Source organism: Pseudoalteromonas sp. KG3 (genome assembly GCF_030436385.1).
Lineage (GTDB): Bacteria > Pseudomonadota > Gammaproteobacteria > Enterobacterales > Alteromonadaceae > Pseudoalteromonas > Pseudoalteromonas prydzensis.
Window position 1 is genome coordinate 1,983,901 of sequence record NZ_CP098523.1, and the last position, 57,671, is coordinate 2,041,571.

Here is a 57,671-nt window from a genome sequence, read left to right on the forward strand (position 1 = left end):
TGAAGGAAACGCTAACACCGCCATGATCGCTACAATACCAACCACAATCATTAGCTCAACTAATGTAAACCCTGCTGCTTTTTTCATTATTATTCCCAGCAGTTAGTCGCGTCAGCTGATTGTGTTCCATCATGCTTGATCACTAAAGCACCGCAGCGATCTCCTGCTTGGGCTGAGCCTGGTTTTGGGGTCGCAGTTAAGGTAAACGCACGACTTTTAAAATTCGCGTCCGCAGCAGCTCCTGTAGCACGATTTAGCGCTGTATAAGTTAAAGTATAAAACTCTGTACTTGCGCCTGCATCAAAAGCGTTTGGATAACCACCATTACGTGAATAAATACGCTCCAGTGATGCGCCATGTTGCAGCATTACCTGCTGCATATCTGCGCGGCGGCTACGCTCCATATGTTCGACATATGAAGGCATGGCAACGCTATATAAAATGCCTAAAATGGCGACTACGATTAGTAACTCTATTAATGTAAAACCAGCAGGTGGTTTGGTATTTCTTATCAGGTGTTGTTTCAATTCTTACATCCTTAACACTATGCCCAGTGCGCAAACAATACACACTGACAGCGCTATCACTGTCAATTAACTGAAACATTGTTACAACATCGCCACACTTTAGCAGTTATAAATCATTAGTTTTAATTATTTGAATTTTACAACAGGTAACATAGTTAACAAGGCAGGTACAACACTGTATTTTACCCAATTTTGATACTAAAGAATGATAAGGCTTGGATATGGTAATCATTTAAAACAAAAAAGCCGCGCTTTTCAGCACGGCTTTTTTCGCTTAATTAAAAATTAAGCTTCAGCGATCACGATTACTTTGATAGTAGCCGTTACTTCTGAATGAACTGCGATTGATACGTCAAATTCGCCAGTCTCACGGATAGTACCTAGAGGTAAACGAACTTCTGACTTAGCAACTTCAACACCAACAGCTGAGATAGCGTCAGCGATGTCGCGAGTACCGATAGAACCGAATAACTTACCTTCGTCACCGGCTTTTGATACTAATGTAACTTCAGCTAATGCTTCAAGTTTATCAGCGCGTGCTTGTGCAGCAACAAGCTGGTCAGCGATTTTCGCTTCAAGCTCAGCACGACGTGCGTCAAAAGTTTCAATGTTAGCTTTAGTTGCAGGAACTGCCTTACCTTGTGGGAAAAGGAAGTTACGTGCGAAGCCAGATTTAACTACAACCTGGTCACCTAGGCCACCTAGGTTTGCGATCTTATCTAGTAGAATAACTTGCATGTTTCTACACCTTTTAAAAACGTGTTAATCCGCTGCTTACTTATGTAAGTCAGTGTATGGAAGAAGGGCTAAGTAGCGAGCACGCTTGATAGCAGTTGCTAGCTGGCGCTGGTATTTAGCGCTAGTACCTGTGATACGGCTAGGTACGATTTTGCCACTTTCTGTAACATAGTTTCTAAGAGTAGCTAGATCTTTATAATCGATTTGTTGTACGCCTTCCGCTTTAAAGCGGCAGAACTTACGACGTCTGAAATAACGTGCCATGAGATAAATTCCTCAAATAATTCTTTCTATATGCTGAGCATGCAAAACCAATTGGCTAAGGCCGTTACGACCTTCGTGACGATTTAAAAAACCGCTCACTTGCAATGCCTGCCCAACGTGCAAATGTTGAGTCTGTTGTTGCATTTGCTTACCACTGGCAACCACCTGAAGTCTGACATAACTATTACGGTTAAGGTCTGCTTCAACTTGCATTGATTTATGTTCTACAACAAAAATACAATGCGGGATACCAGCAGGGCTTTGGCTATATTTGGGTGTTTTACAAACAACTCCAGATAACGTTAGTTGATTCATGTAAGGGCTAAGCTTTTGGCTCATCTTAATAACTCAACTGAACAAGCGCCATGCTTGGACTCAAAACAATTAAGCAGCTGGTGCTTCTTTCTTCTCTTCTCTTACAAGAGGAGATGCTTCAGTTACAGCGTCTTTAGTACGCATAACTAAGTTACGAAGCACTGCATCGTTGTAGCGGAAAGTAGTTTCTAGCTCGCTGATTACTTCAGTAGGTGCTTCAACGTTCATAAGAACATAATGAGCTTTGTGAAGCTTGTTGATTGGGTATGCCAATTGACGGCGGCCCCAGTCTTCAAGACGGTGGATAGTACCACCAGCTTCAGTGATAGAACCAGTATAACGTTCGATCATACCAGCAACTTGCTCACTCTGATCTGGGTGAACCATGAATACGATTTCGTAATGACGCATGGATATTCCTTACGGTTAATAGAGCCTTCTACCGTTTCAGCCGGTCGGTTTAAGGCAAGGAATTAATATTAATTAGGCCGAAATGAGCGCGCATTCTACGCTTAGTTGGAAAATTAAGCAAGCAGGTATTTTAGCTTTTTAAGCTTGTGTCGCGTTTCGCTGGCGTAGCACTTCAAACAAACAAATACCTGTTGCTACAGACACATTTAAACTTGATACCGTGCCCGCCATTGGGATTTTTACTAACACATCACAATGCTCACGCGTTAAGCGACGCATACCTTCGCCTTCGGCGCCCATAACAATGGCCATAGGCCCAGTTAGATTAGCATCAAATACATGCACATCGGTTTCACCCGCAGTACCAACTACCCACACGCCAGCGTCTTTCATTTCTCGTAAAGTACGGGCAAGGTTAGTCACCTGAATAAGCGGTACGGTTTCAGCTGCGCCACAGGCGACTTTACGTGCTGTGCCATTTAATTTAGCTGACTTATCTTTTGGAACGATAATCGCGTGCACGCCAGCGGCATCAGCACTACGTAAGCAAGCACCTAAGTTATGCGGATCGGTAATGCCGTCTAAAACCAGTAAAAATGGCGTGTCTTCACGAGCAATTATTGCATCCAAATCTTTTTCATTAAAAGTAGGAGCGGCGATGACATTAGCAATAATGCCTTGATGCTGTTCACCCTTTGATTTGTTATCAAGGGCTTTACGTTGCATAAATTGTACAGAAATACCAAATTTACGCGCTTCTTCAATAATTGGAGATAAGCGTTTGTCATCACGTCCTTTTAAGGCATAAATTTCAATAAAACGCTCAGGCTCACTTGCGAAAATTGCTTCAACAGAGTGAAAGCCAAAAATTAATTCATTACTCACGTATCACTTGCTCCTGAACTCTTACTTTTCCGGGCATTTTTGCCGGGTCTTTTTGGCTTTTTAACGGCCTTTTTTTTCGGTTTTTTTGCTGTTGTGGTAGTCGTGGTTGCAGCAGCTGACTTCCCTGCTGGCTTCTTTTTACCTCGACTGGCACTGCTTTTTTTTGGCTTAGCTTTACCCTGCTCAGAGCGACCTTTATGCTCTACAGCTACGGGGTCATCGTTTTTTTTACCGGGTATTTTGCCACGTTTTAACTGCGAACGAACGCTTGCTGGGGCATGACCTTTCGCGTCACTACGGCGGCGAGCATATCTATCTTGTGCCGCATTGCCATCTATCGTTAAGTTAATACGCCGCTCATCTAAGCTTACCGATGCGACCTGAACCGTTACTTTATCGCCTAAACGATACACCTTACGAGAATGCTCGCCAATTAAGCAATGTTTTGCACCATCATGTTGGAAATATTCATCGCCCAGGTTAGTCACATGAATTAACCCATCAATTTGCAAATCAGCTAAACGAATAAACAAACCGAAGTTAGTCACCGATGAGATCACCCCGTCAAATTCGTCGCCCACATGATCTTGCATATATTCGCACTTAAGCCAATCGGCAACTTCGCGCGTCGCATCATCGGCACGACGTTCGGTGTTTGAACACTGCTCACCTAACTGGGCAACTTCTTCGTCGCTGTATACATAAGCACCGGATGTCACCATGCCCTGTGCTTTTAAAATGCCTTTAATGGCACGGTGCACCACTAAATCTGGGTAACGACGAATTGGCGAAGTAAAATGCGCGTATTCACTTAGCGATAAACCAAAGTGACCAATATTCTCTGCTTGGTACACTGCCTGTTTCATCGAACGCAGTAACATAGTTTGAATAAGCTCAGCATCGGGACGATCGCCAAGTTTAGCTAATACGTGAGTAATTTCTTTCGGCGTTGGCTCGTCGCTCAGCGTAGATTCAATACCCAGCTCCGAAAGGAACTGCCTAAAGTTCCCCAGTTTTTCGCCATCAGGTTCGGCGTGCACACGGTAAAGTGCACTGGCTTCATGTTTTTCCAGCATTTTGGCTGCAGATACATTAGCCAAAATCATACATTCTTCGATCAGCTTATGCGCATCGTTACGCACCACTGGCACAATTGACTCAATTTTACGCTGGGCGTTAAATACAAAGCGTGTTTCAAGGGTTTCAAATTCTATCGCACCACGCTCTTGGCGGGCAGCCTTTAATGCCATGTACATTTGCTGTAAATCAGTTAAATGTGGCACAACCGCCGCGTACTCGGTACGAAGCTTTTCATCGTTTTGTAAAATAGCATTTACTTTGGTGTAGGTTAAACGTGCATGTGAATTCATCACGGCTTCATAAAAACGATAACCCGACAGTTTACCTTCAGCAGACACCTGCATTTCCGCGACCATACATAAACGATCGACTTTTGGGTTTAATGAGCATAACCCGTTGGACAGTACTTTAGGCAACATAGGGATAACTTGCTCAGGGAAATACACTGAGTTACCACGCTCAATTGCTTCAGCATTAAGTGGGGTATTCATTGCTACATAATGTGATACGTCGGCAATCGCGACCCATAAATGCCAACCACCTGATTCTACAGGCTCACAATACACGGCATCATCAAAATCGCGGGCATCTTCGCCATCTATAGTAACAAGGGGTAAGTCACGTAAATCAACACGATTTTGTTTATCGGCTTCTTCGACAAACTCACCTAAATGTGCAACTTGCTTTTCAACCGCTTCTGGCCAAACATGAGGAATATCGTGATTACGCAGCGCGACTTCAATTTCCATACCCGGTGCTAAATGCTCACCCAATACATCAATGACTTTACCTACCGCATTCATATTGCGATTAGGGTTTTGAGTGATTTGCACTTGCACCATTTGGTTATGACGAGCGCCGTTTTCACTGCCAGGTAAAATAATAATATCTTGCGTAATGCGCGGATCTTCCGCCACCACCACGGCAATACCATGCTCAACAAAATAGCGGCCAACAATCGGCGCGCGTTCGCCAGACAACACTTTAATAATACGTGCGTCACACTTACCGCCAGAGCCGCGTTTGGTGCCTTTAGCAAGTACTATGTCACCATGCAATACCATGCTCATTTGATGCTTGGCAATAAACCAGTCTTTACTTTCGCCTTCGACTTCTAAAAAGCCAAACCCGTCACGATGACCGATGACTTTACCTTTAACAAGCCCTGCTTCATCAATTAAGGCGTAGCATTTGAATTTATTAAAGAATAGTTGACCATCGCGCTCCATGGCACGTAAACGGCGCTTAAACGCAATTTGGCGCTCATCATCATTCACTGCTAATTCTTCGCATAATTGATGGAAGTTAGCAGGTTTAGCGCGGCCTTTTAGGTGAGTAAGTATAAACTCACGACTTGGGACAGGGTTTTCGTACTTTTCTTGTTCTCGACTGAGATTAGGATCTTGGTTTGACATTCACTATCTTGTTAGTTGGTTATGTTGTTATTTTAACCCATAACCAATCAATGAGACAGGCAAAAGCTATGAAACTTTTAAGAAAGCGCTTTTACCTGCTTTAAACAGCTTATTACGACGTTATAACCAGCCTTTTTGTTTGGCTATCCGCGCTGCATCTACTCGGTTTATGGCATTTAGTTTAGCAATAGCATCTGATAAGTAATTACGTACCGTGCCCTCGCTTAAATATAACCTTGCGGCAATATCAGTGGTTTTCAACCCTTCGCTTGCGAGTTGCAATGCTTTTCGTTCTTTATCTGTCAGCGGATCAATATCATCTAATGCGTTAATAGCAAGCTCAGGATCAATAACCTTTTGCCCGTGCATTACTTTTTTAAGCGCGCTAATTAATTCATCGCTCGGGGCTTCTTTTAAAATAAAGCCCTTAACGCCAGCACTTAAAGAACGCCTAATATAACCCGCTCGCGAAAAAGTGGTCATAATAACTATTTTTATAGCTGGGTATTTTGATGCAATTTGCTCACTGAGTTCGATGCCGTTCATGCTAGGCATTTCGATATCGGTTAAAATAATATCAGGAAAAGAGTTGCTATCTAGCATGTTTATGGCTGTTAATGCATCTTGCCCGTTACTTGCTTGACCAATTACCTCAATATTAAAATCTAAACTTAATAATGCTGCGATTGCGTCGCGTACAAGCCCCTGATCTTCTACTAAATATACCTTGATCATTGGAAATCCTTCGTAGTTAAAGGCAGCATTACATTTAAACTAAAGTTATTCTCACAGGTAAATGTAGCCTTACCGTCTAGCTGCTCTGCTCGTTCTTTAATGCCATTTAAACCATTTCCAGGTTTTATTGAGCTGCATGGTGAATAATCAATCATATTGATTATTAATTGCTGCTGATTTTGCGTTATGCTAACTATACATGTCTTGGTGCTGCTATGGCGTAGTAAGTTAGTAACAGCTTCCTTAATAATAAGACTTGCGATACCTTCTACTTTCGCAGGTAACGCAGTTAATTTCACGTTAAAATCAGCCTCAAAACCGTGTTCAATTAGCCTTTGTTTCAATTGGGAAATTTGGCTCGCAAGATTGAGCTGTTTTAAATCACTAACAGCACTTCTCACATCACTCAATAGCTGCCTTGCAAGCTCTGCAACTTGGGCAATTTCAGTATTTGCTTGTGTATAACGCTCACCTTGATTTAATTTATTAGCAAGCTCTGCTTTTAAAGCAATTGATGAAAGAGAATGACCTAAAATATCATGTAGATCGCGAGCAATACGCTCCCGTTCAGCAATGGCTGCTATTTGCTCTAATTGCTTTGCACTTTGTTGTTCACGGCTTTTATGTATTTGCTCCCTTTTTGCAGCTATGCCATAGCTAAATAAAGCGGCACATAAAATTAAAGCGACGGCTAAAAAATACTCAAGCTTTGAGTATCCACTTATATACGCGCTACTTAAAACCGCTAATATTATTGCTAAAGCGGCATAAACTCGTTGTTCTTTGTTGTAGCTAAAACCTGCAACATAGGCTGCAAAACCAAATAAGGTCGGGGTACCAGACGTAAAGAACGTAGCGCTAAAACAAATTATAAGCAGGCCCACAAAGAGCGTCGTTACCTTTGTGCTGTCACAGTTTATTGCTTTGATATACAAAAGGACAAAAGCACAATAAAAAACTAAAGACATGGTAACTTGTTTAGCCGTAAAGTTTTCAAAATCAATAATTAACGGCAATAAATAAAAACCTGTAAAAATTAAATGTCCATATTTCCAAAACCCTTTATCTATTTGCTTAGCAACCGTGTGAAGTGAACTCATACTAAGATCCTTGGCATATCGTTTTATTTATAGTTATGTTTTGACTAAATAACACAAAAACACATAAGAGCATAAAGTAACCAGTGCAACTCATATGCACGCTATATATTTCAAAAAAATCGCTGATATATAAACTGATTAAAATTAAAGCATTCATAATTACCTCCATTTGAATGTGATAACTATGCCAGCCGCTAAAAAAAATAAGAGTGTAAAATGTCATCAACTTTGCTGACATTTGTCATGCTTTAAAAATTTCACCCTATAGTAAATAAGCCAGTGATAAGATAGTAAGAAATAGGAGTTCGAGTTTACATGCACCCTCAGCAGCAAAGTTTAATTTATCTACACATTGCAGTACTGCTGTTTGGTGGCACAGCATTGTTTGCCAAGCTAATAAACTTAAATGCGCTAGATATAACAGTATATCGAGCCGCGATTGCAAGCATTGCTATTTTGCTTTTGCTGTTTTGGCAAAAGAAGGTCATTAAACTCAACAGCAGCAAAGATTACCTGATTGCATTATTTTTAGGCGCTACAGTAGGCATACACTGGGTAACCTATTTTGCTGGTATGCAAATGGCGGGAATTGCTATTGGTATGATTGCATTTTTTACCTATCCGGTGATCACCGTTTTCATTGAACCCTTTTTTAATGGTAACAAACCTAAAGTAAACGATTTGCTCAGTGCGTGCGTAGTAATAACCGGCATTTATTTGCTGATCCCAAGTGCGGATATGGGCAATGATGTTACCTTAGGGGTGATCACAGGTGTTATTTCGGCGTTCTTTTTCGCATTTAGAAATATTGTCCATAAACGCTATTTTAGCCAATATGGCGGGCCACAAACTATGTTTTATCAAACTATGGTGGCAAGTATTTTATTATGTGCTTTTATAGAAGTACCAGTGATTAACGTATCCACCCGCGATATAGGGCTGTTGCTCGTTGCAGGTGTAATATTTACCGCAACCCCACACTCTTTATTTGCGGCAAGCTTACAATATCTATCCGCATCAACAGCGGGGCTTATTTCCTGTTTACAGCCTCTGTATGGCACTTTTTTAGCATTTTTACTGCTGCATGAACAACCTTCACTATTAACCCTACTTGGGGGTGCGATGGTGATCAGTGCAGCATTTTATGAAACATGGTCAGTTACTCGGAAACACACATTATGATTAAAGTTTTTGCCCATCGCGGCGCCAGCGGTACTTACCCTGAGAATACCAAAAGTGCGATTACAGCGGCTGTAGACATCGAAGTTGATGGTATTGAAGTCGATGTTCAAAGTTGTTTAGATGATTACATGATCATCCACGATACCTGGCTAGAACGCACCACCAATGGCCATGGTAAAGTAAACAAACTCACCCGAGAGCAAATTCAATGTTTTGATGCTGGTAATAATGAGCGTGTCCCTACCTTACAACAAACCATTGATTGGGTTAATAATAAAACACTATTAAACCTAGAGTTAAAACACACTTTTTCGTTAGATAAGTTTGTTGAGCTGATTGAAGCAAATATTGCAGCTAAAAAGCTGTCACGCGACAACCTTTTAGTCTCTTCGTTTGATCACCATCAACTCATGTGGCTAAAACAACAGTTACCATGGGTGAAAATTGGCGCTTTAACAGCCTCTATTCCTATCAACTATGCAGAATTTGCTCAGCGCTTACATGCTTCAAGTATTCATATTGATAAAAACTTTATTAATCATGAGTTTGTCGCTGACGCAAAGCAACGCAGTTTGGCTGTTTATGCATACACCGTTGATAAACAAGAAGATATAGAAATGATGCTTAATTATGGTGTAGACGGTATTTTTACTAACTACCCATGCAATACGAAAATGATTTTAAATTCACTTTAAATCAGCCGAACTTACTAGCGCCGTTCGTCCTATATTCTTGAATTAAAGTGAATTTGAACGATACTGAGTAAAACTGATGCAACAGCCAAGCGGGCGATTAATGAGTGGGTATATGCGTATTTATAACTTTATTGAACAAAGCTTCTTTTTTACTTTAACGCGTAAAATTATTGGTAACTTAAGCTTTGTTTTTGCTTTTCAAGCTATTACGTTAATTTGGTTATATAAAAGCCTTACTTCACAAAATGCTGATACGCAATTATTCTGGTTGCTTACAGCAATTATAATTACAGGCTTTGCTTTCACTGTGTTTTATATGCGTTTTTTAATTGTTCGCCCGGTTACGGCAATGCGCGATACTTTGGTACAAATTAACAGCCAAGATGCCAACTTAACAGCCAAGCTCCCGCATTTTACCTATGATGAGTTTCGTGAGATTAGCCAGCAATACAATACGTTTACTGATCATCTCAGTCAATTACTCGCGACAACCTACCAAAGTGCACAAGCCAGCGCACAAAGTAACAATCAAGTGACAGTATCAATGCAACAAACGGCGCAATTAAGCGAGCAACAAATCGATTTTAGCCAAACAATTACCGCTGCAAGTAATCAAATAACCGATAGTTTGCAAAGTATCGTTACCAACACCGATAGTGTTCATCAAGTAAATAGTGAGCATGTAAACTTTGTAACTCACTCTGCGCAAGAATTAACTGAACTCGTTGCCCAAGTTAAATCGATTAGCCAGGTGTTAAGCAGTTTCTCAGAGACGATTTCAGGTTTAAAACAAAACAGCGACAATATTCGTAGCATCTTAAAAATGGTGGAAGAGTTTTCAGATCAAACGAACCTGCTGGCACTCAATGCAGCCATCGAAGCCGCTCGGGCTGGTGAAGCTGGTCGTGGTTTTGCTGTTGTAGCCGATGAAGTAAGAACACTATCAGTTAAAGTAAGCGATGCAACTCGTCAGATCAGCGATTTTATCAATCAAATGGATTCACTGGTAAACCAAACAAATAAAGAATCAGAGCAGCTCGTTAGTTATTCCCACAATGCAGAAACCACTATCAGCAATACCTCTCATGGCTTTACTGAGCGATTAATTGAGTTTGAGCATAATCAACAACAATTACAGCAAATTGTCAGTGCAGTGCATTTACTCGAACAAACGCAACATCAAACCCATCAATCAGTTGAGCAGATTGTGGAATTAGGCTCACAAGCTAAGTCACAAATTGATATAGCACTAGCCGACTGCCAGCAATCGCAGCAGTTGAGCAAACAAACTCAACAACAGTTAAAGCGTTTTGTTTAACGTAGCAAGCGTGATATTAATAGCTGAATGTGTTAAATTGCGCAGCGATTTTTTAACCATGATGTGCCCGTGTGACTAGCCTATCCCCTGATTACAAACAACTTGCTTTAGAAATAAAGAAGTGGGCCTTAGAGCTTGGCTTTAGTGAAGCGGGTATTACTGATATTGACTTGAGCAAACATGAAGTTCAGCTACAACGTTGGCTAGACTTAGGCTACCACGGTGAAATGGATTATATGGCCGCCCATGGCATGAAACGCGCTCGCCCCGCCGAGCTGGTACCAGGCACTGTGCGCGTCATTTCGGTTAAAATGAACTACCTCCCCCCAGATGCAAGCTTTGCTAAAACCCTTAAAAATACCGATAAAGCGTATATTAGCCGCTATGCACTTGGCCGTGATTACCACAAACTAATGCGTAATCGAATTAAACAACTTGGTCAAAAAATAGAGCAGCATGTTGATCAATTAGGCTTTCGCCCTTTTGTTGACTCAGCTCCCGTGCTTGAGCGACAACTAGCTGAAAAAGCCGGACTGGGTTGGCAGGGAAAACACAGTTTATTGATCAATAAAGAAGCCGGATCTTGGTTCTTTTTAGGTGAGCTATTTGTTGATATTCCACTGCCTATTGATAGACCGAATGAATTTGAAGGTTGCGGGAAATGTGTTGCTTGCATCACGTTATGCCCAACAGGTGCTATTGTTGAGCCTTATGTCGTTGATGCTCGAAAGTGCATCTCTTATTTAACGATTGAGCTGCAAGGCCCTATTCCTGAACAATATCGGCCATTACTTGGCAATCGTATTTACGGTTGCGATGACTGCCAGCTTGTCTGTCCGTGGAATCGCTACGGGAAAATTACTGATGAAGCAGACTTTCACCCACGTAAACAATTAAAAGATAAAGACCTACTGGAACTATTTAGTTGGGACGAAGCGACCTTTTTAAAAAATACCGAGGGCAGTCCAATTCGCCGCATTGGCCATGAGCGCTGGCGTCGTAATATCGCCGTAGGTTTAGGTAATGCCCAGTTTAGTCAAACAATTGTTGATGCACTTACCGCTACCCGAGATGATTCAACAGAGTTGGTAAAAGAGCATATTGATTGGGCACTTGAACAGCAACATTCAAAACAAGAAAAATTATTACGAAAAACTGCGCGCTTAATACGTATCGTAGAAAAAGGCCTGCCAAGAGATGCGTAAGTTCACATTTGTTGCTCATCTAGTTTGTGGTAACGGTGTTACTGTTTCAACAAAATAGATAGGTCTTGCTCAATTTCATGAAATGCCGCTTTTACGCCCTTAACAGACTCTTCTCGAGCCACTGAGTTTTGAATCGTTTCATCGACTTTGCGATAAATAAACACTTCCTGATCTTCATCAAGTCCCATTGAAGGAATTCTCTCTTCAAGCTCTTCTTGTAGGCGCTTAAATACCGCTTCGTTATTCTTGCGATTGTCATTTAATAGTTCAATTAAGCCATGAAATTTACTATTAATCATAGTGATCGCATCATTTAGCTTAGCTTGTTGGGACTCTAAAGCTGCACGAGTCATAATTGCTCGTAGCTGTTGCTCTGTAACACTGACAATAAAGCAAACATGATCACGAATTCGTCCGTGTTTGTCAGGATCATGATCTGGCATGTTTAAAATCAATAAACTGATCAATTCGTAGTTAACTAAAATCCGATGAGAAAATTCATGCAATCGCCCCTTGTGTTTAAGCATATCAAACAACTCAATCACAATTGGCGAACAGGCACCATTTAGAGCAAAATGTTCCGGTGCATCGCTAGTTGCCCTAAACTCAACGTTACTTTGTAGATCAAACGATTTTAAACAGTGAACTAAAGCCTCTCCGAGCGCTTTAGTGTTATTAATCGTTCCTATATTTTCAATATAATTTACGATTTGGCCCATTTCACTGCTATTTGCCATGGCATTAAACGCCGTGGAGGTAGCATCTTCAACTTGCTGTTCGAGATTCTCTTTATCAATGATAACTTGATTCAAGATCTTCAATTTTGATCTCAGTTCATCGTGACCAAACGGCTTAACAATGTAATCTTCACCACCTACAGAATAACCTTCCATACGCTCTTCGACAGTGCCTCTGGCTGACACAAACATAACTATAATATGAGCAGTACTGGGATTTTCTTTGAGTTTTCGACATACCTCATAGCCGTTCATTTGTGGCATACTAACATCCAGCAAAATAACCTGCGGTGCAAAGCCTTCTACTATAGCGAGGCATTCAGGCCCACTATTAACCATCTTCAACTCAAACTCAAGATCGAGCAATATCTCTTCTATAATTTCTAAATTAAAAGGCTCGTCATCAACAGCTAGTATTCGTGTTAAAGGCATTTTAATCATCCATTTCATAATTAATTTTAATAGTTTAGTCGTAAACAACACACTTACCAGTACGACTAAGTAATTTATTTCACTTAACTGAATTTTTTATTTCAACAGGTAAAGTGATACGAATAGTCGTCCCTCCATAACTATTATTATGAGCAGAAATTTCCCCATTATGTAATGCTACAAATTCACGACATAAAGCGAGACCCAGCCCAGTTCCACCAGCCCCGCTATTTGTTTTGCTGCTTTGTACAAATTTTGCAAATACATGCTCAAGTTCATCGTCGGGTATACCGATGCCACTGTCGATCACTTCAATAATGACTTGCTCTTGCTGATTAGTTAAAATTACTTCAATGCGACTATGTAGTTCACTGAATTTTAATGCATTACCTAATATATTTCGTAACAACTGACTTATTTGTACTTCATCACAGTCAATAATGACTGGAGGTTTTGGTGGTAAAAACCGTACCTCAACCTCTTTTTCCATCGCAGTACCTGATACATCATCAATACTGGTTTTAACAATACTATTAAGGTTATGTGGGCACGGATTAAAAGGAAATTTACCCACATCCAATTTCGATAAGTCGAGTAAGTTATTAAGTAATGACAGTAACCGTTCGCCACTACATTCGATCCGCGACAAATATTTTTGTAATTTTTCGACCGCTATATCCCCTTTGCTAAGCTTATCCAAACCAAAGCGGGCAAAACTTAAGATTGAATGCATAGGGGTACGCAATTCATGGGACATATTGGCAAGAAATTCTGACTTACTATGATTTGCCGCTTCAGCAACATTTTTGGCATGCTCTAACTGTGAGGTACGCGCCCTTACTTCCTCTTCAAGCATATCTTTTGCTTCAAGTAATAGATCTTCTTTATGTTTAAGGTGGGTAACATTTTTAAAAATCACCGCCAGAGCAATTTCGCCGTGGTGATCAATCTCATTAAACGAGCCAACTAGCGGTATGCCATCTTCCTCTTCCATTGGCAAATACACATCACAACTAAATTGCCGATTTTGATTTAACGTCGCTATTTTCCCCTTTATTTTTTCAGCGGATATCGCATCTAACAAAGTAAACACAGAGCAGCCCTGAAGCTCTTTTGCAGATAACCGAAAAAGTTTTGAGCAAGCATCATTTGCTTCAATAACTTTGCCATTTCGCTCAAATAGCATAATCGCATCAGGGGTGTGCTTATAAATAACCCGTAGCAAACTATCTTTCTCAATGAGGGCATCAACAGTATCTTGTAGACGCTCAACCAGCTCAATATTATGGCGCTTTAATAACTCGGTTTGCCAAAGCTTATGCACCGATTGCAGTAGCATGTTTTCGTTGATGGGCTTTACTAATACGTCTTCAACACCTTGACGAATTGCTTCAATCATTGATACTTGATTTGGCTTGGAGGTGAAAAGCAAACAGCGGCATTGCGGGTGGTGAGCCTTGAGTGTGACATATACTTCGATACCAGATCCATCAGGCAAGCTAAAATCACTGAGTAACAGATCAATTTTATGCCCATGCGATTGACTAACCGCAGAGCTAATACTATTGGCGGTAATGGTTTTGATATGAGCGCCTAACAAACTGCTCGCTACTTTTTCAAGCCGCTCAGGGATATGATCAACCAATAACACTGTGGGTAGCTGTAAAGCGCTATCAGCGCCAAGTTCTAACACGCTCTCCAGTAAAGTGCTAATTTCTTTATTTGCGAAGAAGGGGTAAATTACAATCGCATTTGGTACAAGTCGGTTTAGCTCACTAAATGCAGATAATTGCTCACTGTTTTCAACTTTAGGTGCCAGCAGCAAAATATGTTCTGAGCTTACCTCTGCAACTAATAAACTGGCTATTGCAACTGGTACACCATGTGCAACAGCCACTAAATCGTAAGAATTAAATGCAGTGCATTCTTTTAGCATTGAAAAATGAATTAATTCGACTTCACAGCCAATTAATTCTAGCAATACCTTGATCCGCATTGCCAAAACACTACTGCTATCAACAATTAATATTTTCCGCACTAACAAGACCACACTTTCATCCACTTAACCTGATAAAAGCGTAGCCTAAGTTTTCTGTATTCACATAATCAAAAAGAATTTTTTCGTAGTATCGCCAAAACGCCCTAGTCTAAATGCTTACCCAATATTGTTAAGCTGTAGTGATCACCATCCATTATAGCCACGTCGGGCAACTTTCCCCATTGTTGATACGCAAACGCTTCAAACAGTTTAATACTCGGGATATTGTGACTAAATATAAAGGCTAGTAACACTTTAATATTAAGTTGCTTGGCTTGTTTTTCTGCAAATTCGAGTAAGTACTTACCTAGCCCTTGCCCTTGCGCACTGCCTGTAATATAAATACTGATCTCAACGGTGCCATCATAAGCTGGTCGACCATAAAATGACTTATAACTTAGCCATGCAACGACTTTCGAATCTTGCTCATACACATAAATTGGGCGCAGCGGAGTATGGCTGTCAAACCAACTTTGTTTTTGTGCTACTGTCACCTCTTCAGTGTCAGCGGTGACCATTCTGCTGGCAATGGTTTCGTTATAAATTGCAACGATGGCCGGTAAGTCGTTACTAGTCGCTAATCGAGTTATCATTAAATTTTTTTGTGGTTATTGATCAATTCATTGCATAGTAACGTATGAGTTACACTCACACTACTGAAAAATAAACGGTAGAGTGCTATCTAGCACGGCAAGATCATTATAAATTGAACTTATAGAATATGTAGTGATCAGATCAAGGCATAATAATCACCTTGGTCACGTAAAATATGAGCGCTACTTTTCTGAAACACTTTAATTCAATTACCGATCCTCGCATTGAACGCTGTAAAAAGCATGAGCTTATCGATATTCTCCTTTTAGCCATTAGTGCAGTAATCTCCGGTGCACAAGGATGGGAGGATATTGAAGACTTTGGGCATCTAAAACTTGATTGGTTAAAAAGATATGGCGCTTTCAACGCGGGTATTCCAAGACACGACACCATAGCCCGTGTCATTTGTCGGTTAAAATCAGATGAAATAGAGCATGCATTTCAATCTTGGATATCTTCACTTATTGAAACCACGGGTGCTGATATTATTGCTATGGATGGAAAAACTGCACGTCGTTCATTTACAACCAAAGATAGAAAAAGTGCTTTACATACCGTCAGTGCATGGAGCTGCCAACACCAGTTAGTTTTAGGGCAAACAGCCGTTGATAGCAAAACAAATGAAATCACAGCCATACCTGAGTTACTCACCATGCTAGATATTGAAAATAGCATCATTACACTTGATGCTATGGGCTGCCAGCAAGAAATAGCGAAACAAATAATTAAACAAAAAGCTGATTATATCCTAGCGCTCAAAGGTAACCATTCAGGTATGCAGAGTGAATTAGAAGCTTGGTGGCACAAGAGTGAGCGCGAAGGATTGACCAATAGCAACTATGATAAACATACCGAAATAAGCTCAGGGCATGGGCGCATTGAAACAAGGGTTTGTCAGCAATTGCTTATTGATAAAAGCTGGTTAGATAAAATCTACCAATGGTCTGGCTTAAAGAGTGTTATTCAAGTAACCGCTGAGGTTCACGATAAATCATCAGGTACAGACACGATAGAAACGCGTTGGTATATTAGTTCGTTAGCGTTAGGTGCGGAGCAAGCACTTAATGCGGTACGAAGCCACTGGCAGGTTGAAAGTATGCATTGGATGTTGGATATGAACTTTAGGGAAGATGAATCAAGAATCCGTAAGAAGCAAGGACCCCTTGTTTTTAACGTAATGAGAAAAATAGCCATGGCGTTATTTAAACAAGATACAACTAAAACAGCCAGTATGGCGAGAAAAAAGAAAATGGCAGGGCTAGACGATGATTATCGCTCAACCCTGTTAGAATCTGGGATTAAAATGCGCTAGCCGTGTGCTATCTAGGGTGATCAGCCACAACAAGTTAAGGAATCGCTATGTTTAAAAAATTATTACTCTGTACCGTATTATTTAGTAGCAGCTATGTTCACGCTGAAACCAGTTCACCGGCTGCTGAAGCCGCAGCGCAGTGCGATGACTTCACTAATGTCAGTATGCGTAAATTACGCTCTAAAGAGAGCATTAATCTATGCCAGTTTAAGAACAAACCTTTATTAATCGTTAATACCGCTAGCAATTGTGGCTTTACTCCGCAATTCGAAGGATTAGAGGCGTTGTATCAAAAATACCAAGATCAAGGCTTAGTGATTTTAGGGTTTCCATCGGATGATTTCTTTCAAGAAGAAGACGATGAAAAAGACACCGCGAAAGTGTGCTTTATCAATTATGGTGTAACCTTCCCAATGTTTGCTACCAGCGAAGTACGCGGTAGCGATGCGAACCCTATTTTTCAGCATTTAAATGCCCAAACCAGTTCACCTAATTGGAACTTTTACAAATACCTAGTCTCTGCAGATCGTAAACAAGTAACTCGTTTTAACAGCAAAGCCAAACCAGATTCAGACGCTATCGTGAAAGCCGTTGAACAAGCTCTTTCAGATATTTAAATTAATACTGGTACAAGACGTTAGTATTAGACTAGAATATCTGAAGGTTTGATTAAAAAAACACCACTTTAAACGGGAGATTTTATGACAGTGGCAAGTGCAAGACACATACTAGTAGACAGCGAAGCGCAGTGTTTAGATTTAAAAAGCAAGATTGAACAGGGTGAAGACTTTGCAGAATTAGCAAAAGCACATTCTAACTGCCCTTCAGGTCAGGATGGTGGCGCGCTAGGTGAATTTGGCCCAGGTATGATGGTTCCTGAATTTGATAAAGTGGTATTTTCAGCACCACTAAATCAAGTGCAAGGTCCAGTACAAACTCAGTTTGGCTACCACTTACTTGAAGTAACCAGCCGCTCAGAATAACGTTAGTTTTATCACTAACCAAAATGAAAGCCGCCTATGCGGCTTTATTTTTATCTTACAGGTAAGCATATGCAATTATTAGGCTCAACAACCTCACCATTTGTGCGCCGCATTCGTATTTGGGCGCTGTTAAATCAATGTAGTCTTGAGTTTATCAACTTAGATATTTTTTCAGACACTGATCGTCAGCTGATGATACAAAATAATCCTGCCCGAAAAATTCCAGTGCTAATCACCCAGCAGCAAACTTTGGCGGATTCAAATAACATCATCCGCTTTTTGCTCGAACAGCACAATCAAACACCTCTGAATTGGCAACAAGAGCATCTGCTAACAATCATTAATGCATGCAATGATTCACTCGTTGAGCTATTACTTTGTCAGCGTTCAGGATTCGATACACAGGATGATAAATTATTTTTTAATTTACAAAATGAACGTATTGCTGAAACATTAAGCTATTTAAATAACCATTTAGCGGATGCAGAATTTAAAAGCTGTGAATACCTGTGCATCAGTTTATACTGCTTACTTGATTGGATTTGCTTCCGCGAGTTAACAGATCTCACAGCACATACTGAGCTAATGGCGTTTTATCATTCATTTGCTCAACAACAAGCAGTGCAGCAAACCGATCCGCGTAATTAACATTTAAGGGTAAACATATGAGTGATATCGAAATAGAATCAGAACTAGTAAGTTTTGTTGAAAAAGTACGTCTGAGTGAGAAACTATGGGCGCTAGGTGCTGAAGATGGCGGTTTTGTGGTATGTGATTCTAACCAATTTGAAAACACCGATGTCCTCCTATTGTGGGAAAGTGAAGCCTCTGCAAAAGCTCAGTGTAAAGAAGAATGGGCTGATTATAGTCCGCTTGAAATCACCTTAGATGAATTTTTAGATGACTGGGTTGAAGACCTAAAAGAAGATGATGCACTGGTTGGCCTAAATTGGAATGACGACCAAGTCTGTGTTGAAATCGAACCCGTTGGATTAGCACGCGCGTTGAGCGAATAAGCATTATTTAACATTGCTTTACTGCGCTGGTTTATTTGCTATAAACTAGCGCATATCTTTACTTTCAGAGTATAACGTTGAAATCCCATCTTGGTCGTCGCCCTTTTTCCGCTATGGAATTACATACGCTTTACCATGGCTATATTTATGGTGATCAACGTCTCCCTCGTGAACAAGCAAAACACTGGCACTTTTGGCTGCCATTAATCGCCTATTATAGCGGTGCCTACAGTGACGAAATTGGTCATTTGCAACTGGATGACATTGTTGAACACCAACAGCTATTTTGCTTTCACTTCCATACCCACGGTAAAATAAAGCCGCGTATTGTGCCTATTCATCAAGCCCTATTTGATGCCGGTTTAACTGACTATATCGCCTTTGTTAAACAACAAAATCACACTCGTTTACTGTTTGACTTACCTGCAAAGTCTGGTCGTTACAGTGAAAAAGTACGCATTTGGTTCTCTGGTGAAGGAGAACGTGCCGGCTACTTACAAAAGTGTGATATCCCCAGCATTGATCAACTCGGTATGAAAACAGCTGTCAGTAGCTTAAGGCTCAACTTTGAACAGCAAATTCGCATTTATGCCATACAGGCAAATAATAAAGATGCCTTTAATTATCTACTTGGCTTTAATGAATATGAGCCGCAAGAGTTTAACGACGTACCGCAGTTAAATCATATCATCCAACAGCTTCGTGTGGTTAATCCACAGCTCCACTGGCAGCGCTTTGTACAGCGTCACGCAGTCTGACAAACTTTGTTACTAACTAGCTCATTATACCAATCGACTTAAATATTTAACCATTCTAGCGCGCTATAAATGGTCAGTAACTTAACACGATTGGTATTACTCATAGATAAAAAAACTGATAGGATGGAAAAGACGCTACCAAAGTACTCTTTTTAAAGCTTTGGTACATAACTTCTAACAAGAAAAATCCAGGTGCCCTATGTTTATAAAAAGTCTACTGACTCTGAGTGTGGCCGTTGCCGTCAGTTCAGCCCATGCTAATGAGTTTGTCCTCGAAAAACTCGCCAAACCAAGCTCACAACACGTTTCTTTAACCCTCGACCCTGCTCAAGATAGTTTTTCAGGGATGACCGAGATAGCCCTTGAAGTACTAAAACCAACTCACTATATTGAGCTTAACGGTGTTGACTATGCAACACAAATGGCAAAATTATTAGGTGATGAAAACTGTGTTCTAAGCACTGAGATGCTTAAAACTGGCAAAGTTAAGTTCAGCTGTGAAGAACAAATTCAACCCGGCAAATACACGCTAAAAGTTGATTTTACTGCACCTTATAACCGCCAAAGTGTTGGTTTATATAAAACCTTAGATCAAGGTGTGCCTTACTTATTTACTCAGTTTGAAATGAGCGATGCGCGCCGAGCTTTCCCAGTATTCGATGAGCCAAGCTATAAAATTCCATTTCAACTCACCATTACAGCGCCTAGCTCACAAAAAGTGTATGCCAACACCCCAGAACTAAAAACCACTAAAAATGGTGAAATGACTACCCACTACTTTGATAAGACCCCGCCAATTCCATCGTATTTAGTGGCGATGGCTGTGGGTCCATTTGAAGAGCGTGAAGTCAAAGGCATGCCTATTCCTGGGCGTGTGATCACCCCACAAGGTAAAATTCATTTAGGCGCATATGCCGAGCAAGCAATGCCAAAAGTATTGGCGGCCCTTGAAGATTATTTTGGCATTCCATACGTATATAAAAAGCTAGATTCAGTGGCCGTGCCAGAGTTTCCATTTGGCGCGATGGAAAATGCTGGTTTAGTGACCTACCGTGAAGATATTTTACTGCTTGATTTAGCCACCGCTACACGCAGTAAAAAGCAACGTAATGTGTCAATTATTGCCCACGAGCTTGCTCACCAATGGTACGGTAACTTAGTCACCATGAAATGGTGGAATGACTTATGGCTAAATGAAGCGTTTGCAAGTTGGATGGCGGCAAAAATAACAGCGCAACTAAACCCTGAGTTTGAGTCACATTTAGACCTACCGCAAAATAATGTAATGGCATTAGATGCGCGTTTAAGCACTAAACCAATTCGTAAGCCGATCAAAACTGAAGCTGATATTATGGATGGCTTAGGGCTTGCGTACAGCAAAGGAAGCTCAGTGCTTGCGATGGTTGAAAACTGGATTGGCGAAGAAGCATTCCAACAAGGTATCCAAGCATATTTAAAAGAGTTCTCCTATAAAAATGCTGAAGCGGCTGATTTATGGCAAGCACTCGGTAAAGCATCAAACAAAGATGTAGCAAGCGTATTAAAATCGTTCATCGAACAGTCTTCATTTCCGCTTGTTAAAGTAACTCAGCAAGGTAAAACACTGACGATTGATCAAAGCCGCTTTACAAATGCCGGAGTTGACGCGCCTGCGCAACTTTGGAATGTACCTGTGGCAATTAAATACGGTGCGGGTGACAAAGTTAAAACCGCTAATGTATTACTGAGTAAAGCCAAGCAAACGGTTGAACTTGAGTTTGAGCCAGAGTGGATTTATCCAGATCAAGGCGCTTTGGGTTATTACCGCTGGGTAATGGATGATAAACAGTTTGCTTCATTAATTGATCATGCAGCCGAATCACTCAGCGTACGTGAGCGTTTAGCGCTTCTGTCAGCTGCTGATGCATTATTAGATGCCGGTGTTATTTCAGCAGCCCATTTAATGCAGACCCTAGAAGTATTCGTTAGCGATAAACATCCTCGCGTTGCCAACACTGCGCTTGGCTATTTAGCTGCACAAAAACGTACTTTTGAAGATGAAAGCAACCAAGACCTATGGCCTGAGTTTATTCGTAAAAGCATCATGCCTGCAGCAAAACAGTATGGTTTAACTGCAAAAGTAGATGAAGATGCGGCAATCTCGCAATTACGTACGCAAGTAGTGACACGTTTAGGCTTTGATGGTGAAGACAAAAGCGTTATAAACACCGCCAAAGCACAAGCGCGAGTTTACTTAAATAATCCTGAAAAAGTTGATCCATATTTAGCGTCAACTTACTTAAACTTAGCGGCATTTCATGGTGACCAAAACTTACTTGATGCCTATATAAATACCTTTAAAACCACTAAAGATCCGCAAGTGCGCACTAAAATGCTCGAGGCTATGAGTTACTTTGGTAAAGCAGAATTGCAAACTAAGGTATTAAATTACAGCTTAACTGACGACGTCACGGCATCTGACATGCGTACGATCATGTCAGGTCAGATGTATAGCAAACCTCGTGAAAGCTTATTTATCAATTGGGTATATGAGAATTACGATAAAGTAGCGGCCAACTTGCCACCATTCTTTGTGCCTAATCTGCCTTACTTTACAACCTCAGGTTGTAGCGCTAGCAGCTTAGCAAAAACACAAAGCTTCTTTATGAGTAAAATTGCTGACGAACCAGGTTATGCGCGTACATTAAGCAAACTTGAAGAAAGCGTGAATAATTGTATTTCACTTAAGGAACGTGAATTAGATTCTGTTAATAGCTTCTTAAAACGTTAATTTATACCCAAACCATCTCAAGATGCAGAATTCAGCGTTTCACAGGTGCTTAATATCAAGGCGTTACTTTGCAAGAATGGCAGTCCCTTTTAAGAAGGAACAACGATGAGAGTAAGTGCCTGTGAAACGCCCAAGGGGTTGGTTTAAAAGCGATTTATACTGCGTTATTGATTTTAACAAGGGAATCACCATTCTTTGCAATCAATGCCTTGCCTAAATCGCTTTTAATTCCAACTGAAACTCGCATCTTGAGGTGGCTTGGGTATATATCAACAACAAAAACGGCAAGCCAGTGACTTGCCGTTTTTTATATTGCTTAACTGTAACCTAGCCGTTGATAATCTTAATCAGCGATGTGATAAAGTCTTTAGCGCCTTCAACGCTAGTCATCTTAAAACCAATACCATAATGAATTGGGTTGGTGCTTTTAAATATACGAGTTGGAAAGCGAGTCATTTCACTACTATGAAAAAAATCAGCGATGCGGCTAACGCCTTCTATTTTATTAAAATCATCACTAAAAACTTCTAAAGCAGGACGAAGTACTAACTTAGCTTGCCCCCCTTCTATATGCAAATAAATAGCTTCTTTTGATTTAGGTAACATGTATTCAGTGATATTTTTAATTTTAAAATTACTGCGGCACTCTGATGCTATTAGTTGCTCATTGATTTGCTCTGGACTAGCTGACATGGTTATCCTTATTTCTCATTAGGCTGTTAGCTGTAAACTACAGTACAGCTAAGTTCTTGCAAAGTTTTATCTTATTTAGCACATACAAAGGCAAGCTGGTCATTCAAATAACTCATACGGGTAATATTACTATCGCAGTAAGGCGTTAAATCAAGCCACAGTGAAACCTGTTCTGGATTATTTAACTGACGTTGGTAAACACGATTATCTACAGCATAAATAACCGTATTAGTATCTTTAAATGCGTAATCTTGTACATGCTGCGGTAAACGAAACAAATCAGTAACGGTATTCTCTTGCGGATCATAACTGGCTAACCAGTGCTGTTGTGCTTTGTTATAACTAAATATATAGGCAGCTAATGCATGATTATATGTCAACGTACGGCCAATATGCTCAGCAACCACTTTCGGCTTCGCTGCAGCTACCTGAGTATATTGTAAGGTATGAGGTTCACCTAAAATAAACATTACCATGTCATTTTTAGTTCCCCAAGCATGGTAACCAACCGGCTCTATCCACTCAAAAATACGACTCGGTGTTATGTTATGATCAAACGGGTATTGCCATAATTTTTGCTTTCCATCAGCCTCAACCACGATTGCTGAAAGTGCATTACCAGTTGGGGTTAACGTTGGCGAGTATTCACTGACAGGTGTATTTGTTATGTCTACAACTTGCTGATTGCTAAAATCATAAAAAGCCAGATCGGTTTGGCTTTGCCCATCGGTAAGCACTTCTTTAGTGAAATAAATACCGCTTTGAGTAAGTAACGGTTGGTTATTATAAACATCATTATTAGTTATACGGCTTACTTGTAACCCGTATTCCGTGTTAAGTTTAGCAAGCAGAATTTCACTCTTTGGCATCGCAGCCAAAGCCGTATGAGGGATAGTAACAAGAGTGGCAACTAGACTTAACCATGGTGAAATCAATTTCATATCATTCTCTAATTATTTTTATCGAGCATATAATAGCGCTATTTTATGGTTATACCCAACGATATGTCACTTGACCTACCCCCTCACTTCGCCTTATAACTACAGAGCTACTTAAAACGAGAACAATTATGTCAGCTAAACATCCTATTATTGCGATCACTGGTTCATCTGGTGCAGGTACTACCACCACGACAAGTGCTATTAAGCATATATTTCGTAGTCTTAATATTGAGGCCGCATTTATAGAAGGCGACAGCTTTCATCGCTATACTCGCCCTGAGATGGATAAAAAAGTTCGCGAAGCACAACAAGAAGGAAAGCACATAAGTTACTTTGGTCGTGAAGCGAATGACTTTGGCGCGCTTGAAAGCTTATTTAGCACTTATGGCGATACCGGCGCTGGTAAGTTACGTCGTTATTTGCACACTTTTGATGAAGCCGTACCATATAATCAACTACCTGGTACCTTTACACCATGGCAAGAATTAGAAGCAAGTACTGATATCTTATTCTACGAAGGACTGCATGGCGGCGTTGTCGATGAAGATCATGATGTCGCAAAACATGTCGACTTACTCATTGGCATGGTGCCAATTATTAACCTTGAGTGGATCCAAAAGCTGATCCGTGACACCTCTGAACGTGGTCACTCTCGAGAAGCCGTAATGGGCTCAATAGTGCGCAGTATGGATGATTACATTAATCATATTACGCCACAGTTCTCACGCACGCATATAAACTTTCAACGTGTACCAACAGTTGATACGTCTAATCCATTTAGCGCCAAAGATATTCCGTCCCTTGATGAAAGCTTTGTGGTTATTCGCTTTCGTGGTATAGATGACGTCGACTTCCCGTATTACCTACGTATGATTGAAGGCAGCTTTATGTCGCGGATCAACACCTTGGTGGTTCCAGGCGGAAAAATGGGACTCGCCATGGAGTTAGTACTAACCCCTCTTATCAAAGATATTATTCTTAAAAAGCGCGCACTTGCTGAATTAGCCCCAGTTGACTTGCCTATTTAAGAAATACCCTTGCTGAAATACATAGCTTATGTAAACTGCTGACTTCATCATAAAAGGAGATGTCAGCATGACAGAGACATTACGCATTCTCGTCGGTTCCAAAAATCCGGTAAAAATAAATGCTGCCCGCAGTATTTTCTCCCTCTATTACCCTGCTATGACCATTGATTGCCAAGGGGTTGATGCCCCTTCTCAAGTACCAGATCAGCCTATCGGTGAAGACGAAACCCGTATTGGCGCAGAAAACCGTGTACTGTATTGCCAACAGTATCACCAAGCCGATTTTTACGTAGCAATGGAAGGTGGTGCTGAGCAGTTTAGTTATGGCCCTGCAACCTTTGCATTTGTGGTGATTGCCAATAACCAGCAGCGCGTAATTGGCCGCAGCAGTAACCTGCCTTTACCACTAAGTCTGTATAACGCGTTATTACAAGGTAAAGAGCTTGGTGATGTGATGGATAATGCATTTAATACCAGCAACATCAAACAGCAAGGTGGAGCAATAGGCTTATTAACCAATCATCATGCTACCCGCGAAAGTACCTACACCCAAGCACTCACACTTGCCATGGCGCCTTTTTTGCATCCTGCACTTTATGCTAAGGAAGTTTAATGAAGTATACCCATGTACTATTTGACGCCGATGAAACCTTATTCAGCTTCAATGCCTATGCAGGCTTAAAAAGAATGTTCACCAATTACGCCGTGGACTTTACAGAAAGTGATTACCAGCATTATCAACTAACCAATAAATCACTGTGGCTTGCCTATCAAGACAATAAAATAACAGCGTCGCACTTACAAATAACTCGCTTTAGCGAGTGGGCTGCTAAACTAGGGGTCCCCGCACAACAGCTCAATGATGATTTTTTAACTGCCATGGCTGAAATCTGCCAGCTTTTACCAGGCGCTGTAGAGCTGCTGACAAAGCTAAAACCTCATGCAAAGCTTGGTATCATTACTAATGGTTTTACCCAGCTACAAGCTCGTCGCTTAGCGCACACGGGGTTAAAAGATATGTTTGATTGGCTGGTAATCTCAGAGCAAGTAGGGATAGCAAAACCTGCGCTAGAAATTTTTCAGCATACATTTGATTTGATGGGTAACCCAGATAAAGCAAAAATTTTAATGGTTGGTGATACTGCAAGCAGCGATATACTCGGTGCACAAAATGCAGGTATTGATAGCTGTTGGTTACAGCACCCTAATGTAGAGTTACCTGCGGGTATAAAACCAACCTACCAAGTAACTGAACTAGTGCAATTGCAAAGGCTTTTAGGCTTGTAGAAAAAGCAAAAAAAATGACGCTGGTTAGCGTCATTTTTTGTAACTGTTATAAGCGGTTGCGATTAAGCTGTCGCTACCTCTAGGCCCGGTGCTGGCATAGTAACTGGGGTATCGAATGTAGCCCATTCCCATGCTGACTCTGTTGCCATAATTTTACGAAGTAACTTGTTGTTTAAGTCATGACCTGACTTATAGGCAGTAATTTTGCCTAAAATGTTATGACCTGTCATAAACATGTCACCAACACAGTCTAAGATCTTATGCTTAACAAACTCATCGCTATAGCGCAGGCCATTAGGATTAAGCACTTTAAACTCATCCAATACAACAGCGTTGTCCATGCTGCCACCTAAAGCTAGGTTATTTGCATGCATGTATTCAATATCTTTCATAAAACCGAAAGTACGTGCGCGGCTAATTTCTTCAGTGAAGCTTTGTGCCGTGATATCTAAACCGATACGTTGGCGGCTTTCATTTATTGCCGGGTGGTCAAAAGCAATTTCAAAGTCGATATGGAAACCATCATATGGTTCGATCTCGGCCCATTTATCACCTTCTTCAATACGTACTTTTTCTTTAATACGAATAAAGCGCTTAGCCGCATTTTGCTCTGCAATGCCGCCTTTTTGTAACAAATATATAAATGGTAATGCACTACCATCCATAATTGGCACTTCTGAGCTATCTAATTCAACGATCAGATTATCAATACCCATTGCCGCTACCGCAGCAATAAGGTGCTCAGTTGTAGATAAGCGAACGCCATCTTTGTTGGTTAAACAGGTACACAATTGCGTATCGCCAACGGCTTCAGGCGTTGTTTCAAAATCAACAACCGGATCAAGGTCGACACGACGAAATACAATCCCAGTATTTGCGCTCGCAGGTCGGAGAGTTATTGTGACCTTCTCACCTTTATGAAGTCCAATTCCTATGGCTTTGACTATTTCTGCAATCGTACGCTGTTTAATCATAGCTTCGCTCACTTATAGTTACAGTTAGACTACCGATTGTATCACATATACGACCAGCTGCCAAATTCGATTACTTTTCAAGCAAAATAATTTTATTTATTTGCTTAATCAGCCTGTTTTCTTAAAAACGCAGGGATGTCGAAATAATCGCCACCTTCTGATTTATCAGACTTCTTACTGCTTTCGCTAGTTTTTGATAAACCACTATTGCTTTGCGTTGTCATGCTTTGCTCATGTTTTTCAACACTTGGGGCTGCGGTTACTTCTTCGCTGCTACCTTGGCTGGCAAAACTTGGCACATACATACTGCTTGTTTGGCCTGCTGAACCGCTTACATCAGAACCTGATGCTTTTTTAAAGCCGTTATCAACAATGCCAAACTGTGGACGACGATCGCCACCTAAGCCAGTAGCAACAACCGTTACACGTAGTTCATCAGTCATTTCAGGGTCAATCACGGCACCCACAACAACTGTCGCGTTTTCTGACGCTAATGCTTTAACGTGGTTACCAACAATTTCAAACTCTTCAATCGCAATATCCATACCCGCGGTGATATTAACCAAGATACCTTTAGCACCTGTTAAATCAACGTCTTCAAGTAATGGGCTTGAGATAGCTGCTTCTGCTGCTTCTTGTGCACGATCAGGACCAGACGCTGACGCTGTGCCCATCATAGCAGTACCCATTGCTGACATTACTGTACGTACGTCGGCGAAATCCACGTTGATCAGACCAGAACGAGTGATCAATTCCGCAATACCTTGTACCGCACCAAATAGCACATCATTCGCTTTCGCGAACGCATCTAATAGTGTAGTCCCTTTGCCTAATACTTTAAGCAATTTATTGTTAGGAATTGTAATAAGCGAATCAACAATTTCTGACAATTCGTTAATACCTTGTTCAGCCGCTGCTGCACGCTTTTTACCTTCAAAATCAAACGGGCGCGTTACTACAGCTACAGTTAGAATGCCTAACTCTTTGGCTATCTTTGCAACCACAGGTGCAGCACCAGTACCTGTACCACCGCCCATACCTGCGGCGATAAATACCATATCAGCACCTTCTAGGCTAGAACGAATAGTATCTGCATCTTCTTCAGCTGAATTACGGCCAACTTCTGGGTTTGCCCCTGCACCTAAACCTGAGGTGATCTGCGTGCCTAGTTGTACAGTAATATCTGCCGATGAATTACGTAATGCTTGCGCATCCGTATTGGCTGCAATAAAACGCACACCTTCAATTTGTTGCTTAACCATGTGCTCGACTGCGTTACCGCCGCCACCGCCCACGCCTATTACTTTTATGACAGCTTCTTCGCTGTGTTGTTCCATCATATCAAACATATTTACTCTCCGACTTGAGTATTAAAACTCGCCTTGGAACCACTTCGTAATACGGTTCCACCAATTGTTATCGCCCTCAGGTTTCGATTTTTGTGCATTCATCGATTGCATTGTGCGGCCATACTGTAATAAGCCCACCGCCGTTGCATATGAAGGGTCATCTACATAATCTGTCAAACCAACCATCCCGATTGGCTTGCCTATTCTCACTGGCATTTGGAAAATGTCTTCAGCCACTTCCATTGCGCCAGCCATTTTAGCACTACCGCCAGTAATGACGAGTCCTGCTGCAATTTGGTCTGCTAACCCTGAACGATGAATTTCTTCCATCGCCAGTTCAAATAATTCTCTAAAACGCGGTTCAACCACCTCTGATAAGGTATGACGCGACATTAATCGCGCAGGTCTACCGCCAACACTTGGTACTTCTATTGTTTCTTCGCTGCTAGCCATTTGGCTGCTTGCACACGCGTATTGTACCTTGAGTGATTCAGCATGTGATATCGGTGTACGAAATATTTTTGCAATGTCGCCAGTCACTTGATTACCCGCAACAGGAATTACAGCAGAATGACGCAACGCACCATTAATATAAATGGTGATATCCATAGTGCCGCCGCCGATATCGAGTACCGCAACACCGAGCTCTTTCTCATCATCGGTTAAAACCGAATAGCATGAAGCAAGCGCAGTGAAAATCAGTTGATCAACTTCAAGACCACAACGCTCTACGCATTTTTCAATGTTTTTCGCCATATCGTTTGAGCAAGTAATGATATGAGCACGGGCTTCCATTCGTACGCCACTCATACCACGCGGGTTTTTAATTCCTTCTTGCATATCAATACTGTATTCCTGCGGTAGCGCATGCAGCATTTTTCGCTCAGCTGATACCGGTACTGAACGAGCAATATGAATTACATTCTCAATATCTTCGTCGGTGACTTCGGTGTTATTGATTGCCACCACACCACTTTCGTTTTGACATTGAATATGTTTACCCGAAATCCCCAAATACACGGAGCTAATACGACAATCGGCCATAAGCTCTGCTTCATCGATTGCACGACGAATAGACTCAGACACCAAATTAAGGTCGTTTACGCCGCCCTTATCCATACCATGGGATACTTGGCTGCCAACCCCAACAATGCTGAGTTTGTTATCTGCGGTGATTTCACCAACCGTGGCCACCACTTTTGAGGTGCCAACGTCTAATCCAATCACGAGGTTTCTTTCTGCTGACTTAGTCATGCCTTACTCTTATTTTGTAATTGCGCTTCTTCCAGGAGCTTCCAGCTCACCGCAAGGCCGGTATCATACCGTAAATCCACTACATCTACTTGTACATCTGCACGTTTTTCCATCCGCGGGTAAACATCGATAAACCGCTGTACCCGCTTAGCTTTCTCTTTACGCCCTAATTTAAGGCGAATACCGTTATCAAGCCATAATTGCCATGAAAATCGCTCCGACAATGCCAAGCTCGTTAACTTCAAATTGTTCACTTTAAGCATGCCATCAAACTGCTTAAAGGCGCCCCATGCTTCAAGCTCGCTACCTTCAGGGCCATAAAGCTGTGGTAATTGCTCCGAGAGCTTATCGCTACTGGCTTCAAACACTTCACCGCTTTGGTTCAGTAATAAATCACTGTTCCAAATAGCCACTGCGTGATGTTCAACCACATACACTTGTAATGTATCTGGCCACTGTTTACGCACTGATGCCGTTGCAACCCATGGCAAGTCCTGAACTAGATGCTGTATTTTTTTTACATCTAAATCAAAAAAACTCGATAAGTCGGCTTTTTTAATCGCACTAATAATCGCTTTTTCATCAGTATATTGAGGTTTGCCTAATACCGCTAAATGCTTTATTTGTGCGTCTTTATTTTCAACCAACCACTGCCTAACGCCACTGGTGATCTGCACTATGCTAAAAACCACCACCAGAAAAAAACTCACTCCAAAAATCAGCGACCAATTTAATTGCTGTTTTAATTGTTGCGCTTTTTCCAAAAAGGGATGCATATTAAAGTGTTTGCCCTAAAATGCGAACAACTAATTGCTCAAAGCTTGCACCATTTGCTTTCGCAGCCATTGGTACTAATGATTTTTCAGTCATACCAGGTACGGTATTCACTTCTAACAAGTAAAAGTTACCACCCGCATCTTGCATAGCATCAACCCGTCCCCAACCACTTGCACCTACTAATTCAAATGCTTGTAATGCCATTGTTTGTAACGTTTGCGTATCACTTGCTGATAAATCAGCAGGACAATGGTATTGCGTGGTATTTGATTGATATTTAGCTTGGTAATCATAAAAACCATTCGGTGTGGTCATTTCAATAACTGGCTGTACATCATCGCCTAAAATTGCCACGGTGAATTCGCGACCTGTTATCCACTGCTCAACTAACACTTGGCTATCAAATTTAAATGCTGCTGCTAATGCGTCTTCTAGCTCTTGTGCGTTATTAGCTTGTGCCATACCGATACTTGAGCCTTCATGTGAGGGTTTAACCATCACTTTTTTAAGCTCATTCATAATCGTATTTGCATCAAAACCATATTTATTATCAACAACCGCATACGGTGCAGTACTCAAACCTGCTGATTTAAATAAATGCTTACAGCGAATTTTATCCATCGCCAATGCTGAACCTAATACGTTACTGCCGGTGTACGGTAAGCCCATAAATTCAAGTGCACCTTGAATGGTACCGTCTTCACCGCCACGACCATGCAAAGCAATAAAAACCCGCTCAATACCGAGTTCTTTTAATTGCCATAATGGCTGTTCTTTTGGATCAAAGGCGATGGCATCAACACCGGCATTTTGCAATGCGTTCAATACAGCTTGGCCAGACTTTAATGATACTTCGCGCTCTGCTGAGTTACCGCCAAGCAACACCGCCACTTTGCCAAATTGTGTGTTTAATTGCGTCATACCTGTACCTGCTTAAGTTGCTCAATCGATAGCGATGTCGCCGCGAGTGTTTTTACTAATTGACCAATATTACCAGCGCCTTGCGTTATAATTAAATCATTATCTTGTAATGTATCTGCTAAAACCCCAGCAAGCTCTGAGCTGCTGGCCACATGCAATGGCTCTTTACCGCGTTGGCGTAAACTGCGGCACAGACTCTTACTATCAGCACCCACTATTGGCTCTTCACCAGCGCTGTACACATCCAGTAGAAGTAGTTGATCAACATCAGCAAGTACCTTTACAAAGTCTTCATATAAATCGCGAGTACGGGTAAAACGATGCGGTTGATAAATCATCACTAAGCGCTTATCAGGCCAGCCCTCGCGAATTGCTGCTATTGTTGCTGCAACCTCTGAAGGGTGATGACCATAATCATCCACTAACATCACTTTGCCACGCTCGTTTTCATAGTCGCCATAATGCTGGAAACGACGACCAATACCTTCGAATTTTTGCAGAGCTTCTAAAATCGCATGGTCGGCAATTTTTTGATCTTTTGCCACAGCAATAGCAGCAGTGGCATTTAATGCATTATGTTTACCTGGCATATTTAAATGCACAGTTAACTCATCACCTTGCTTGTTACGTACTTTAAACTGACTGGTATTCGCCGTTTGGCTAAAGTCAGTCATACGGTAATCGGCGTCAACCGTTTCACCGTATGTGATCACCGGTCGGCCAAAGCGTGGAATAAGTTCAGCCGCCACTTCTGAGTCAATACACACCACAGCTAAGCCATAAAACGGTAGGTTATGAATAAAGTCCACATACGTGTCTTTCATTTTTTCTAAGCTACCACCGTAGGTATCCATGTGATCTTCTTCAATATTAGTGATCACCGATACCATAGGCTGTAAATGTAAGAATGACGCATCACTCTCATCCGCTTCGGCGATTAAAAAATCACTTTTACCCACTTTGGCATTACTGCCAGCGCTATTAAGTAAACCACCTATGATAAAGGTTGGATCAAGCCCTGCTTGTGCATAAATACTGGCAATTAAACTGGTTGTTGTCGTTTTACCATGAGTGCCTGCAATAGCAATACCGTGGCGAAAACGCATTAACTCAGCCAACATTTCAGCCCGGCGTACTACAGGGATACGCGCAGCTTTTGCTGCAATAATTTCAGGGTTGGTCTCATCAATCGCACTCGAAACCACCACCACGCTGGCATCTTTTACATTACTTTGATGATGACCAATAAACACTTCAGCACCAGCTTGGATCAAACGTTCGGTCATTGCACTGTGAGCAATATCAGAACCAGTAATGCGGTAACCTTCAAAAGCGAGTACTTCGGCAATTCCACCCATCCCTGCGCCACCGATGCCAATAAAATGGATAGTGTTGATTCGGCGCATTGCCGGACGAGTACTTTTCTCTGTAGACGTTTCTTTCACTTAATAATCTCTTTTTTCTGTCACTTGCTGTGCAGGTTGAGCAACACCGGCCGCATCCATACAATGCCATGCGACATTAGCGGTAGCCTCAGGTGTTGCTAGCTGTTTTGCATTACTAGCAAGTTCACTAATTAATTCTGGTTTGGCTAAATATGGGCGTAATAGTTCAACAATGCTCTGCTCGTTAAACTGCCCCTGCGGCATTAATAATGCTGCTTTGCCATCGACTAAAAATTTTGCATTGGCGGTTTGATGATCGTCCACCGCATGAGGAAACGGCACAAACACCGCCATTTTGCCAGCTGCGGCAATTTCGCTGACAGTTAAAGCACCAGCGCGGCAAACTACAATATCAGCCCAGCCGTATGCGGTATCCATATCATCAATAAACTCTGCCACTTTCGCTTGCTCAACACTAAAACCTTGTTGCTGGTATGCAAGTGTTACTGAGCCAAGCTGTCCTTTACCTGTTTGATGCCAAACATTAAGTTGAAAATCATCATTTAGCTGCTTAAACGCCGCAGGCAATGTTTGATTTAGTACTTGTGCGCCCAACGAGCCACCAACAACTAATATGTTTACAGGCGAGGTTGCCACGCGGGTTGTCACGCTCGCCACACTAGCACGTACTGGATTACCGACAACGTCGCTGCGACCTGCTGCAAATGCTTGCGGAAATGCTGCCAATACCTTATTAGCAACCTTAGCGAGGTATTTATTACTCATACCTGCTACCGCATTTTGCTCATGGATCACCAATGGAATTCCTAAGCTTTTTGCAGCCATACCGGTTGGCCCTGTTACATAACCGCCCATTGCAAGGACAACATCAGGACGTTGTTTTTTCAATACTTTGCGCGCTTGTAAAATTGCGTTTATAACCATAAATGGTGCTTTTACTAACCGCGCAAGGCCATTGCCTCGCACGCCTTTAACATTAATAAAATCAATATCAATGCCATGCTTTGGCACCACTTGCGCTTCCATACGGTCGGCCGTGCCAATCCAGCTAACCTGCCAACCTTGTTGCTTTAAGTGATCTGCCACTGCAATACCAGGAAAGATATGCCCACCCGTGCCACCAGCAACAACGACTAATTTTTTGCTCATCGCTTACCTCCGCGAGATGTTGCTTGTTTAGTGGCCATTTTAGTTTCAAAATCCACTCGTAATAAAATAGCTGCCGCTATGGTCATGATAAGTAAGCTAGAGCCACCATAAGACACAAACGGTAAGGTTAGGCCTTTGGTTGGTAAAATACCGGCACTTGCGCCCACATTCACCATGGTTTGAAACGCAAACCAGATACCAATCGCAAATGCAAAATAGCCTTCATATTCTTTACCGCACTTTAAGGCTTGTTGGCCAATTAATAAGGCTCTAAATACAAAGGTGCCAAAGACCATCAAGATGCTCACGATGCCGATAAAGCCGAGCTCTTCACCGATAACAGCAAAAATAAAGTCATTATGGGCTTCTGGTAAATATTGTAATTTTTGTACGCTGTTACCTAAGCCTTGACCAAACCAGCCACCTTGGCTGTAAGCCATTAACGATTGCACTAACTGATAGCCTTTACCAAATGGGTCATCCCAAGGTTCTAAAAATCCCACCACTCGCGCCATACGATACGGCTCAATAATGATCAGTAAAACGACCAAGCCAATACCCGTTAAGATCAATACAAAAAACTGCCATAACTTAGCACCAGCTAAAAATAATAACCCTACCGTGGTGACAAACATCACGACGACAGTCCCTAAGTCGGGCTGCAATAAAATTAATGCCGCGTACACTGCAAATACCGCAATTGGTTTGGCAAAGCCTTTTATGTTCTCTTGTACTTCTTCGCGTTTACGCACTAAATAACCAGCGATATAGCTGAAAAAAAACAACTTAGCTGCTTCAGCAACTTGAAAGCCAATCGGACCTATTGGGATCCAACGTTTTGCACCATTAACTTCACGGCCTACAATAAGCACAACAATCAACAGCACCATGCCAAGCATTAATAAATAAGGGTTGGAGCGCTTCCACCATGTCATAGGCACACAGCACGTGATCCAAAACAACACAAAACCCATTGCCAAAAACATACTGTGGCGGATAATAATGTGATACGGATTATCAAACAGACGATCGGCAGTCGGCATTGAGGCACTGGTCACCATCACAAACCCCAAACCAATGAGCATAATCACACAATACAGCAGTGGCACATCGTACAGCTGCGCCGATGGCTTAGGAGTTAAAGAGTCACGGATATCAGCAAATGCGATCATACTGCCTCCGCTAAAACACATTGGCTAAAGTGATCACCACGCTGCATGTAATTGTTATACATATCGATGCTGGCACAAGCGGGAGCAAGCAATACAATATCACCCGCCGTTGCTAGTTGCTTAGCCAGTGCAACCGCTTGATCCATGTTATCGGTTAAATGGCCTTTGTCAGTCAACGCCACTAAGGCTTTGGCATCTTTACCAAAACAAATTAGCGCTTTAACTTGTTGCTGCAAGTACGGTTTTAAACTATCTAGGTCTGCGCCCTTAGCATCGCCACCAGCGATCACCAGCAGTTGTTTTGCTTGATCAGCTAAGCTTTCTATCGCCGCAATAGTCGCACCAACATTAGTCGCTTTTGAGTCATTAAAGTATTTAACACCCGCTTGCTCAGCAACAAACTGACAACGATGAGGTAAACCCGTAAATTCCCCAAACGCCTGTGCATATTGCTCAACAGTAATATCAAATGGGCTGAGTAAAGCCATAACAGCCAATGCATTGAGTTGATTATGACGGCCCACCACAGCTAAGCTGCTCACCGGTAACAGTGGCGTACTTTGATGACTAAAGTACTGCTCGCCTTGGTGCGACATTAAACTATAGTCGCCGCTATCTATGCCAAAGCTCAGCTGTGGCATGACTTGGCTATGCGTTGCCGCATCAGCACTATTAACTACTGCCAGCGCAGTATTTGTATATATAGTTTGCTTTGAATCTATATAGGCTTGGTAACTTGCATAGCGGTCTAAGTGATCTTCTGAGACATTCAATACCGTAGCGCTGATTGGTTTTAAGCTACGTGTGGTATCAAGTTGAAAACTAGATAGCTCTAATACATAAACATCAAAATCATCGTTTAATAAGTCCAATGCCGCAGTGCCAATATTGCCACCAAGGCCGACTTTATAACCGGCGCTTTTTAGTACTTGATAAGCTAACGTCACCACGGTTGATTTACCGTTAGAGCCCGTTACTGCAACCACAGGTTTGTCTGTTAAGCGAGCAAATAATTCAATATCACCAATGACTTCCACGCCAGCTTGCAGTGCAGAGACAACCGCTGGCAGGGTCAAACTTAAACCAGGGCTGATAATGATCATATCAACGCTATCAAGCTTTGCAGTGGCTAGATCACCAAAGTGAGTATTTAAATGTGGCGCATGCTGGTGCAACCAATCACAACCTGGTGGCGATTGGCGGCTATCAACTACATTAGGTGTTAAACCTTGAGACAATAAAAAACGCACAATGCCCAGACCGGTTACACCGAGTCCGAGCACTGTCACTTGTTTATTTTTTATCTCGTTTAAATACGTCATTTACCTGATCTTTAATGTCACGAGGCCAGCAAGTACTAGCACGATAGAAATAATCCAAAACCGCACGATCACACGCGGCTCTGGCCAACCTTTTAATTCATAATGGTGATGGATCGGCGCCATTCTAAAAATTCGTTGGCCACGCAACTTATAAGAACCAACTTGTAAAATCACTGATAGCGCTTCCATCACGAACACACCACCCATAATGATCAGTATCAATTCTTGACGTACCAATACCGCAATAATTCCCAGAGCACCACCTAATGCCAGTGAACCTACATCGCCCATAAATACTTGCGCAGGGTATGTGTTAAACCATAAAAAGCCCAAACCAGCACCAACAATAGCGGTACATACCACAACTAATTCACTAGCCAATGGTAAATGTGGAATATGTAGATAAGCCGAGAAATTAACGTTACCCGTTAGGTAAGCAATAATGGCCAATGCCGCAGCAACCAAAATAGTTGGCACTATAGCTAAACCATCAAGCCCATCGGTTAAGTTAACCGCATTAGATGTACCCACAACCACAAAGTAAGTCATGACTATGTAAAACAAGCCTAATTGCGGTAACACATCTTTAAAAAATGGTACTACTAGCGAAGTTTCATTGGCGTGATTGGCGCTGAAAAACAATGCACATGCCACCACTAAAGCGATCACTGATTGCCAAAAATACTTCCACTTTGCGATAAGTCCCTTTGGATCTTTGCGGATCACCTTACGGTAGTCATCTACAAAGCCCACAATCCCCAATGAACCAATCACGAATAAAGTAGCCCACACATATTTATTGGCTAAATCAGCCCACAACAAAGTGCTGGTAAAAATAGAGGCTAAAATTAATAAGCCCCCCATAGTTGGTGTGCCTTTTTTCGATAAATGAGATTCAGGACCATCATTACGAACTACTTGGCCAATTTGCATTCTTTGCAACGCGCGGATCAATTTAGGGCCAAAATATAAAGAGATTAATAGTGCGGTTAAAATACCAAATACGGCGCGCACCGTTAGGTACGAAAACACATTAAATGCACTGTAATATTGCGTTAAATATTCTGCCAGCCAAACTAACATTGAGATACTCCATTGCGGCCAACTTGCTGGCTGTTAACTAAATCTTGTACTAATAATTCCATGCGAGAACTGCGTGATCCTTTCACGACTATAGTGGTTTTTTGCGCTGAGTCAGTTAACGCTGCTTGCAACTGTTGCAATAGCACCTCACGGCTCGAAAAATGCCGCTGTGGTTGAGCAAATTCATCACTGGCATATTGGCTCAATACACCTAAGCTATACAGCTCATCGATACCTTGTTGTTTGGCATATACACCAACTTGTTGATGATAAGTCGCAGCGTCGTCGCCAAGTTCACCCATATCACCTAACACCAAAATACGCTTACCTGCTAGGTCGCGTAATAGATCGATTGCCGCCTTAACTGATTGCACGTTAGCGTTATAGGTGTCGTCAATTACGGTTAGGGTGTCAGTAACAGGAATTATGTTTACTCGGCCTTTAACTTCAGCCATATTTGCGAGCGCTTTAGCGATCGCCTCAAGCGACACGCCAAATTCACTGGTTAGTGCCGCCGCAATTAATGCATTGGTAACATTATGGCGACCAGGCAGTGCAAGCGTTACTGGCACCCGTTGCTGCGCAGTACAGAAGAAAAAAGAAGCATGCGCTTGGGCATCTAAGCAGATATCTTCAGCCCAAATATCCAGTTGTGCAGTGCTTGATAAACATTTAACTTTGCGCCCTGTAAGCTTTGTAAGCCAACCGTCACTAAATTCACTATCACAATTTACAATCGCAGTACCGTGGGCTTTTAAGCCATCGTAAATTTCACTTTTAGCGGTGGCTACACCCTCAAGCGAACCAAAGCCTTCAATATGTGCCGCGGCAACATTACAAACCACAGCCACATCAGGCTTGGTCATCGCAGCGGTATAGGCAATTTCGCCAATATGATTAGCGCCGAGCTCGATAACTGCGTACTTATGCTGTGGTTCAAGGCGTAACAAAGTCAATGGCACGCCAATGTCGTTATTAAAGTTGCCATTCGTTGCAAGTACATCGCCATGAGCAGCTAAAATAGCAGCACACATTTCTTTTACTGTGGTTTTACCCACACTGCCGGTGATAGCTATAGTTTGCGGAGCAACCGTTGCCATTACCGCAGCGCCGATTTCACCTAGTGCAATGCGCGTATCAGTTACTAAAAACTGTGGAATATCAACAGCAACTTTATGGCTCACGATAGCGGCTATCGCGCCTTTGTCTTTTGCTTGTTGTAAAAACGTATGGCCATCAAAATTAGGGCCTTGTAGCGCTAAAAACACCTCACCTTCACAGACTGTGCGAGTGTCTGTGTTAATGTTTTTCACGGTGCGATTATCACCTTGATAATCGGTTGCTAGCACATTCGCCAGCCAATCAAAATCCATAGGGATCATAACTGCGATCCTCTGAGCTGTTGTTCTTGTGGGTCTAGCTTTGCTCTTTGTTGTAAGTGCTGCTGAACAAACGTTCGATCGCAAAAATCAATCCGTTGCGTCCCAATAATTTGATAATCCTCATGACCTTTGCCCGCAATTAATACGACGTCTTGAGCATTGGCATTATCGATAGCAAAGGCAATAGCTGCCGCACGATCCGCCTCTAAATGGGCTTTCTCAGGTTGCCTAAAACCAGCAGCAACATCTTTCATGATCTGCCACGGATCTTCACTGCGAGGATTATCACTGGTGACTATTAGCTGATCAGCATATTGCTCAGCCGCTTTAGCCATCATCGGGCGCTTGCCTTTATCACGGTCACCACCACATCCAAATACACAACTTACGCCGCCTGGCACATGTTGTTGTAATGCTTGCAGTGCCAATGCTAAAGCATCAGGGGTGTGGGCATAATCAACAATACAGGTTGGTTGATTTGCTGCGCTAAACGCTTGCATACGACCCGCAACAGGTTGCAAGCTGGCACAACCGGCTGCTAGCTTATCAAGCGGATAACCCATACCCAATAGAGTGGCCATTGCAGCGGCTAAATTATATAAATTAAATTCACCAAATAACGGACAAGTAATAGCGATATCGCCCCAACTTGTAGTTAACTGTGCCGAAATACCGGTTTTATGATAATTAACATCGGTAAAATAAACAAACCGTGCACCTTTAGGCACAAGTGCTTTGTGGCCATAACACACTAAATTATTAAAATCGTACTGCTCTAACCATTGCTGAACTTGGTAGTCATCTTGATTGAGCACCACCAATTGCGCGTCAAAATCCCGCATTAGCATTAATTTAGCGTCAGCGTAACTTGCCATATCACCGTGGTAATCTAAATGATCGCGAGATAAGTTAGTAAACACAGCAGCTTTAAAATGCGTATTGGCAACACGGTGTTGTACAAGTCCATGAGATGAGACTTCCATCGCCACTAAGTTATTATTTTGCTCAGCCAATTGCGCTAATATTCGTTGTAAATCAACACACGACGGCGTGGTGTTAAGAAGTTCGGTTAAATTATCTGACTGCCCATAACCCAATGTGCCAACAATCGCTGACGGGGTGCCACAAAACGTTGCTAAGTGGGCGATCATGGCAGTGGTGGTTGATTTACCATTCGTGCCAGTAACACCTATCACATCTAAATGCTTACTTGGTTGCTGATAAAAGTGGCTCGCCAATGCAGGGAGCTTTTTATCCAAGTCAGTAATTAAATACAAAGGATCGAAATCAGACTCAAACTCACATAAACGGTCAGCAATGACAGCAACCGCACCGTTATTAATGGCTTGCTGGATAAAGTGTCCGCCATCTAACTGGTGACCTTTAATCGCCACAAACACGTCACCAGGGGTGACATCGCGACTATCTAAACGCAAGTGTTTAACTAACAAGCTTGAAGCTGCTACTTCTATTTTTTGTAAAATTATTTTTAAATCACGCATCATCATCTATGCCCTTCACGTAGGCAACCGAGTCTTTATCAGGCGCTACGTTTAAAATTCTTAATGAATTCGAAATTATTTCAGCAAACGCAGGTCCTGCCGTCGCGCCGCCGTAATAAACATCTCCACCGGGCTCATTAATTAATACTACTACAGCTAAGCGCGGGTTACTGGCAGGTGCTAAACCTGCAAAATAACCAACATACTCGTCACCATAACCACCTACAGCAGCTTTTTTAGAGGTACCTGTTTTTCCTGCAGCGCGATAGCCATCGACCTTGACGCGTCTCGCTGTACCATCTTCTTCAAATACGCTTTCCATCATATGTACAACGGCTTCAACATCTTTTTGTTGAAATATTCGTTCACCTTCAGGAACGCTGTCTTGCTTTAAGATTGTAAGTGGACGGTTTACACCACCAGCACCCAGCATGGCGTAAAAACGTGCCATTTGAGCAGTACTTACAGCAAGGTTATAGCCAAATGATAAAGCAGCAATTTCGTGATCAGACCAACGACGATTGGGATAAAACAAACCACTGCTTTCCCCCACCATACCGGTGCCAGAATCAGAGCCAAAACCCACCTTTTGATACAAGCCAACAAAATAGTCTTTGGGTACTGTTTGACTAATTTTTGTTACGCCCATATTACTGGAGTATTTTAAAATCTCTCGCAGCGTCATTTCGCCGTGGTTACGTGAATCTGACACTAAACTACCGCCTAAACGCATCCAGCCAGGATAAGTATCAATTTTATCACCCGGTTGAATTGTGCCGTAGTCTAAGCCAGCTAAAATGGCTAGGGGCTTAACAGTTGACCCTGGTTCGAACAAATCTGTGATTGCGCGGTTACGGCGCTTATGTGGCGCTGCGTCATTCAAATTATTGGGATTAAAAGAGGGGCTGTTAACCATAGCTAACACTTCACCGGTTTTGACATCCACAACCATAGCAGAGCCAGACGTTGCTTTATAAGTCAACACCGCTGATTTAACCGCTTTATAAGCGATTGCTTGAATACGTTGGTCGATACTGAGTTGAATATTCTCAGGCTCAATGCGTTCACGCTCATCAAGCACTTCAACTTCACGCCCTTGTGCATCTTTACGAATAGTACGGCGCCCTTCCACACCGGTAAGCGCACTTTCGTATAGTTTTTCTATACCTTCAATCCCTTTACCGTCGATATTGGTAAAGCCAAGAACATGCGCCGTGACTTCCCCAGCAGGATAGTAACGTTTTGATTCATCTAATAAATGAATACCAGGTAGACGTAAATCACCAATGTAATTGGCAACGGCTGGGGTTACTTGACGTTTTAAATACACAAAACGGCGGCTGGCATCATCACGCAAACGACCATTTATTTTTTTCGGCTCGATACGTAGTACGTCAGCAAGTTCGCGCCAACGTAGGTCATTTTTGTAATATTCGCTAATGCGCTGCTCGAGCAATGCTGTATTTTCAGCTAGCGCCTTATCGTCTTCGCCATTTTTACGCGCCTGCTTAAGTACCTTGCCACGTAATGATTTATGCAATGCTTTAGGATCGGCATACACACTTACTACTGGCACACTCACCGCCAGCTCTTTGCCATGGCGGTCAAAAATCATCCCACGCTGTACATGGAGCTTTTCAACTCGCACAGTACGTTTGTTACTTTCAGAGCGGGCTTTATCAGGCTCGATAACTTGTAAATACGCGGCACGCGACACCAAAGTGACAAAAACAAGCAGCACAACAGAGCACACCAGCATAAAACGCCATGTGATCAAACTATTGACTGGTTTTTTCCCTCTGCTTCTCATGGCAGTACTATCACCTGTTCATCTTGGCTGGTAGGCCGTTTCATCTCAAGTTGCATGGTGGCAATTTCTTCAATGCGCGCATGCTGCGAATAAAATTCTTCTTCAACGAGTAAATAACGCCACTCTAAATCCAATTCATCTCGCTCTTGAAGCAACTGATCTTGTTCAATCAGCTCTTGGCGAGCAAAGTGGGTAACCTGCACCACACTTAAACTTGATGCAAATATCACAACCAACAAGGCCGAGGTTAGCTTATTTGCTCCTAGGCCTTTGAGTACTTCTACAAATAAATTGGGTTGTCGATGATTTGCTTTTGGCTTCATCCCAATCTCTGCGCCACCCTAAGTACTGAGCTTCTTGAACGAGGGTTACGGTCAATTTCAGCTTGGCTTGGCTTAATAGCTTTACCCACTGCTTTTAACGTCAAGTTTTGATTTATTTGTGCATCAGTTAAAGGCAGACCTCTGGGTAATGCCGCTCCCTTACTCTGCTTTTTAATAAACTGTTTAACAATGCGATCTTCAAGTGAGTGAAACGAAATCACCACTAACCGGCCACCAGGTTTTAAAACCGCTAAGGCAGCTTGTAATGCAGTTTGGATCTCTTCCAATTCACTGTTGATATAAATGCGGATCGCTTGGAAAGTACGTGTAGCAGGATGCTTAAACTTATCTTTTACAGGCACTGCTTCATCAACTAAATCAGCAAGCTGCTTAGTCGTTGTGATCGGCGTATGTTCGCGAACCTCCAATACCTTGTGAGCAATTCGACGCCCAAACTTTTCTTCACCGTAGGTTTTGATCACATATACAATGTCTTCAAGTTCAGCTTCAGCTAACCACTGCGCGGCGCTGCGACCACTGGTTGGATCCATGCGCATATCAAGTGGGCCGTCTTTCATAAAGCTAAAACCGCGTTCGGCATCATCTAATTGCGGAGACGACACACCGATATCTAGCAAAATACCATCCACTTTCCCTAATAGATCGTTTTGCTCAGCAACTTCGTATAGATTAGAAAAGCGCGTATGCGCAATGGCAAAACGACTATCATCGGCAAACTTTTCGGCAGACTTAATGGCCTGTGGATCTTGATCGATCGCTTGTAGCCGACCATGCTCACCAAGGCGCGCCAAAATTTGTCCAGAATGTCCGCCACGGCCAAATGTACCATCCATGTAGATGCCGTCTGACTTAATTGCTAGCGCATCGATGGTTTCGTCCATTAGTACGGAAATATGTTCAAATTGAGCTGTCATTAGCTATTATTTGCCTTTTTATTGTGTGATCAGAGTGAAAAATTATCTAAGTCAGGGGTTGATTCAAACTCACCGAGTCGTTCTATTTCGGTGTCTTGGCGCATTTGCTCATGCCAACGCTCTTCATCCCAGATCTCAAATTTATTCATCAAACCAACCAACATGATTTTTTTGCCTAAATCTGCATGACTCCGTAGTGACGGTGCCAGCAAAATTCGGCCATTTTTATCTAATTGGTATTCAGTTGCGTTACCTAACAACATCCTTTGCATGCGTCGAGCGCGTGGATTCATATTGGAAATTTTAGCAAGGCGATCTTCTATGTCTTGCCATTGTGCGAGTGGGTACAACCACAAACAAGGCTCGTTCAGTGCAACGGTACAGATCACCGTGCCCTGATCTTCAGACAACAAAGAATCTCGGTACTTAGTAGGTACCGCAAACCGTCCTTTGTCATCCAAACTGAGCGAACTCGCACCACGGAACATAAAAAGCCTATTCTAAAAGTTGAAAATTAATCCATTTTGATTAATTTGATCCAATTTGATCCACTAAAAACCACTTTTTACCACAGTGCTCCAGTTTAGGGCTTGACAAGCGGTTTTGTCAAGTCGGTAAAATCCTATTATTAACTGTGAAAGCCAGAAAAAATAAGGCCTCACGCAAAGCTACTGAATTACGTGGGAAAAAGTGGATAACTTGAAAAAAAATATTTTATTCTCAGATAAAAACAAATAAATGCCGTAAAGTGATTAATGAATAATCAATGAATAGTTACAAAATAAACAGCACTTAATCCCTACTCATTAGGCCTTGTAAAATTTACGTGGTTGCTTTGCAATTGTTACTGAAAATGCTGTTAATTTAAGCGTAAAATCTTCAGACAAAAAGATAAGCCGCTGATTTATAATTGAAAATAATTAAATGGCATAACTGGTACGAAGGATGCAACAAGTACTACACTATTTAATTTTAATATTTAAGGAATGATTATTATGGCTACTTCAACAACAAGTACTAATTCAGCTGCTACAGCTAACAAAAAGGTGGATGATCTTGCATCTCATACTGATGCACCTTTCACAGATAAAGCAACTTCAGCGGCGCATCAGGCTGTTGATGCGCTTTCTTCGAGAGCAGCAACAGCAGAGCAAGGTATTCGTCATGGTGCTGCCAGCTCAGCTGAAACACTGTCTGAAAAGCAAAAAATAGCCCGTGAAAAATTGACCGAATACAGTGGTAAAACACGTCAATTAGCATCAGAAAACCCGCTTGCAACAGCAGGTATTGCCTTTGCTGCAGGTATGCTAGTTACTGCACTACTACGTCGCAAGTAGGTAGTTATGCAACAAGAGACTGATCTTAAAGATAAACAACATCAGGATCAGGTCGCTGATCCTGCACTGCAAAGTGCAGATCAGTGGCAAGATCACCTCGCTAAACTAACTCAATATGGTGAACAACTTTATCAGGACTATCGCCAACAAGCCGGTATTTGCAAAGAATTAGCCAGTGCTGAATGGCGGCTATCAACCCGCTCGTTAGCACTGACAATAATTTTGTTAGTAAGCTTTGCTGGCGGCTTGGTACTGTTATGGGCAGGCTTGTTAGCTACGCTTGGCTTAGCTATTTTTGCTTTTAGTCAATCAATATGGCTCAGTGCCTTATGTTTAATTAGCTTGCAGTTGATCTGTTTATTCTGGCTGTGGAAAAACATTGGCTACATCAGCAGTAAAATTGGCTTCGATAAAACCAGCCATAGTATTAAGCAGTTGCTCAATATTACCAAGGAGTGATAAATGCTGATTGATTATTTTATTCTCAAACCAAACCGGAAAGTGGCTCATTTAACTCAAAAAATGAACACCATACAAAGTTTAAAGCAACAACACCATCAAGCTTTAAATTACCGACTAAAGCGCTTTGCGGTAACCAAAGTTGGTATTGCCAGTGCATTTACCGCAGGCGCTGGTTATCAAGCATTAAACGGTAACAGTGGCAAAAGCAATAAACTCTCTCAGCTTAGCCAGTTTAGTTGGTTACTCCGCTTACTATAAATTTTTATTGTATTGGTTTTATAGTAAGCAAATCTACTTTATCGCTCGTAAAGCACTTACTGTGACTAGCTCGCCAATGAATATTATTGCAGCTTTAGTATCACCTTAGAAAAGATATTCAGTCCTTTAAAGCTAAACAAACTTTTCATTACCTATTTTGTATATTAAATATGGTTAATTTAACATTTTTTGGCTACAATTTTGGGCTAAGAACATACTAAAAAGATGCAATTATTTTTACTCTATCGTTAAAACATCGATTATACCGGCTGTTTATTTTATTAAGCTTGCCTGGACTTATCGTAATATTGTTTAGCCTCTGGCATGCAAAAGAAACTGCGCTGCAAGAAAGCCGGCAGCAGGCTTTAACGATCGCCAAACAGCTTGCTGAACAACAAACCGCGCTGTTAAAAGAAATTGAAAACTTCACTGTGCAATTAGCGCAGCTAATAAACGAAGACATTACCCGCAGTAACCAAGGCTGCCCTGATTACTTGTTAAAAATACAAAAATTAAACCCTGAAATAGCCAATATTGGCATTGTTAATTTGCAAGGTAATGCCACCTGTATTATTAAAGGCCGTGCAAATATCAACATTGCGGACCGCGAGTATTTTCAAAATGCTATAGCAACAAAAAGTTTTGCCATTGGCTTTTTCCAAAACGATCGCAGCATGAACACTCCTTCGGTAAACTTCGCTTACCCCTTAATTGATCAGCACCAGCAAGTATATGGTGCGGTTGTTACTGTGATAAATTTAGACTGGTGGAGCCAAGAGCTAGCTAATTTTCATTTACCATCGGATGCGTTGGCAGTTATAACCGATGATAATGATCGTATTATCGCTAACTACCCAAACGATCCATTGCGCTTTGGTAAAAAAATTAATACCTATGGCTTTAACTCTAACTTACCAATCTTGAGTAACACTATTGATTTGCAAGGTATTAATCATGTTTTGCATAGTAAGACCATGTATCAAGATGCCACCGAAAATACTTTAAACGTTTATGTTGCCATGCCATTTAATGACGCTATCAAGGCTGCAAACCAATTATTTGTGAACACCTTAATTGCCTTTATTGGTATGATTATTGTCTTGTGTATTTTTGCCTATATAAGTTTAAAACGTGATGTATTTAAGCCAATAGCCCGCCTGACACACGCAATCGGGGAGCTCGCAACAGGTAAACTGCCAAAGCAGTTTCCACTTAATAGCTCAGAGCTCAGCACGCTATACTCACACTTTAAAGAAATGGCAAAAACTCGCCTTGCAGCCGAAGCCAATGTAAAACGCCAACATGATGAATTAAGTAGCTTATTAAATGCCCTGCCTGATAGCTATATTCGCATCAATGTCCACGGTGACGTACTGAACTTAGGCGGCAATATCTCGCTGTTAAACCCACCAAGTTTTAGTCGCTCTAAATTACACCTAAGAGAACTATTTGACGAAGAAAGAAGCCGATTCCTATTGAGTCGCTTGCCAACTAAAAACGGCACCTCTCAATTTGAGTTATCAGTACCAAACAGCCCAACCGAACAAATATTTGAAATGCGTATCAGCGCTCAATCTAATAGCAATGAATACACGATTGTTGTGCAAGATATTAGCCATCGAAAACACGCTGAAAAAGCCTCCAACTTAGCTTCCCTAGTTTATTCAAACAGTAGTGAAGGCATGGCCATTACCGATCCTGATGGCCTCATACTCGACGTAAATCCCGCTTTTTGTGAAGTCACCCAATACAGTAAAGATGAAATTTTGGGCAATACCACTGCTATCTTAGCTTCAGGCAAACACAGTAAAGCGTTTTATCACGCAATGTGGCTGCAATTACAAAAAACAGGCCGTTGGCAAGGTGAAATAATTAACCGTCGTAAAGATGGCGAGTTATTCACAGAATGGCTTACTATCGATACTGTTTACAACGAACAGCATGAAGCACAGCGCAGAGTCGCTATTTTTACTGATATCACCGAGAAAAAAGCTGCGGATGAATTAATTTGGCATCAAACTCACTTTGATCATTTAACCAATTTACCCAATCGAATTGAGCTTAAAAAACGCTTAAATCAGCACTTAAATAACCCATTAAATCCTGATGAGCCACTAGTGATCATGCTTCTTGATATTGATCATTTTAAAGATATAAATGACACCTTAGGCCATTTTTATGGCGACGAATTACTCAAATTAATCGCCATTCGCTTGCAGCAAGAAATTGTTGATATTGAGTTTATTGCCCGTATTGGTGGCGACGAATTTGTTATTGTGCATGCCAAGCTAGTCACTGAGGAACACATCAAAAAAGTAGCCAACGATATCCTCAATGCCATGACAAAAGCATTTATACTCGAGGGTGAAGAACTGCATATTGCCACCAGCATCGGCATCGCTATTGGACCAATCGATGGTGATAGTTCAGAGCTGTTATTAAAAGCCGCCGATCAAGCCATGTATAAAGCCAAGCAAAGTGGCCGCAACTGTTTTAAGTTTTTTAATCACAACTTACGTGAGCAAGCACAAGCACGTATGGATTTACTTAAAAGTATGCGCAGCGGTATCGAACAGCAACAATTTGATCTTTACTACCAACCGATTGTAAACCTTGATTCTGGGCATATACATAAAGCGGAAGCTCTGATCCGCTGGCAACACCCGACTCGCGGCGTAATTAGCCCCGCAGAGTTTATACCTTTAGCCGAAGAGTCCCGATATATCAATCCATTAGGGCAGTTTGTATTTACTCGCGCATTACAAACACTAACGATTTTACGAGCACAAGTTGATGCCGATTTTCAACTTAGTATCAACGTCTCGCCGGTGCAATTTAGTTGCCTTGATAGTGGTATTGATCTGTGGCCAGCGCTACTAAAAGACGCTAACTTACCACCGAGCGCGATTGTTGCCGAGATCACCGAAGGATTAATGATCGCACCTGAGCAGCTAACTCAACAACGCCTGAAAGCGCTGGTCAAATCGGGGATGGAACTAGCACTGGATGATTTTGGCACCGGCTATTCATCGCTTGCCTACTTGCAACAAATGGATGCAGATTATTTAAAAATTGATAAATGTTTTGTTGATAACATTCAAGCGGGCAATCAAGATCTGGCGTTATGCAAAGCCATTATCACTATGGCCCACCAGTTTGGTTTAAAAGTGATTGCCGAAGGCATTGAAACACCAGAGCAACAACAATTACTACTCGGCTTAGGCTGTGATTATGGCCAAGGCTATTTGTTTTCAAAGCCATTACCCGAACAGGAATTTTTAGCACTGGTAAGCAATCAATCCACAACAACGAGCTAAATACAGATCCAGCACAAACTATGCACTGAAAACTTGCTAGCTATTGTTTAATAAATAACGAACTGATAGGTTAGCAAACAGATTTTATTAAATTAACTGTTAGCCGTGATTTCAAAATTGCCTCGTTGGGTAGAATATGGATCGTTTTTACTTGCGCTTGTCGCTGGACTTGTTAATTCGATAGGGTTACTAGGCTTCAAACATCAATCAATGTCACATCTATCAGGCACAGCAACACTCCTTGGCACAAACCTTGTTACTTCACCTGTTACTGATGCATTACACTTAGCACTTATCCTACTGAGCTTTTTAGCCGGTGCGGCGATCTCCGGCGCCTTTTTACAAAGTGGTGCACTCAAACTTGGCCATAATTACAGTAACTTACTGCTGCTTGAAGCCATACTGTTAGCAAGCTCAGTGTATTTTTTATCAAACGACTCTGTAAACGGCCACTATTTAGCATCCGCAGCCTGCGGCTTGCAAAACGCATTAGCCACCACTTACAGCGGCGCAGTTATTCGCACCACTCACGTTACCGGTATTTTTACCGATCTAGGCCTCATGCTCGGCGCTAAATTAAGAGGCGAACCCTTTGATAAACGCAAAGCACTGTTATTTTTACTGATCATCTCAGGGTTCATTTGCGGTGGCACGTTAGGTGCTTATGCATTCCAGTTTTATAACTTTAATGCCCTCTTTATCCCCGCAACCATCTGCCTAGTATTGGCTGTTAGCTACTCAGTGTTTAAAGCTATCAATAGTAAAAAGGTTTAGCCCTTTGCGCGGTTAACACGACTTTTGAAATATATAGTTGCTACAAACCTTTATTAACCTTCATGTTAAGAATCGCTAGGTAATTTCACTAAGAATAATTCTTAGACATAATAATTTGATTTAGAGGTATAATTGCCAAAAATGGAGGGACCCCATGCAGATTGGCATCATAGAAGATCATCAGTTAGTTCGAGATAGTTTTAAAAAGCTACTTGAGCTTGAGTTAAACTGGCAAGTAACAATAGAAGCTTGTTCAGTGAACGAAGCAAAATTAGCCGTAAATATTGACCAGCCAGATGTTTTTATTGTTGATATTTCAATGCACGAAGGTGATACCGGTCTAACTTTTCTCTCCTACTTAAATGAACATTACCCAGCAATAAAAACCATCGTTGCGTCCATGCATGACCATGAACCGTACGTCAGTAATGCGATACAACTTGGCGCGCTCGGCTATGTATCGAAACGTTCTGCTTCAGACGCGATGATCGATGCAGTAAAAACGGTAATGCGCGGCCATCGCTATATCAGTGAAGATGTTAACTTCAGCTACAGCTGTGTTTCGAATAAAAAAGACCTGTTAACGAATCGAGAAATCGAGGCTCTACCGCTTTTTGCAAAGGGTTTAAATGCCAAGCAGGTTGCTCAACAGCTTGGTATGATGCCAAAAACCGCTCACGTACATAAAACAAATATCTGTAATAAACTAAACGCAACAACATCATTTGAACTATTAAAAGTTGCCATTGATATTGGGGTTATCCAACTTAATGAGTTGGTCTAGGGTGATCACTTTCACACCTCCCGCTGCAAACATATTGCGAGTGACGACTAAACAGCTCACTGTTTGCATTGCTTATTTAATCGCATTAGCTGCTGCTTCATGGGTTAGTAACCATCTAGAAACAGTCCCGCAAAGTAGCGCTATATTCCTCCCAGCAGGTATTAAGCTGGCTTTTGTGATTATTTTCCCAACACGCTATTGGCCAGTGATATGGTTTGCATCGCGACTCTATGCAGCGTACTTAGGTTCTTTTTATACTCAGCAATGGCATTTAAATTTATTCCATGGTGTGTGGCAAGAAGCGATTTATTTCGCCATCATTTTCGCTTTTAAGCATAGTCGTTGGCCTCCTACTATAAAAGACAGCAAAGGCATGCTATCACTGATTTTATTAGCCAGTGTAGCAACCGCATCAAAGTGGTTTTTATTTGCCAGCTCTTTCGAGTTCACAACCTGGTTAGAGGGCAAGCAATTACTGCAATATCAGCTAAATATGACATTGGGCGACACGGCTAGCGCATTTTAATCCCAGATTCTAACAGGGTTGAGCGATAATCATCGTCTAGCCCTGCCATTTTCTTTTTTCTCGCCATACTGGCTGTTTTAGTTGTATCTTGTTTAAATAACGCCATGGCTATTTTTCTCATTACGTTAAAAACAAGGGGTCCTTGCTTCTTACGGATTCTTGATTCATCTTCCCTAAAGTTCATATCCAACATCCAATGCATACTTTCAACCTGCCAGTGGCTTCGTACCGCATTAAGTGCTTGCTCCGCACCTAACGCTAACGAACTAATATACCAACGCGTTTCTATCGTGTCTGTACCTGATGATTTATCGTGAACCTCAGCGGTTACTTGAATAACACTCTTTAAGCCAGACCATTGGTAGATTTTATCTAACCAGCTTTTATCAATAAGCAATTGCTGACAAACCCTTGTTTCAATGCGCCCATGCCCTGAGCTTATTTCGGTATGTTTATCATAGTTGCTATTGGTCAATCCTTCGCGCTCACTCTTGTGCCACCAAGCTTCTAATTCACTCTGCATACCTGAATGGTTACCTTTGAGCGCTAGGATATAATCAGCTTTTTGTTTAATTATTTGTTTCGCTATTTCTTGCTGGCAGCCCATAGCATCAAGTGTAATGATGCTATTTTCAATATCTAGCATGGTGAGTAACTCAGGTATGGCTGTGATTTCATTTGTTTTGCTATCAACGGCTGTTTGCCCTAAAACTAACTGGTGTTGGCAGCTCCATGCACTGACGGTATGTAAAGCACTTTTTCTATCTTTGGTTGTAAATGAACGACGTGCAGTTTTTCCATCCATAGCAATAATATCAGCACCCGTGGTTTCAATAAGTGAAGATATCCAAGATTGAAATGCATGCTCTATTTCATCTGATTTTAACCGACAAATGACACGGGCTATGGTGTCGTGTCTTGGAATACCCGCGTTGAAAGCGCCATATCTTTTTAACCAATCAAGTTTTAGATGCCCAAAGTCTTCAATATCCTCCCATCCTTGTGCACCGGAGATTACTGCACTAATGGCTAAAAGGAGAATATCGATAAGCTCATGCTTTTTACAGCGTTCAATGCGAGGATCGGTAATTGAATTAAAGTGTTTCAGAAAAGTAGCGCTCATATTTTACGTGACCAAGGTGATTATTATGCCTTGATCTGATCACTACATATTCTATAAGTTCAATTTATAATGATCTTGCCGTGCATTGGGCGATTTGACTGGCAGCTTGTTTATTGCACCTTTTCTTATTCTGTGCGCAAATCGTTACCAACGGGCTTTTAACCTTCAAGGTGGGCTGAAACTGGCTATTGCAGTCATCGCTTTTACCCTGTTGGTGTTAGCAATATATTTACTACGCCCCGATATTTACTCACTGTTACGCTTAGCGTCTTTGCTACCTATTATTTGGTTTTCATATCACTTTGGCATTACCGGCGCTATATTTGCCGCGGCAGCAGCTAATGGCCTAATAATTTTAGAAGCAAGCATCAGCCAAGATGCAACCAATACCTATATTAGCCAATTATTTATTCTAACCAACGCAGCAACAAGCTTATTACTTGGCGCAGCCGCCGCAGAGCTGCGACAAAAAAATAAGATACTAACAGTGACAAACCTAGAACTGAGAGCGCTACTAGAAAAAAACCAACAACTGGCGATTAAAATGGTGAATGTGCAAGAAAGCGAGAGAAAGCATTTGTCGCAAGAGCTGCATGATGAATTGGGACAAAATCTTACCGCATTTAAAACCGAACTTGCCGTTTTAGCCAGTATGACGGATCAGCGAGCGACAGATATTGTCACGGCCCTTAAACAAAATGCCAATGCAATGTACGATTCAGTCTACCATCTGATGCATTATCTACGCCCACGTGAACTAGATGAATTAGGCTTAGCAAAAGCACTGTCACAAGGGAAATTTAAAAGCTTAATGCATAAGGAAAAGATGCAATATACAACGCATTTATGCTTAAACAAACAACTCAGTGAAGAGCATCAAATTGCGATCTATCGAATTTGCCAAGAAGCAGTCACCAACTGCATAAAACACAGCTGCGCATCTGAGTTGGTAATTAGCTTAGATTCCAACTCGGATCTGATCACGTTAATTATTCAGGATAATGGTAATACTGTCACAACAGCATCGCATTCTGGCGGTTATGGTCTCGCTTTCATTGATGAGCGCGCGACCGCGCTTGGCGGTCAATGCGCATTCTCAAATGAGCAGGGCTTCACTATCACAGTGACATTCCCCAGTTGATCTAAAATATAGACGCTAGCGAAGGTAAACCTGCTTGGAATAAAACTTCTTGCGAACATGTGAAATGTCATTTTCACTTGCTGATACTTGCACTTCTGCCTGATTGCCAACTAACTGCAATAACAACCCTTCGGCAATTTCTTTATCACCTACTTTTGATTTAATAACCACTTTTTTGCCAATAGCCCCTTGCAATCTAGGTTTAGGAAAAGTGACTTTATTGATCGGCTTTAAGCCTTCATAATTGGTGAAAAGATTAACGCAGTGCTGTTTTGCCGCAAGTATCAAATCGTCTTTAGACTTCACAATATCGACATTATTTAAAAAGTGGATGAGTGCGCTATTGCGCCGATCAAACTCACTCGATACATCCTGTATATTAAGCGCTGATGCCCATTTACGCAGCACTAAATATTTTCCTAGTTTGATCCGCGTCAGGCTGGTTGATGCTCCCGTCATCTTGCTATACCACTCGATGCGATAGCATGATGATCCCAAGCTATGTAATAGCACCCTTGTATTGCCAAACTCCCTTGTACTGCCCTCGATCACGCTCATCCTAATTCCCTAAACTAGCAATAAAGCAATAGGTTAGGCGCTAATGAAAGAGGTTAATATCATCGTTTTTCTTATTACGACTAAGAAAATGGCTTATAGCATTTGTGCCTAGTTTGGATTTAGAGCGTATATTTCAAGCACAAAAAAGCCCGCAGCGTTAACTGCGGGCTTTTTTGTTGAATGAGTGAGTCAGCCGTATAAGCCGGGTTCTGTCCTTTCCGAAGAAAGTGATAATCATTCGTCTAGGCCATAAATCGCTCTATGGCTCAAGCAACCTACCCGGTTCTCACGTGGGCCACGCGTTCATTATTTAAAATGATAGAACCCTATTTGGTCTTGCTCCGGGTGGAGTTTACCTTGCAACCAACTATTGCTAGTGGCCCGGTGCGCTCTTACCGCACCCTTTCACCCTTACCAATCCGAAGATTGGCGGTCTCCTCTCTGCTGCACTTGTCGTAGGCTCACGCCCCCCAGCCGTTAGCTGGCACCCTGCCCTATGGAGCCCGGACTTTCCTCCCCCTGCGCATTTTCGTTGCAGGCAGCGATCATCTTGGCTGACTCGGCGCGCAGTATACCTGAGCTGGATTGTATGTGCAGTAAAGATTTAGCCTTTTTCGTCAATAATTGTTTTATAAAGGGCATTTTTCTTCATACCAAAGTACTCGGCTACAATGCCACAGGCTTTTTTCATTGGCATTTCATTCTCAAGTAGCGCCAACATTTTACGTGCTTCTGGCGGAATATCATCAACCTGCTTTGGACTACCTGGCAACATTAGGACAATTTCGCCGCGCTGCTTGGTTGGGTCGTCGGTTAAAAACTGTTTGAGTTCACTCACTGTACCATTAAAAAATGTTTCAAAGGTTTTGGTTAGCTCTTTGGCAAATACTACCTGTTGCTCACTACCAAGGGCAATCTCCAAGTCATCAAGGCTTGCCATAATGCGATGAGTACTTTCGTACATAATGCTGGTGATGTTGGAGTTAACCGCTTCGATAAAAAAGTCTTGCCGAGCTTTACTTTTTGCTGGGGTAAAACCAATAAACTGAAAGCGATCCGTTGGCAAACCAGAACAACATACCGCGGTAATTGCCGCGCATGCACCAGGGATAGGTGTAACATGGGCGCCTTGCTCTCGGCACAAGTTTACAACCGCATAACCTGGATCACTAATAAGCGGTGTGCCGGCATCGGAAACCAGTGCTATATTTAAACCTTGATTAAGTTGATCAATTATTTGTTGCGCTTTTTGCTTTTCATTATGGTCGTGCAAAGCAAAGGTTTTTGCCTTAATACCAAAGTGACTGAGCAACTTACCTGTGTGGCGGGTGTCTTCAGCAGCGATTAAGTCAACTTGCGATAATGTCGCGATTGCACGCTGACTTAAATCGTCAAAATTGCCGATTGGGGTGGCTACAATGTAAAGAGTGCCGATTTTCTGTGAATTCTCCTCATTTAACATTGAGGTCTCCTGCGTCAGTCAGTAATATAAGCAAATCGCGTTTAACGTATTGGGAAATCATTGTGCGACTTAAACTTGTTAGTCTAGTTATTATATTGTCAGGGTTATCGGCCTGTAGTACAACCGAAAAACCGACTAAAACCACTGAAAATCTCAGTTCCGCGAATAGCACGTCACAAATTCAAACGGCTGATGCACAATCGATGTACCAATTAGCTTTAAATCGCCAAGGTGCAGATAAAATTCAACTGCTTTATAGCGCACGCGATGCCGCTATCACCGAACAGCAATGGCCGCTACTAGAGCTAGTATGTACTGAATTGGAGCGAACTCCAAGCGTAGACCAAGTGCAAAATAAGCTGTATATCGCTTTTGCACAAAAACAACAAAATAAGAATAACGCGGCACTTGAGATTTTAGCCAGTTTAGATAACCAGCTAAGCCAGCCTGAGCACTTTGCTTGGCATCAATATTTAACCGCCAGTGTGTATGCCTCACAAAACTTGCCTAAAGAGGCCATGACCTATTTCTTTCGTGCCTCTGAAACTGCCAGTAAAAATAATTTAACGATTCCACAACTCAACAGAGACCTGTGGCAAAACCTACAACAATTATCTTCCTATGCGTTGGAGCGCTTTAATCGCGGCTCAGTTGTGCAGCAAGGCTGGGTAAACTTAGCGCTTTATCACCAAGTGTATTTAGGTGCGCCGGTAGAACTTGATCAAGCCATTAATAATTGGCAGCGCCGCTACCCTGGACACCCTGCAATTGATGTATTACCGAAGAAAGTGGCGGAGTTAATGGCGATCGAACCGCTTAAGATTGAGCGCTTAGTGGTGTTATTGCCGCAATCTGGCGCCAATGAGCGCTTAGGTGATGCTTTAAAAGCAGGAGCATTAGCTGCGTTAGATAATGCATCAATTGGTGAAACCATTTTTATTGATGAAATGCTCAGCCCTGCGGAGATCTCAGCAAAACTACTTGAAATACAACCCAGTTTTATAGTTGGGCCGCTACTTAAAGGCAGTATCGATAAGTTTGCAGTCAGTAAAACATTGCTTGATTACCCTGTTTTACACTTAAATTCTTTTGATGGTGAGCGTCAATCTGCGCAGCATTATTTTTTTGCGCTTAATCCTGAGCACGAAGTACAACAAGCTCTGGAGCATTTTTTAACTGTTGGCTACCAAAAACCGATGTTACTAGCGCCAAACAATAGCGCCGGACAACGCTTAGTTGATTTTTTCAACATGCAATGGCAACGCTACAGCGAAACCGCTCCACAAGTCGGGCTCTATAATAATAAAGCAGATATGCCAACCACCATTGTTAGCTTGCTCGAAGTAGATAAATCCAAAGAGCGAATTGCCACTGTTAAAGCATTATTTAAACAAGAAGTAGAGAGTGAAACTCGATCTCGCCGCGATATTGATGTTATTTATATTCTTGGTGATGCGATTGAAACACGGCTGATAAAACCGTATTTAGATGTCAATGTCAGTACTTTTGCGGATCGCATTCCTCTTTATGCAAGCTCCAAAAGTCATAGTAAACAAATTGATAGTACAGATAAGGGCGATCTTGATGGATTATATTTTACTGAACTTCCATGGATGCTGAGCGGACAAATAACTGATCATACTTTGCGTCAGCAATATAACTCGCTGTGGCCAGAGCAAGCAGATATAAGCCAACGTTTATTTGCCATGGCGTATGACTCGGTGGCGATGCTGAGTAATATAACTCAATTGAGTATGATCCCGGGTAAGCGATTTAATGGTTTAACCGGTCAATTAAGTATTACTAGTGATGGACAAGTTAATCGTCACCTTAATTGGGCACAATACAAAGACAGACAAATTCAAGCTGTGCAGTTAGAAACAACTGCACCATTGCCTCTATTTATGCAATCAGCTAGCACAGTGTCAGACAGTGAGTAGCTGTTAGCAAGTATATAAAACAAGGATGTGGTCATGTCGTGGTTTAAACAGCTGTGGCAGAATAGCCGAGAGAAAGGTCAGTATTACGAGCTTGAAGCTCAAAAGTACCTAGTGACGCAAGGGTTAATCCCAATCGAGCGTAACTATAACTGCCCTTACGGGGAGCTAGAT

The 57,671-nt window shown here is 41.9% G+C and carries 58 protein-coding genes and 1 other RNA gene (2 of these 59 only partly in view); 24 read left to right on the forward strand and 35 right to left on the reverse strand.

The annotated features are described in order from the left end of the window. From NDQ71_RS09385 to NDQ71_RS09430, 10 genes are all read right to left on the reverse strand, one after another. On the reverse strand, nucleotides 1–87 hold the start of the coding sequence (locus NDQ71_RS09385; RefSeq protein WP_192541127.1) for a GspH/FimT family pseudopilin. The gene continues 363 nt to the left of window position 1, outside the view; 87 of the gene's 450 nt are visible here — the first part of the coding sequence; its start codon is at nucleotides 85–87; the stop codon falls past the left edge of the window. 2 nt (nucleotides 88–89) lie between these two features. Beyond that, nucleotides 90–527 carry a type IV pilin protein gene (locus NDQ71_RS09390; RefSeq protein ID WP_225736521.1) on the reverse strand — a complete coding sequence of 146 codons (438 nt, stop codon included), beginning with the start codon at nucleotides 525–527 and terminating at the stop codon, nucleotides 90–92. Nucleotides 528–812: 285 nt separating this feature from the next. Further along, complete coding sequence (gene rplI, locus NDQ71_RS09395) at nucleotides 813–1,265, reverse strand: 50S ribosomal protein L9 (RefSeq protein WP_011329089.1); 453 nt, start codon at nucleotides 1,263–1,265, stop codon at nucleotides 813–815. Nucleotides 1,266–1,301: 36 nt separating this feature from the next. After that, a complete protein-coding gene (gene rpsR, locus NDQ71_RS09400) occupies nucleotides 1,302–1,529 on the reverse strand; it encodes a 30S ribosomal protein S18 (RefSeq protein WP_002962753.1) in 228 nt (75 codons plus the stop codon). Nucleotides 1,530–1,541: 12 nt separating this feature from the next. Then, nucleotides 1,542–1,844, reverse strand: coding sequence for a primosomal replication protein N (gene priB / locus NDQ71_RS09405; RefSeq protein WP_064667932.1), 303 nt, complete (start codon nucleotides 1,842–1,844; stop codon nucleotides 1,542–1,544). Nucleotides 1,845–1,913: 69 nt separating this feature from the next. Then, nucleotides 1,914–2,255 (reverse strand): 30S ribosomal protein S6, encoded by a 342-nt coding sequence (rpsF, locus tag NDQ71_RS09410; RefSeq protein WP_016709443.1) that lies wholly within the window; start codon nucleotides 2,253–2,255, stop codon nucleotides 1,914–1,916. A gap of 138 nt (nucleotides 2,256–2,393) precedes the next feature. Next, nucleotides 2,394–3,140: a 23S rRNA (guanosine(2251)-2'-O)-methyltransferase RlmB gene (gene rlmB, locus NDQ71_RS09415; protein WP_192541128.1), complete on the reverse strand. Its 747-nt coding sequence runs from the start codon at nucleotides 3,138–3,140 to the stop codon at nucleotides 2,394–2,396. Then, on the reverse strand, nucleotides 3,137–5,635 hold the full coding sequence (gene rnr, locus NDQ71_RS09420) for a ribonuclease R (RefSeq protein ID WP_192541129.1): 2,499 nt from the start codon (nucleotides 5,633–5,635) through the stop codon (nucleotides 3,137–3,139). The genes rlmB and rnr overlap by 4 nt, the downstream gene beginning before the upstream one ends. Before the next feature lie 120 nt (nucleotides 5,636–5,755). Further along, nucleotides 5,756–6,370 carry a DNA-binding response regulator gene (locus tag NDQ71_RS09425; protein WP_064667886.1) on the reverse strand — a complete coding sequence of 205 codons (615 nt, stop codon included), beginning with the start codon at nucleotides 6,368–6,370 and terminating at the stop codon, nucleotides 5,756–5,758. Further along, complete coding sequence (locus NDQ71_RS09430) at nucleotides 6,367–7,470, reverse strand: sensor histidine kinase (protein WP_301561518.1); 1,104 nt, start codon at nucleotides 7,468–7,470, stop codon at nucleotides 6,367–6,369. Before NDQ71_RS09430 ends, NDQ71_RS09425 begins: the two co-directional genes overlap by 4 nt. Before the next feature lie 315 nt (nucleotides 7,471–7,785). On the opposite strand from NDQ71_RS09430, the gene NDQ71_RS09435 reads away from it, so the two are divergent. From NDQ71_RS09435 to queG, 4 genes are all read left to right on the forward strand, one after another. Further along, entirely contained in the window at nucleotides 7,786–8,652 is an 867-nt protein-coding gene (locus NDQ71_RS09435) for a DMT family transporter (RefSeq protein ID WP_301561519.1), read from the forward strand. After that, complete coding sequence (locus NDQ71_RS09440; RefSeq protein ID WP_064667882.1) at nucleotides 8,649–9,347, forward strand: glycerophosphodiester phosphodiesterase family protein; 699 nt, start codon at nucleotides 8,649–8,651, stop codon at nucleotides 9,345–9,347. The genes NDQ71_RS09435 and NDQ71_RS09440 overlap by 4 nt, the downstream gene beginning before the upstream one ends. 100 nt (nucleotides 9,348–9,447) lie before the next feature. Next, nucleotides 9,448–10,665 (forward strand): methyl-accepting chemotaxis protein, encoded by a 1,218-nt coding sequence (locus tag NDQ71_RS09445; protein ID WP_064667881.1) that lies wholly within the window; start codon nucleotides 9,448–9,450, stop codon nucleotides 10,663–10,665. A 71-nt stretch (nucleotides 10,666–10,736) separates the two neighbouring features. After that, a complete protein-coding gene (queG, locus tag NDQ71_RS09450) occupies nucleotides 10,737–11,870 on the forward strand; it encodes a tRNA epoxyqueuosine(34) reductase QueG (RefSeq protein ID WP_192541131.1) in 1,134 nt (377 codons plus the stop codon). Between the two features lie 38 nt (nucleotides 11,871–11,908). Here the strand turns inward: queG and NDQ71_RS09455 are convergent, their stop codons facing one another. From NDQ71_RS09455 to NDQ71_RS09465, 3 genes are all read right to left on the reverse strand, one after another. Continuing rightward, the gene (locus tag NDQ71_RS09455; protein WP_301561520.1) at nucleotides 11,909–13,039 is read right to left on the reverse strand and encodes a PleD family two-component system response regulator; all 1,131 of its coding nucleotides are present in this window, start codon (nucleotides 13,037–13,039) and stop codon (nucleotides 11,909–11,911) included. Nucleotides 13,040–13,118: 79 nt separating this feature from the next. After that, nucleotides 13,119–15,035: an ATP-binding protein gene (locus NDQ71_RS09460; protein ID WP_192541159.1), complete on the reverse strand. Its 1,917-nt coding sequence runs from the start codon at nucleotides 15,033–15,035 to the stop codon at nucleotides 13,119–13,121. Nucleotides 15,036–15,181: 146 nt separating this feature from the next. Further along, the gene (locus NDQ71_RS09465) at nucleotides 15,182–15,670 is read right to left on the reverse strand and encodes a GNAT family N-acetyltransferase (protein WP_192541133.1); all 489 of its coding nucleotides are present in this window, start codon (nucleotides 15,668–15,670) and stop codon (nucleotides 15,182–15,184) included. Nucleotides 15,671–15,846: 176 nt separating this feature from the next. Here NDQ71_RS09465 and NDQ71_RS09470 point away from each other — a divergent pair, with 176 nt between their 5' ends. The 7 genes from NDQ71_RS09470 to NDQ71_RS09500 all read left to right on the forward strand — a co-directional run bounded on the left by NDQ71_RS09470 (nucleotide 15,847) and on the right by NDQ71_RS09500 (nucleotide 22,510). After that, nucleotides 15,847–16,983: an ISAs1 family transposase gene (locus NDQ71_RS09470; protein WP_024602346.1), complete on the forward strand. Its 1,137-nt coding sequence runs from the start codon at nucleotides 15,847–15,849 to the stop codon at nucleotides 16,981–16,983. Nucleotides 16,984–17,030: 47 nt separating this feature from the next. Then, nucleotides 17,031–17,600, forward strand: a complete 570-nt coding sequence (locus NDQ71_RS09475) for a glutathione peroxidase (protein ID WP_192541134.1) — start codon at nucleotides 17,031–17,033, stop codon at nucleotides 17,598–17,600. A gap of 84 nt (nucleotides 17,601–17,684) precedes the next feature. Next, on the forward strand, nucleotides 17,685–17,966 hold the full coding sequence (locus NDQ71_RS09480) for a peptidylprolyl isomerase (RefSeq protein ID WP_192541135.1): 282 nt from the start codon (nucleotides 17,685–17,687) through the stop codon (nucleotides 17,964–17,966). Nucleotides 17,967–18,035: 69 nt separating this feature from the next. Continuing rightward, nucleotides 18,036–18,614 carry a glutathione S-transferase family protein gene (locus NDQ71_RS09485; protein WP_192541136.1) on the forward strand — a complete coding sequence of 193 codons (579 nt, stop codon included), beginning with the start codon at nucleotides 18,036–18,038 and terminating at the stop codon, nucleotides 18,612–18,614. Between the two features lie 17 nt (nucleotides 18,615–18,631). Next, the gene (locus NDQ71_RS09490; RefSeq protein WP_064667874.1) at nucleotides 18,632–18,982 is read left to right on the forward strand and encodes a DUF2750 domain-containing protein; all 351 of its coding nucleotides are present in this window, start codon (nucleotides 18,632–18,634) and stop codon (nucleotides 18,980–18,982) included. Between the two features lie 77 nt (nucleotides 18,983–19,059). Further along, entirely contained in the window at nucleotides 19,060–19,740 is a 681-nt protein-coding gene (locus tag NDQ71_RS09495; protein WP_192541137.1) for a hypothetical protein, read from the forward strand. Nucleotides 19,741–19,939: 199 nt separating this feature from the next. Beyond that, nucleotides 19,940–22,510: a M1 family metallopeptidase gene (locus tag NDQ71_RS09500; RefSeq protein ID WP_192541138.1), complete on the forward strand. Its 2,571-nt coding sequence runs from the start codon at nucleotides 19,940–19,942 to the stop codon at nucleotides 22,508–22,510. A 327-nt stretch (nucleotides 22,511–22,837) separates the two neighbouring features. Here NDQ71_RS09500 and NDQ71_RS09505 read toward each other — a convergent pair whose 3' ends face one another. Next, complete coding sequence (locus NDQ71_RS09505) at nucleotides 22,838–23,203, reverse strand: hypothetical protein (protein ID WP_192541139.1); 366 nt, start codon at nucleotides 23,201–23,203, stop codon at nucleotides 22,838–22,840. A gap of 71 nt (nucleotides 23,204–23,274) precedes the next feature. Beyond that, complete coding sequence (locus tag NDQ71_RS09510; RefSeq protein ID WP_192541140.1) at nucleotides 23,275–24,144, reverse strand: hypothetical protein; 870 nt, start codon at nucleotides 24,142–24,144, stop codon at nucleotides 23,275–23,277. Nucleotides 24,145–24,272: 128 nt separating this feature from the next. On the opposite strand from NDQ71_RS09510, the gene NDQ71_RS09515 reads away from it, so the two are divergent. The 3 genes from NDQ71_RS09515 to yjjG all read left to right on the forward strand — a co-directional run bounded on the left by NDQ71_RS09515 (nucleotide 24,273) and on the right by yjjG (nucleotide 26,459). Next, entirely contained in the window at nucleotides 24,273–25,172 is a 900-nt protein-coding gene (locus tag NDQ71_RS09515; protein WP_016709467.1) for a phosphoribulokinase, read from the forward strand. A gap of 67 nt (nucleotides 25,173–25,239) precedes the next feature. After that, nucleotides 25,240–25,785 (forward strand): inosine/xanthosine triphosphatase, encoded by a 546-nt coding sequence (gene yjjX, locus NDQ71_RS09520; RefSeq protein WP_064667869.1) that lies wholly within the window; start codon nucleotides 25,240–25,242, stop codon nucleotides 25,783–25,785. Further along, nucleotides 25,785–26,459, forward strand: a complete 675-nt coding sequence (yjjG, locus tag NDQ71_RS09525; RefSeq protein WP_192541141.1) for a pyrimidine 5'-nucleotidase — start codon at nucleotides 25,785–25,787, stop codon at nucleotides 26,457–26,459. Before yjjX ends, yjjG begins: the two co-directional genes overlap by 1 nt. Nucleotides 26,460–26,521: 62 nt before the next feature. Here yjjG and lpxC read toward each other — a convergent pair whose 3' ends face one another. The 16 genes from lpxC to mraZ all read right to left on the reverse strand — a co-directional run bounded on the left by lpxC (nucleotide 26,522) and on the right by mraZ (nucleotide 44,306). Further along, complete coding sequence (lpxC, locus tag NDQ71_RS09530) at nucleotides 26,522–27,433, reverse strand: UDP-3-O-acyl-N-acetylglucosamine deacetylase (protein ID WP_016709470.1); 912 nt, start codon at nucleotides 27,431–27,433, stop codon at nucleotides 26,522–26,524. Between the two features lie 104 nt (nucleotides 27,434–27,537). Then, a complete protein-coding gene (gene ftsZ, locus NDQ71_RS09535) occupies nucleotides 27,538–28,782 on the reverse strand; it encodes a cell division protein FtsZ (protein ID WP_064667867.1) in 1,245 nt (414 codons plus the stop codon). Nucleotides 28,783–28,803: 21 nt separating this feature from the next. After that, nucleotides 28,804–30,036 (reverse strand): cell division protein FtsA, encoded by a 1,233-nt coding sequence (gene ftsA / locus NDQ71_RS09540; protein ID WP_016709472.1) that lies wholly within the window; start codon nucleotides 30,034–30,036, stop codon nucleotides 28,804–28,806. Next, nucleotides 30,033–30,812, reverse strand: a complete 780-nt coding sequence (locus NDQ71_RS09545; protein WP_192541142.1) for a cell division protein FtsQ/DivIB — start codon at nucleotides 30,810–30,812, stop codon at nucleotides 30,033–30,035. Before NDQ71_RS09545 ends, ftsA begins: the two co-directional genes overlap by 4 nt. Nucleotide 30,813: 1 nt before the next feature. Next, a complete protein-coding gene (locus tag NDQ71_RS09550) occupies nucleotides 30,814–31,734 on the reverse strand; it encodes a D-alanine--D-alanine ligase (protein ID WP_064667865.1) in 921 nt (306 codons plus the stop codon). Beyond that, the gene (gene murC / locus NDQ71_RS09555; protein WP_192541143.1) at nucleotides 31,731–33,179 is read right to left on the reverse strand and encodes a UDP-N-acetylmuramate--L-alanine ligase; all 1,449 of its coding nucleotides are present in this window, start codon (nucleotides 33,177–33,179) and stop codon (nucleotides 31,731–31,733) included. The genes NDQ71_RS09550 and murC overlap by 4 nt, the downstream gene beginning before the upstream one ends. Continuing rightward, entirely contained in the window at nucleotides 33,180–34,289 is a 1,110-nt protein-coding gene (gene murG, locus NDQ71_RS09560; RefSeq protein WP_192541144.1) for an undecaprenyldiphospho-muramoylpentapeptide beta-N-acetylglucosaminyltransferase, read from the reverse strand. It abuts the gene before it with no gap. Continuing rightward, nucleotides 34,286–35,461, reverse strand: coding sequence for a cell division protein FtsW (gene ftsW, locus NDQ71_RS09565; protein WP_283710027.1), 1,176 nt, complete (start codon nucleotides 35,459–35,461; stop codon nucleotides 34,286–34,288). Before ftsW ends, murG begins: the two co-directional genes overlap by 4 nt. Continuing rightward, nucleotides 35,458–36,783, reverse strand: coding sequence for a UDP-N-acetylmuramoyl-L-alanine--D-glutamate ligase (gene murD / locus NDQ71_RS09570; RefSeq protein WP_301561521.1), 1,326 nt, complete (start codon nucleotides 36,781–36,783; stop codon nucleotides 35,458–35,460). Before murD ends, ftsW begins: the two co-directional genes overlap by 4 nt. Next, nucleotides 36,784–37,866: a phospho-N-acetylmuramoyl-pentapeptide-transferase gene (mraY, locus tag NDQ71_RS09575; protein ID WP_192541147.1), complete on the reverse strand. Its 1,083-nt coding sequence runs from the start codon at nucleotides 37,864–37,866 to the stop codon at nucleotides 36,784–36,786. Further along, on the reverse strand, nucleotides 37,860–39,248 hold the full coding sequence (gene murF / locus NDQ71_RS09580) for a UDP-N-acetylmuramoyl-tripeptide--D-alanyl-D-alanine ligase (protein WP_301561522.1): 1,389 nt from the start codon (nucleotides 39,246–39,248) through the stop codon (nucleotides 37,860–37,862). Before murF ends, mraY begins: the two co-directional genes overlap by 7 nt. Further along, nucleotides 39,245–40,750: a UDP-N-acetylmuramoyl-L-alanyl-D-glutamate--2,6-diaminopimelate ligase gene (gene murE / locus NDQ71_RS09585; RefSeq protein ID WP_301562664.1), complete on the reverse strand. Its 1,506-nt coding sequence runs from the start codon at nucleotides 40,748–40,750 to the stop codon at nucleotides 39,245–39,247. The genes murF and murE overlap by 4 nt, the downstream gene beginning before the upstream one ends. Beyond that, the gene (locus tag NDQ71_RS09590; protein ID WP_064667858.1) at nucleotides 40,743–42,560 is read right to left on the reverse strand and encodes a penicillin-binding transpeptidase domain-containing protein; all 1,818 of its coding nucleotides are present in this window, start codon (nucleotides 42,558–42,560) and stop codon (nucleotides 40,743–40,745) included. The genes murE and NDQ71_RS09590 overlap by 8 nt, the downstream gene beginning before the upstream one ends. Continuing rightward, nucleotides 42,557–42,883, reverse strand: a complete 327-nt coding sequence (gene ftsL, locus NDQ71_RS09595; protein ID WP_064667857.1) for a cell division protein FtsL — start codon at nucleotides 42,881–42,883, stop codon at nucleotides 42,557–42,559. Before ftsL ends, NDQ71_RS09590 begins: the two co-directional genes overlap by 4 nt. Beyond that, nucleotides 42,880–43,818 carry a 16S rRNA (cytosine(1402)-N(4))-methyltransferase RsmH gene (rsmH, locus tag NDQ71_RS09600; RefSeq protein ID WP_301561523.1) on the reverse strand — a complete coding sequence of 313 codons (939 nt, stop codon included), beginning with the start codon at nucleotides 43,816–43,818 and terminating at the stop codon, nucleotides 42,880–42,882. The genes ftsL and rsmH overlap by 4 nt, the downstream gene beginning before the upstream one ends. A gap of 29 nt (nucleotides 43,819–43,847) precedes the next feature. Next, entirely contained in the window at nucleotides 43,848–44,306 is a 459-nt protein-coding gene (gene mraZ, locus NDQ71_RS09605) for a division/cell wall cluster transcriptional repressor MraZ (protein ID WP_145236856.1), read from the reverse strand. Nucleotides 44,307–44,813: 507 nt separating this feature from the next. On the opposite strand from mraZ, the gene NDQ71_RS09610 reads away from it, so the two are divergent. The 7 genes from NDQ71_RS09610 to NDQ71_RS09640 all read left to right on the forward strand — a co-directional run bounded on the left by NDQ71_RS09610 (nucleotide 44,814) and on the right by NDQ71_RS09640 (nucleotide 51,276). Continuing rightward, the gene (locus tag NDQ71_RS09610; protein ID WP_192541149.1) at nucleotides 44,814–45,155 is read left to right on the forward strand and encodes a DUF883 domain-containing protein; all 342 of its coding nucleotides are present in this window, start codon (nucleotides 44,814–44,816) and stop codon (nucleotides 45,153–45,155) included. 6 nt (nucleotides 45,156–45,161) lie between these two features. Further along, nucleotides 45,162–45,614 carry a hypothetical protein gene (locus NDQ71_RS09615; protein ID WP_192541150.1) on the forward strand — a complete coding sequence of 151 codons (453 nt, stop codon included), beginning with the start codon at nucleotides 45,162–45,164 and terminating at the stop codon, nucleotides 45,612–45,614. Between the two features lie 3 nt (nucleotides 45,615–45,617). Then, nucleotides 45,618–45,875, forward strand: coding sequence for a hypothetical protein (locus tag NDQ71_RS09620; RefSeq protein WP_064667852.1), 258 nt, complete (start codon nucleotides 45,618–45,620; stop codon nucleotides 45,873–45,875). 308 nt (nucleotides 45,876–46,183) lie between these two features. Then, a complete protein-coding gene (locus tag NDQ71_RS09625) occupies nucleotides 46,184–49,192 on the forward strand; it encodes an EAL domain-containing protein (protein WP_225736522.1) in 3,009 nt (1,002 codons plus the stop codon). Nucleotides 49,193–49,297: 105 nt separating this feature from the next. Beyond that, nucleotides 49,298–49,966, forward strand: a complete 669-nt coding sequence (locus tag NDQ71_RS09630; RefSeq protein ID WP_192541152.1) for a YoaK family protein — start codon at nucleotides 49,298–49,300, stop codon at nucleotides 49,964–49,966. 154 nt (nucleotides 49,967–50,120) lie between these two features. Continuing rightward, nucleotides 50,121–50,750: a response regulator transcription factor gene (locus NDQ71_RS09635; RefSeq protein WP_064667849.1), complete on the forward strand. Its 630-nt coding sequence runs from the start codon at nucleotides 50,121–50,123 to the stop codon at nucleotides 50,748–50,750. Further along, a complete protein-coding gene (locus NDQ71_RS09640; RefSeq protein ID WP_301561524.1) occupies nucleotides 50,737–51,276 on the forward strand; it encodes a hypothetical protein in 540 nt (179 codons plus the stop codon). The genes NDQ71_RS09635 and NDQ71_RS09640 overlap by 14 nt, the downstream gene beginning before the upstream one ends. Here the strand turns inward: NDQ71_RS09640 and NDQ71_RS09645 are convergent. Then, entirely contained in the window at nucleotides 51,263–52,399 is a 1,137-nt protein-coding gene (locus NDQ71_RS09645; protein WP_024602346.1) for an ISAs1 family transposase, read from the reverse strand. The two genes, NDQ71_RS09640 and NDQ71_RS09645, sit on opposite strands and share 14 nt — an antisense overlap. Before the next feature lie 85 nt (nucleotides 52,400–52,484). Between NDQ71_RS09645 and NDQ71_RS09650 the strand changes: the two genes are divergently transcribed. Further along, complete coding sequence (locus NDQ71_RS09650; RefSeq protein ID WP_301561525.1) at nucleotides 52,485–53,540, forward strand: histidine kinase; 1,056 nt, start codon at nucleotides 52,485–52,487, stop codon at nucleotides 53,538–53,540. Nucleotides 53,541–53,555: 15 nt separating this feature from the next. Here the strand turns inward: NDQ71_RS09650 and NDQ71_RS09655 are convergent, their stop codons facing one another. The 3 genes from NDQ71_RS09655 to rsmI form a co-directional block, all read right to left on the reverse strand. Then, the gene (locus NDQ71_RS09655; protein ID WP_064667847.1) at nucleotides 53,556–54,098 is read right to left on the reverse strand and encodes a hypothetical protein; all 543 of its coding nucleotides are present in this window, start codon (nucleotides 54,096–54,098) and stop codon (nucleotides 53,556–53,558) included. Between the two features lie 182 nt (nucleotides 54,099–54,280). Then, an RNA gene (gene rnpB, locus NDQ71_RS09660) (RNase P RNA component class A) lies at nucleotides 54,281–54,659 on the reverse strand. Nucleotides 54,660–54,702: 43 nt separating this feature from the next. Then, entirely contained in the window at nucleotides 54,703–55,560 is an 858-nt protein-coding gene (gene rsmI, locus NDQ71_RS09665; RefSeq protein ID WP_064667846.1) for a 16S rRNA (cytidine(1402)-2'-O)-methyltransferase, read from the reverse strand. Between the two features lie 62 nt (nucleotides 55,561–55,622). On the opposite strand from rsmI, the gene NDQ71_RS09670 reads away from it, so the two are divergent. Both NDQ71_RS09670 and NDQ71_RS09675 read left to right on the forward strand, forming a co-directional pair. Then, nucleotides 55,623–57,500: a penicillin-binding protein activator gene (locus NDQ71_RS09670; protein WP_192541154.1), complete on the forward strand. Its 1,878-nt coding sequence runs from the start codon at nucleotides 55,623–55,625 to the stop codon at nucleotides 57,498–57,500. A 33-nt stretch (nucleotides 57,501–57,533) separates the two neighbouring features. Further along, nucleotides 57,534–57,671, forward strand: partial view of a YraN family protein gene (locus NDQ71_RS09675; protein WP_192541155.1) — the start only. 234 nt of this gene lie beyond the right edge of the window; 138 of the gene's 372 nt are visible here — the first part of the coding sequence; its start codon is at nucleotides 57,534–57,536; the stop codon falls past the right edge of the window.

Bases quoted from the DNA above. Each gene is read 5' to 3' on its own strand.
- NDQ71_RS09475 (WP_192541134.1), top strand. From the start codon at position 17,031: ATGTTTAAAAAATTATTACTCTGTACCGTATTATTTAGTAGCAGCTAT.
- ftsZ (WP_064667867.1), bottom strand. From the start codon at position 28,782: ATGTTTGATATGATGGAACAACACAGCGAAGAAGCTGTCATAAAAGTA.
- rplI (WP_011329089.1), bottom strand. From the start codon at position 1,265: ATGCAAGTTATTCTACTAGATAAGATCGCAAACCTAGGTGGCCTAGGT.
- NDQ71_RS09470 (WP_024602346.1), top strand. From the start codon at position 15,847: ATGAGCGCTACTTTTCTGAAACACTTTAATTCAATTACCGATCCTCGC.
- rnr (WP_192541129.1), bottom strand. From the start codon at position 5,635: ATGTCAAACCAAGATCCTAATCTCAGTCGAGAACAAGAAAAGTACGAA.
- murD (WP_301561521.1), bottom strand. From the start codon at position 36,783: ATGACGTATTTAAACGAGATAAAAAATAAACAAGTGACAGTGCTCGGA.
- rpsR (WP_002962753.1), bottom strand. From the start codon at position 1,529: ATGGCACGTTATTTCAGACGTCGTAAGTTCTGCCGCTTTAAAGCGGAA.
- ftsW (WP_283710027.1), bottom strand. From the start codon at position 35,461: ATGATCGCATTTGCTGATATCCGTGACTCTTTAACTCCTAAGCCATCG.
- NDQ71_RS09610 (WP_192541149.1), top strand. From the start codon at position 44,814: ATGGCTACTTCAACAACAAGTACTAATTCAGCTGCTACAGCTAACAAA.
- mraZ (WP_145236856.1), bottom strand. From the start codon at position 44,306: ATGTTCCGTGGTGCGAGTTCGCTCAGTTTGGATGACAAAGGACGGTTT.
- NDQ71_RS09490 (WP_064667874.1), top strand. From the start codon at position 18,632: ATGAGTGATATCGAAATAGAATCAGAACTAGTAAGTTTTGTTGAAAAA.
- rsmH (WP_301561523.1), bottom strand. From the start codon at position 43,818: ATGACAGCTCAATTTGAACATATTTCCGTACTAATGGACGAAACCATC.
- rsmI (WP_064667846.1), bottom strand. From the start codon at position 55,560: ATGTTAAATGAGGAGAATTCACAGAAAATCGGCACTCTTTACATTGTA.
- NDQ71_RS09505 (WP_192541139.1), bottom strand. From the start codon at position 23,203: ATGTCAGCTAGTCCAGAGCAAATCAATGAGCAACTAATAGCATCAGAG.
- NDQ71_RS09640 (WP_301561524.1), top strand. From the start codon at position 50,737: ATGAGTTGGTCTAGGGTGATCACTTTCACACCTCCCGCTGCAAACATA.
- yjjG (WP_192541141.1), top strand. From the start codon at position 25,785: ATGAAGTATACCCATGTACTATTTGACGCCGATGAAACCTTATTCAGC.
- NDQ71_RS09620 (WP_064667852.1), top strand. From the start codon at position 45,618: ATGCTGATTGATTATTTTATTCTCAAACCAAACCGGAAAGTGGCTCAT.
- NDQ71_RS09465 (WP_192541133.1), bottom strand. From the start codon at position 15,670: ATGATAACTCGATTAGCGACTAGTAACGACTTACCGGCCATCGTTGCA.
- rpsF (WP_016709443.1), bottom strand. From the start codon at position 2,255: ATGCGTCATTACGAAATCGTATTCATGGTTCACCCAGATCAGAGTGAG.
- NDQ71_RS09440 (WP_064667882.1), top strand. From the start codon at position 8,649: ATGATTAAAGTTTTTGCCCATCGCGGCGCCAGCGGTACTTACCCTGAG.
- NDQ71_RS09655 (WP_064667847.1), bottom strand. From the start codon at position 54,098: ATGAGCGTGATCGAGGGCAGTACAAGGGAGTTTGGCAATACAAGGGTG.
- NDQ71_RS09635 (WP_064667849.1), top strand. From the start codon at position 50,121: ATGCAGATTGGCATCATAGAAGATCATCAGTTAGTTCGAGATAGTTTT.
- NDQ71_RS09445 (WP_064667881.1), top strand. From the start codon at position 9,448: ATGAGTGGGTATATGCGTATTTATAACTTTATTGAACAAAGCTTCTTT.
- NDQ71_RS09550 (WP_064667865.1), bottom strand. From the start codon at position 31,734: ATGACGCAATTAAACACACAATTTGGCAAAGTGGCGGTGTTGCTTGGC.
- murG (WP_192541144.1), bottom strand. From the start codon at position 34,289: ATGAGCAAAAAATTAGTCGTTGTTGCTGGTGGCACGGGTGGGCATATC.
- mraY (WP_192541147.1), bottom strand. From the start codon at position 37,866: ATGTTAGTTTGGCTGGCAGAATATTTAACGCAATATTACAGTGCATTT.
- NDQ71_RS09645 (WP_024602346.1), bottom strand. From the start codon at position 52,399: ATGAGCGCTACTTTTCTGAAACACTTTAATTCAATTACCGATCCTCGC.
- murE (WP_301562664.1), bottom strand. From the start codon at position 40,750: ATGCGTGATTTAAAAATAATTTTACAAAAAATAGAAGTAGCAGCTTCA.
- NDQ71_RS09435 (WP_301561519.1), top strand. From the start codon at position 7,786: ATGCACCCTCAGCAGCAAAGTTTAATTTATCTACACATTGCAGTACTG.
- NDQ71_RS09590 (WP_064667858.1), bottom strand. From the start codon at position 42,560: ATGAGAAGCAGAGGGAAAAAACCAGTCAATAGTTTGATCACATGGCGT.
- yjjX (WP_064667869.1), top strand. From the start codon at position 25,240: ATGACAGAGACATTACGCATTCTCGTCGGTTCCAAAAATCCGGTAAAA.
- murF (WP_301561522.1), bottom strand. From the start codon at position 39,248: ATGATCCCTATGGATTTTGATTGGCTGGCGAATGTGCTAGCAACCGAT.
- NDQ71_RS09455 (WP_301561520.1), bottom strand. From the start codon at position 13,039: ATGCCTTTAACACGAATACTAGCTGTTGATGACGAGCCTTTTAATTTA.
- NDQ71_RS09485 (WP_192541136.1), top strand. From the start codon at position 18,036: ATGCAATTATTAGGCTCAACAACCTCACCATTTGTGCGCCGCATTCGT.
- NDQ71_RS09460 (WP_192541159.1), bottom strand. From the start codon at position 15,035: ATGCGGATCAAGGTATTGCTAGAATTAATTGGCTGTGAAGTCGAATTA.
- NDQ71_RS09615 (WP_192541150.1), top strand. From the start codon at position 45,162: ATGCAACAAGAGACTGATCTTAAAGATAAACAACATCAGGATCAGGTC.
- ftsL (WP_064667857.1), bottom strand. From the start codon at position 42,883: ATGAAGCCAAAAGCAAATCATCGACAACCCAATTTATTTGTAGAAGTA.
- NDQ71_RS09515 (WP_016709467.1), top strand. From the start codon at position 24,273: ATGTCAGCTAAACATCCTATTATTGCGATCACTGGTTCATCTGGTGCA.
- NDQ71_RS09425 (WP_064667886.1), bottom strand. From the start codon at position 6,370: ATGATCAAGGTATATTTAGTAGAAGATCAGGGGCTTGTACGCGACGCA.
- NDQ71_RS09500 (WP_192541138.1), top strand. From the start codon at position 19,940: ATGTTTATAAAAAGTCTACTGACTCTGAGTGTGGCCGTTGCCGTCAGT.
- NDQ71_RS09545 (WP_192541142.1), bottom strand. From the start codon at position 30,812: ATGCATCCCTTTTTGGAAAAAGCGCAACAATTAAAACAGCAATTAAAT.
- NDQ71_RS09480 (WP_192541135.1), top strand. From the start codon at position 17,685: ATGACAGTGGCAAGTGCAAGACACATACTAGTAGACAGCGAAGCGCAG.
- lpxC (WP_016709470.1), bottom strand. From the start codon at position 27,433: ATGATTAAACAGCGTACGATTGCAGAAATAGTCAAAGCCATAGGAATT.
- priB (WP_064667932.1), bottom strand. From the start codon at position 1,844: ATGAATCAACTAACGTTATCTGGAGTTGTTTGTAAAACACCCAAATAT.
- NDQ71_RS09430 (WP_301561518.1), bottom strand. From the start codon at position 7,470: ATGAGTTCACTTCACACGGTTGCTAAGCAAATAGATAAAGGGTTTTGG.
- ftsA (WP_016709472.1), bottom strand. From the start codon at position 30,036: ATGACTAAGTCAGCAGAAAGAAACCTCGTGATTGGATTAGACGTTGGC.
- NDQ71_RS09510 (WP_192541140.1), bottom strand. From the start codon at position 24,144: ATGAAATTGATTTCACCATGGTTAAGTCTAGTTGCCACTCTTGTTACT.